The 46,005-nt window shown below is 72.1% G+C and carries 40 protein-coding genes; 23 read left to right on the forward strand and 17 right to left on the reverse strand.

The features are described from left to right. Window positions 1-26: 26 nt before the first annotated feature. The 5 genes from C1A38_RS21025 to C1A38_RS21045 form a co-directional block, all read right to left on the reverse strand. Window positions 27-314 (reverse strand): Lrp/AsnC family transcriptional regulator, encoded by a 288-nt coding sequence (locus C1A38_RS21025; RefSeq protein WP_013735163.1) that lies wholly within the window; start codon window positions 312-314, stop codon window positions 27-29. 162 nt (window positions 315-476) lie between these two features. Continuing rightward, window positions 477-1,328: a sugar phosphate nucleotidyltransferase gene (locus C1A38_RS21030; RefSeq protein ID WP_102659502.1), complete on the reverse strand. Its 852-nt coding sequence runs from the start codon at window positions 1,326-1,328 to the stop codon at window positions 477-479. Window positions 1,329-1,456: 128 nt separating this feature from the next. Continuing rightward, window positions 1,457-1,999, reverse strand: coding sequence for an NUDIX hydrolase (locus C1A38_RS21035; protein ID WP_102659478.1), 543 nt, complete (start codon window positions 1,997-1,999; stop codon window positions 1,457-1,459). 70 nt (window positions 2,000-2,069) lie between these two features. After that, window positions 2,070-3,860: a RelA/SpoT family protein gene (locus C1A38_RS21040; RefSeq protein ID WP_102659503.1), complete on the reverse strand. Its 1,791-nt coding sequence runs from the start codon at window positions 3,858-3,860 to the stop codon at window positions 2,070-2,072. Window positions 3,861-3,989: 129 nt separating this feature from the next. Then, window positions 3,990-5,744 carry a DEDD exonuclease domain-containing protein gene (locus C1A38_RS21045; RefSeq protein WP_102659504.1) on the reverse strand — a complete coding sequence of 585 codons (1,755 nt, stop codon included), beginning with the start codon at window positions 5,742-5,744 and terminating at the stop codon, window positions 3,990-3,992. A gap of 127 nt (window positions 5,745-5,871) precedes the next feature. Here C1A38_RS21045 and C1A38_RS21050 point away from each other — a divergent pair, with 127 nt between their 5' ends. From C1A38_RS21050 to C1A38_RS21060, 3 genes are all read left to right on the forward strand, one after another. Beyond that, window positions 5,872-7,425: an NYN domain-containing protein gene (locus tag C1A38_RS21050; RefSeq protein ID WP_102659479.1), complete on the forward strand. Its 1,554-nt coding sequence runs from the start codon at window positions 5,872-5,874 to the stop codon at window positions 7,423-7,425. Window positions 7,426-7,581: 156 nt separating this feature from the next. Further along, window positions 7,582-8,838, forward strand: a complete 1,257-nt coding sequence (locus tag C1A38_RS21055) for a M48 family metalloprotease (protein ID WP_102659480.1) — start codon at window positions 7,582-7,584, stop codon at window positions 8,836-8,838. Next, the gene (locus C1A38_RS21060) at window positions 8,838-9,962 is read left to right on the forward strand and encodes a glycosyltransferase family 4 protein (RefSeq protein WP_102659481.1); all 1,125 of its coding nucleotides are present in this window, start codon (window positions 8,838-8,840) and stop codon (window positions 9,960-9,962) included. The genes C1A38_RS21055 and C1A38_RS21060 overlap by 1 nt, the downstream gene beginning before the upstream one ends. 59 nt (window positions 9,963-10,021) lie before the next feature. Here the strand turns inward: C1A38_RS21060 and C1A38_RS21065 are convergent, their stop codons facing one another. The 5 genes from C1A38_RS21065 to C1A38_RS21085 all read right to left on the reverse strand — a co-directional run bounded on the left by C1A38_RS21065 (window position 10,022) and on the right by C1A38_RS21085 (window position 16,910). Then, the gene (locus tag C1A38_RS21065) at window positions 10,022-11,674 is read right to left on the reverse strand and encodes a putative bifunctional diguanylate cyclase/phosphodiesterase (protein ID WP_233196937.1); all 1,653 of its coding nucleotides are present in this window, start codon (window positions 11,672-11,674) and stop codon (window positions 10,022-10,024) included. 79 nt (window positions 11,675-11,753) lie between these two features. After that, the gene (locus tag C1A38_RS21070; protein ID WP_102659483.1) at window positions 11,754-12,563 is read right to left on the reverse strand and encodes an SAM-dependent methyltransferase; all 810 of its coding nucleotides are present in this window, start codon (window positions 12,561-12,563) and stop codon (window positions 11,754-11,756) included. 162 nt (window positions 12,564-12,725) lie between these two features. Further along, window positions 12,726-13,394, reverse strand: coding sequence for a response regulator transcription factor (locus tag C1A38_RS21075; protein WP_007072219.1), 669 nt, complete (start codon window positions 13,392-13,394; stop codon window positions 12,726-12,728). A gap of 7 nt (window positions 13,395-13,401) precedes the next feature. Next, window positions 13,402-15,096, reverse strand: a complete 1,695-nt coding sequence (locus C1A38_RS21080) for a sensor histidine kinase (protein WP_102659484.1) — start codon at window positions 15,094-15,096, stop codon at window positions 13,402-13,404. 14 nt (window positions 15,097-15,110) lie between these two features. Further along, window positions 15,111-16,910, reverse strand: coding sequence for an AMP-dependent synthetase/ligase (locus C1A38_RS21085; protein ID WP_102659505.1), 1,800 nt, complete (start codon window positions 16,908-16,910; stop codon window positions 15,111-15,113). A 146-nt stretch (window positions 16,911-17,056) separates the two neighbouring features. On the opposite strand from C1A38_RS21085, the gene C1A38_RS21090 reads away from it, so the two are divergent. From C1A38_RS21090 to C1A38_RS21115, 6 genes are all read left to right on the forward strand, one after another. Then, window positions 17,057-17,512, forward strand: a complete 456-nt coding sequence (locus tag C1A38_RS21090) for an SRPBCC family protein (protein WP_102659485.1) — start codon at window positions 17,057-17,059, stop codon at window positions 17,510-17,512. A 40-nt stretch (window positions 17,513-17,552) separates the two neighbouring features. Continuing rightward, window positions 17,553-18,227 carry a hypothetical protein gene (locus C1A38_RS21095; protein WP_013735146.1) on the forward strand — a complete coding sequence of 225 codons (675 nt, stop codon included), beginning with the start codon at window positions 17,553-17,555 and terminating at the stop codon, window positions 18,225-18,227. Window positions 18,228-18,295: 68 nt separating this feature from the next. Next, window positions 18,296-19,243, forward strand: a complete 948-nt coding sequence (locus C1A38_RS21100) for an ROK family glucokinase (protein ID WP_102659506.1) — start codon at window positions 18,296-18,298, stop codon at window positions 19,241-19,243. Window position 19,244: 1 nt separating this feature from the next. Beyond that, window positions 19,245-19,955 (forward strand): endonuclease/exonuclease/phosphatase family protein, encoded by a 711-nt coding sequence (locus C1A38_RS21105; protein WP_102659486.1) that lies wholly within the window; start codon window positions 19,245-19,247, stop codon window positions 19,953-19,955. Between the two features lie 93 nt (window positions 19,956-20,048). Beyond that, on the forward strand, window positions 20,049-21,455 hold the full coding sequence (locus C1A38_RS21110) for a flavin-containing monooxygenase (protein ID WP_102659487.1): 1,407 nt from the start codon (window positions 20,049-20,051) through the stop codon (window positions 21,453-21,455). 5 nt (window positions 21,456-21,460) lie between these two features. Continuing rightward, window positions 21,461-22,285, forward strand: coding sequence for an alpha/beta hydrolase (locus C1A38_RS21115; protein ID WP_102659507.1), 825 nt, complete (start codon window positions 21,461-21,463; stop codon window positions 22,283-22,285). 110 nt (window positions 22,286-22,395) lie between these two features. Here C1A38_RS21115 and C1A38_RS21120 read toward each other — a convergent pair whose 3' ends face one another. From C1A38_RS21120 to C1A38_RS21130, 3 genes are all read right to left on the reverse strand, one after another. After that, complete coding sequence (locus C1A38_RS21120; protein ID WP_102659508.1) at window positions 22,396-23,808, reverse strand: alpha,alpha-trehalose-phosphate synthase (UDP-forming); 1,413 nt, start codon at window positions 23,806-23,808, stop codon at window positions 22,396-22,398. Between the two features lie 176 nt (window positions 23,809-23,984). After that, window positions 23,985-24,833: a DUF308 domain-containing protein gene (locus C1A38_RS21125; RefSeq protein WP_102659509.1), complete on the reverse strand. Its 849-nt coding sequence runs from the start codon at window positions 24,831-24,833 to the stop codon at window positions 23,985-23,987. Between the two features lie 208 nt (window positions 24,834-25,041). Beyond that, the gene (locus C1A38_RS21130) at window positions 25,042-26,463 is read right to left on the reverse strand and encodes a serine hydrolase domain-containing protein (RefSeq protein ID WP_233196935.1); all 1,422 of its coding nucleotides are present in this window, start codon (window positions 26,461-26,463) and stop codon (window positions 25,042-25,044) included. Between the two features lie 170 nt (window positions 26,464-26,633). Here C1A38_RS21130 and C1A38_RS21135 point away from each other — a divergent pair, with 170 nt between their 5' ends. Next, window positions 26,634-27,326: a lysophospholipid acyltransferase family protein gene (locus C1A38_RS21135; protein WP_102659489.1), complete on the forward strand. Its 693-nt coding sequence runs from the start codon at window positions 26,634-26,636 to the stop codon at window positions 27,324-27,326. 47 nt (window positions 27,327-27,373) lie between these two features. Here C1A38_RS21135 and C1A38_RS21140 read toward each other — a convergent pair whose 3' ends face one another. Further along, window positions 27,374-30,943 carry an ATP-binding protein gene (locus C1A38_RS21140; RefSeq protein WP_102659490.1) on the reverse strand — a complete coding sequence of 1,190 codons (3,570 nt, stop codon included), beginning with the start codon at window positions 30,941-30,943 and terminating at the stop codon, window positions 27,374-27,376. 177 nt (window positions 30,944-31,120) lie between these two features. On the opposite strand from C1A38_RS21140, the gene C1A38_RS21145 reads away from it, so the two are divergent. Then, window positions 31,121-31,318, forward strand: coding sequence for a hypothetical protein (locus C1A38_RS21145; RefSeq protein WP_162097625.1), 198 nt, complete (start codon window positions 31,121-31,123; stop codon window positions 31,316-31,318). 87 nt (window positions 31,319-31,405) lie between these two features. Here the strand turns inward: C1A38_RS21145 and C1A38_RS21150 are convergent, their stop codons facing one another. Further along, window positions 31,406-32,098, reverse strand: a complete 693-nt coding sequence (locus C1A38_RS21150) for a Crp/Fnr family transcriptional regulator (protein ID WP_013735136.1) — start codon at window positions 32,096-32,098, stop codon at window positions 31,406-31,408. A 259-nt stretch (window positions 32,099-32,357) separates the two neighbouring features. On the opposite strand from C1A38_RS21150, the gene C1A38_RS21155 reads away from it, so the two are divergent. From C1A38_RS21155 to C1A38_RS21190, 8 genes are all read left to right on the forward strand, one after another. After that, complete coding sequence (locus tag C1A38_RS21155; protein WP_146017589.1) at window positions 32,358-32,855, forward strand: polyadenylate-specific 3'-exoribonuclease AS; 498 nt, start codon at window positions 32,358-32,360, stop codon at window positions 32,853-32,855. Window positions 32,856-32,936: 81 nt separating this feature from the next. Beyond that, window positions 32,937-33,467: a pyridoxamine 5'-phosphate oxidase family protein gene (locus C1A38_RS21160; RefSeq protein ID WP_102659492.1), complete on the forward strand. Its 531-nt coding sequence runs from the start codon at window positions 32,937-32,939 to the stop codon at window positions 33,465-33,467. A 147-nt stretch (window positions 33,468-33,614) separates the two neighbouring features. Further along, entirely contained in the window at window positions 33,615-34,643 is a 1,029-nt protein-coding gene (locus tag C1A38_RS21165) for a 6-phosphofructokinase (RefSeq protein WP_102659493.1), read from the forward strand. A 127-nt stretch (window positions 34,644-34,770) separates the two neighbouring features. Continuing rightward, window positions 34,771-35,532 (forward strand): pyrroline-5-carboxylate reductase, encoded by a 762-nt coding sequence (proC, locus tag C1A38_RS21170; RefSeq protein WP_238358924.1) that lies wholly within the window; start codon window positions 34,771-34,773, stop codon window positions 35,530-35,532. 217 nt (window positions 35,533-35,749) lie between these two features. Beyond that, window positions 35,750-36,100, forward strand: coding sequence for a DUF2203 domain-containing protein (locus tag C1A38_RS21175; RefSeq protein WP_102659494.1), 351 nt, complete (start codon window positions 35,750-35,752; stop codon window positions 36,098-36,100). A gap of 111 nt (window positions 36,101-36,211) precedes the next feature. Continuing rightward, window positions 36,212-36,805 carry a GNAT family N-acetyltransferase gene (locus C1A38_RS21180; protein WP_102659495.1) on the forward strand — a complete coding sequence of 198 codons (594 nt, stop codon included), beginning with the start codon at window positions 36,212-36,214 and terminating at the stop codon, window positions 36,803-36,805. Window positions 36,806-36,871: 66 nt separating this feature from the next. Beyond that, window positions 36,872-38,323: a response regulator transcription factor gene (locus C1A38_RS31950; protein WP_233196936.1), complete on the forward strand. Its 1,452-nt coding sequence runs from the start codon at window positions 36,872-36,874 to the stop codon at window positions 38,321-38,323. A gap of 94 nt (window positions 38,324-38,417) precedes the next feature. Further along, complete coding sequence (locus C1A38_RS21190) at window positions 38,418-39,146, forward strand: hypothetical protein (protein WP_146017590.1); 729 nt, start codon at window positions 38,418-38,420, stop codon at window positions 39,144-39,146. 215 nt (window positions 39,147-39,361) lie between these two features. On the opposite strand, the gene C1A38_RS21195 is transcribed toward C1A38_RS21190, so the two are convergent. Further along, a complete protein-coding gene (locus C1A38_RS21195) occupies window positions 39,362-40,039 on the reverse strand; it encodes an NADPH-dependent F420 reductase (RefSeq protein WP_102659497.1) in 678 nt (225 codons plus the stop codon). Between the two features lie 150 nt (window positions 40,040-40,189). Further along, complete coding sequence (locus tag C1A38_RS21200; protein WP_102659498.1) at window positions 40,190-40,675, reverse strand: glutathione peroxidase; 486 nt, start codon at window positions 40,673-40,675, stop codon at window positions 40,190-40,192. Window positions 40,676-40,877: 202 nt separating this feature from the next. Here C1A38_RS21200 and C1A38_RS21205 point away from each other — a divergent pair, with 202 nt between their 5' ends. The 4 genes from C1A38_RS21205 (at window position 40,878) to C1A38_RS21220 (ending at window position 45,791) form a co-directional block, all read left to right on the forward strand. Continuing rightward, a complete protein-coding gene (locus C1A38_RS21205) occupies window positions 40,878-42,488 on the forward strand; it encodes a glycosyl hydrolase family 18 protein (protein WP_102659499.1) in 1,611 nt (536 codons plus the stop codon). Window positions 42,489-42,690: 202 nt separating this feature from the next. Next, on the forward strand, window positions 42,691-43,170 hold the full coding sequence (locus C1A38_RS21210) for a hypothetical protein (protein ID WP_102659500.1): 480 nt from the start codon (window positions 42,691-42,693) through the stop codon (window positions 43,168-43,170). 86 nt (window positions 43,171-43,256) lie between these two features. Next, window positions 43,257-44,663, forward strand: coding sequence for a class II 3-deoxy-7-phosphoheptulonate synthase (locus C1A38_RS21215; RefSeq protein ID WP_102659501.1), 1,407 nt, complete (start codon window positions 43,257-43,259; stop codon window positions 44,661-44,663). A gap of 105 nt (window positions 44,664-44,768) precedes the next feature. Continuing rightward, the gene (locus C1A38_RS21220) at window positions 44,769-45,791 is read left to right on the forward strand and encodes a threonine aldolase family protein (protein WP_102659511.1); all 1,023 of its coding nucleotides are present in this window, start codon (window positions 44,769-44,771) and stop codon (window positions 45,789-45,791) included. Window positions 45,792-46,005 lie beyond the last annotated feature (214 nt).

Below are 46,005 nucleotides of genomic sequence, written 5' to 3' on the forward strand. Positions count from 1 at the left end.
GGGGTGGGTGGGGGTGGGGGTGGGGGTTAGTCGGCGCCGGCTAGGCCGATGGCGAAGGCTTCTTCCAGATCGTGGCGGGAGTAGGCGCGGAAGGCGATGTGGGACTCGGTGTTGAGGACGCCCGGCACCTTGGAGATGCTGCCGGCGATCACCCGGGCGATCTCGTCGAACTCGCGGACCCGGACCATGGCGATCAGATCCACGTGTCCCGCCACCGAGTAGACCTCGCTCACCCCGGGCAGGTTGGCCAGGGCCTCGGCCACCTCAGGAATCGCGTCGGTGGCGCAGTCGATCAGCACGATCGCGGTGATCACTGGAGGTTCTCCGTTCGTCGGTCTTCCTCGTCCATGCTAGGGCCCGCCAACCGGATCAGCGCTGCTGGGACGGCAAAGCCCGGCGCACCCGGGGCTCGGAAACCGGTCAGGGCTGCCAGGGCGGGGCAGGGCGATCGGAACTGTCAGGGCGGTTGGGACGGGTCAGGATGCGGGGACGGTGAGGTCGTCGCCGACCCGGATCACGTCGTGGAGATGCTCGTCCGCGTGGACGGTGGCGCCGGGCCAGAGCACACAGCGGGTCACCGTGCCGCGTACCGTGGCGCCTGCGCCGATCACCGAGTGGTGGCAGTGGCCGGTGACCGTGGCGGTCGGATCGACCAGGCTGTCGTCGCCGGCGGCGTGCAGGTTGGCGGTGAGGTAGTCGGCGGGGGTGCCGGTGTCGTAGAAGGTGCCCGGGTAGGGGACCACGGTCAGTTGACCGGCCGCCTCGGCGGGGCGCCACACCGCTCGGACCAGGTCACCGAAGGTCGGCGGCAGTTCCCGGACCAGGCGCCAGGGCAGCAGCGAGAAGCCGGTGAAGAGGTGCCCGTCGAAGGTGCCCGGTGCCGTCGGGTCGGGTGCCGGCTGGCCGAGCAGGCGTACGGATTCGCCGTCCCAGTCGTGCAGCAGCGCGGCGATGTCGGGCCCGGGCGGCGACGCCGGGTCGGCGAGGTACGCGTCGGCGTTGCCGACAAGTACGCCCCGACCGGCGATCCAGTCTCGCAGGTTGCCGACCCCACCGGCGGTGCCGAGCGGAGTGCCCTGCTCCACCGAGAGGTGGGCTCGGGTGCCGACCTGCTCGACCACCTGGTCGCCGAGGTAGCAGGCGTTGACGGCGACCTGCTGCGGCCCGGCCAGGCCGAGCCCGGCGAGCCGGGCCAGCGCGCGATCCAACAGTGACACGTTGCCCACCGGGCAGAGTGCCTTGGGCAACCGCTGGGTCAGCGGGCGTAGTCGGGTGCCCTCCCCGGCGGCGAGCACCACCGCGCAGAGTTCACCGTCGAGGCTGGCCACGGCCCCCTCCCCGGGCCCGCCCGAGGTCGCGGCTGGCGGGGACGTCAGTGCCCGCGGGGAGGTGGAGGACGCCAGGGCCGCCGAGGACGTCGGTGCCGGCGAGAACGTCGGATCGGGTGGTGGGCTGGTCATGGCAGGGTGTCGGGCAGTGGTGGCGGGAACTGCCCGGCCAGTGGACCGATGTCGTAGTAGGCGAGCAGTCGCGCGGTGGGCCAGGTCAGCTTGGGCAGGTCGTCCAGCGGATGCCAGGCGGCCTCGAAGACCTCGGCCCCGTCCACGGTCAGCGTGGTGCTCGACGCCGGCACCTCGGCGGTGAAGACCACGTCCACCCAGCCTTTGGCGTGTACGACGGCGTTGGGGGTCGCCGGGGTCAACTGGGTGGGGGAGAGGCGTACGCCCGACTCCTCGTGCAACTCGCGGGCCGCGCCCACGGCCGGGTTCTCGCCGCGTTGCAGCAGCCCGGCCGGCAGCGACCAGCCTCGACCCGGTGGCTGGCGCAGCAGCAGCAGGCGACCCGCGCCCTCGGCTTCGCTGTCGTGCACCAGGGTGACCGCGCCGACGATGTACTTCGGCACGGCCAGCCGCACCAGCCGGCGCCGTACCGACGGCGGAAGCCGATAGAAGACCTGGTATGCGACGGCGCGTCCGATGCGGCGCGAGCGGGGGGTCATGGCTTCAGGCTAGTGGCCGCGAGACGCGCTCGCGCCCGAGGAACGCGGTGCGTCACTGCCGGTGGTCGCCTTACTGCCGGTGGTCGACGAGGTCGATGAGTTGGCGTACGACGGCGTCCGGTTCGAGCACCCGGTCGAAGACCGCGACCAGCAGGGTTTCCAGGTCGGGGTAGCCGAGTTCCTCCGACAGCCGCAGCAGCGGCAGGTCGCTGGCCAGCCCTCGGTTGTGTTGGCGCAGGGCGAGCCCGATGGTGGCCCGGCCCAGCCGGACCTTGTCGCTGATCGAGATGCCGGGCTCACTGTGCTCGGCGAACCAGCGGTTGATCTGCATCTGCGCGTGCGGCGACTTGACGAAGCCGAGCCACTCGCGGCGCGGGCCGCGCGGGGCGACCTCGGCGTCGAGGGAGCACTCCTCGTCGGTCTCGGTGAAGATCTCGACCACGTCGCCCTCCTCCAACTCGGAGGAGAGCGGGACCAGCCGACCGTTGATCCGGGCGGCGAGACATCGCTCGCCCCGGTCGGTGCCCAGTTCGTAGGCCAGGTCGACCGGGGTCGCCCCGGCCGGCAGGACGATCTGCCGACCTTCGGCGACCACCTGGATCTGTGCCTCGGCCAGGTCGCAGCGCAGCGACTGGAGGAACTGCGCCGGGTCGGCGGCGTCCTGCTCCCAGTCCAGCACCCGGCGCAACCAGTCGAGCTGTTCGGTACGGGCCGCCGGCGCGCCACTGGCACGGGGGAAGCGGAAGTCGGCGGCCACCCCGTACTCGGCTGAGCGGTGCATCTCCTCGGTGCGGATCAGCACCTCCACGGTGCGGTCGCGGGGGCCGCAGACGCTTGTGTGCAGGGAGCGGTAGAGGTTGTTCTTCGGGGAGGCGATGAAGTCCTTGAACCGGCCGGGCACCGGTCGCCAGAGCCCGTGGATGGCGCCGAGGGCCGCGTAGCAGTCGGTGGCCGGGCCGTCCACCACGACGGTGATGCGGGGCAGGTCGTACGGCACGGTGTGGCCGCCGGCGACGGTGTCTTTCCAGATCGAGTAGAGGTGCCGGGGTCGGGGCGCGACCTGGGCGTCGACCCGGCTCCGCCGCAGCGCCACCTTGGCCTGGGCCACCACGTCGTTGAGGTAGCTGTCCCAGCCGGGGCGGTCGTGCACGTGGCGGGCGATGCGGGCGTGCTCGTCCGGCTCCAGGTGCAGCAGCACCACGTCGTCGAGTTCCCGTTTGAGGGTCTGGATGCCCAACCGGTCGCAGAGGGGTACCAGCACCTCGAGGGTCTTGCGGGCGATCCGTTCCCGGGAGGCCGCCGAGCGTACGCCCAGGGTGCGCATGTTGTGCAGCCGGTCGGCCAGCTTGATGATCAGCACCCGGACGTCCTTGCCGGCCGCGATGATCATCTTTCGGATGGTCTCCGCCTCGGCGGCCTGACCGTAGAACGCCTTGTCGAACTTGGTGACCCCGTCGACCAGGTGGGCCACCTCGTGGCCGAAGTCCTCGGCGAGGGCCTGCAACGTGTAGCGGGTGTCCTCCACGGTGTCGTGCAGCAGCGCCGCGACCAGCGTGGTGGTGTCCATGCCCAGCTCGGCGCAGATCTGCGCGACCGCGAGCGGGTGGGTGATGTACGGCTCCCCGCTCTTGCGGAACTGGCCGCGGTGCATGTTCTCGGCGATCGTGTACGACCGGCGCAGCACCGCGGGGTCGGCACCCGAATGGATGCTGCGGTGGGTGCGGACGAGTTGCCCCACCGGCTCGGTGTCGGTGGTCGGCCAGCTCAGCAGCGACCGGAGTCGGCGGGCGAGCGGAAGTTCGCCTGGTTGTGCGGGTAGTGCGCCCCGTAGGGCGCCGCCGCGTCCGGCGTCGACGTCCACGTGGGACACCCCCTCACTTCCGCACCGGCGCGCCTGCGGATCGGCAACCGGGAGCAGAACCTCGAAACGGGCAGGACTGCACTCCCTTAACAGACTAAGTGAGTCGACGTAGTCCGATCGGTCAGTTGCTCATGAGCGTTCGGACCAGAGTTGACGGGACGCTGCGTTCTCGGCCTTGGTCAACAGGTCACGGAAGCGACCCGCGCCGGACACCGGAGAGGCCCATCCGGCCGACATCTCCACCAGTCGGGTCTCCGGCCGTTCCAACCAGGACAGGATCCGTTCCGACTCCTCCGGGGTGGCCGCCGGGACCGGGCCGTGCCCGGCCGGCACCGTCTCGGCGGTGGCGCGGATGGTGGCCAGGGTCGGTCGCGGGTGGACCCCGGGCGGGCTGACCCCCGCTCCGGCGAGCCGACCGTGCCGCACCAGCGCCAGCTCCCAGCCGCCGCCTTCGGCCGGCCGGGCGGCGGCCACCTCGGCGATGCCGGTCAGCGCGGCCAGCCGCTGCATGCGTACGGTCGCGCGCAGCACCGCCGCCAGTCGTGATCGGAGCACCGCCGCCTCCTCGTAGCGCTGACCGGCGGCCAGTGCCTCGATCCGGGCCAGCAGGGCGTCCACCACCGGCTTGGCGTCGCCGGTGGTGGCCTCGGCGAACGGCGTCACCGCGACGGCGTCGTACTCCTGGGGGGTGATGCGGTGCTCGCAGGGTGCCGGGCAGCGGCCCAGCTCGGCCAGCGCGCAGGCCGGCGTGACGGTACGCAGCGACAGCCGGTGGGTGCACTGACGCAGGGGCACCGCGTCGTGGAAGCCGGCGGCGGCCAGCTCCGCGGCCCGCCGCGAGGAGAACGGCCCGAGGTAGGCGCGGTCGTCGGGGGAGATCTCCCGCACCACCGACAACCGGGGGTACGGCCCGTCGGTCAGCTTCAGCCAGACCACCCGCTCCGGATACTTCGACCGTCGGTTGTACGGCGGGGCGTGCGCCCCGATCAACCGCAGCTCTCGGACCTCCGCCTCCAGCGAGTGGGCGCACTCCAGCGCCTCGACCCGCTCGGCGGCGGCCAGCATCTCCGAGATCCGGGCGCGTTTCTCCGCGGCGGTGAAGTAGCTGCGGACCCGGGTGGCGATGTCGCGCGAGGTGCCGACGTACAGCGGTCGGTCGTCGGCGGCCCGGAAGATGTAGACCCCGGGGGAGCGGGGCAGCCCGTCGGCCAGGTGCCGTTTGCGGCGTTGCGTCGGGGTGACCGCCCGGGCGAACTCGATGGCCTCGCCGATGGTGTCGACCCGGTGCCCGCCGAGCCGCCCGATCAGCCCGTGCAGCACGTCCACGGTCGCCCGGGCGTCGTCCAACGCCCGGTGCGTCGGGGTGGTGGCAGCCCGGAAGTAGGCCGCCAGGGTGCCGAGTTTGCGGTTTGGCACCTCGTCGCGCAGCAGCACACGGCGGGCCAGCGCGGCGGTGTCCAGCACCCGGGGGTTGGGCCAGCGGTAACCGTGCCGGGCGCACGCGGCCTTGAGAAAACCGACATCGTACGGGGCGTTGTGGGCGACCAGCACGGCATCGGAGATGAACTCCAGGAAGCTCGGCAGCACCTGTTCGATGGGGGGCGCGGGCAGCAGCATCGCCTCGGTGATGCCGGTCAGCACGGTGATGAACGGTGGAATCGGCACGCCGGGGTTGACCAGGGTCGCCAGCACCCCCAGCTCCTCGCCACCGCGTACCTTCACCGCGCCGATCTCGGTGATGCCGCCGCCGTCCGGTGCCCCACCGGTGGTCTCCAGGTCGACGACCACGAACGTCGTCGCATACAGCGGCAGCGCCGGGTCGACGCCGTCGACGGCCGGGTCGAGCCCGGCCAGCGCCGGCTGGAGGTATTCCTGTGCTGCCATCGGCGGCACGGTAACCGTCCGGTCCGACACTCCCGCCCCACCGGTCCCATTCGCCACCACCGGTCTAGGATGAGAGATCGGCTCACTCACCGGGCGGTGGGCCCGGTCGCGGTGGGAGACTTGCCACATGCCCCTCACCGAGCCGTACGACGACAACCTCTCCCAGGAGGAGCAGGTCGTCGCGGTGCCGGCTGCCGGTGACCTCGCCGATGTCGCCGCCGCCGGGGGGTTGGGGGACCCGCCGCACCCGCAGACCGCCGCCGACGGCGGCGCCGACGCCGGGACCGCCGATGCGCAGACCCCCGCCGATCCGGATGCCGAGCAGACGCCCGACGCCGAGCAGACGCCTGAGCCCGATACCGAGCAGACGCCCGAGCCGGAGCCGAGCCTGCCCGAGCCGGTCCGGCAGCGGATCGTCTCACTCACCGCCGCCGTGCTGCCCGGCCTGCCCGGCGACGAGGTGCCCGTGCCGCTGCGTCGGGTCGCCAAGTTCGCCCCGAACCGGCGGGCCCGCCTCGGCGCGCCGGTGATCGCCGCCCAACTCGCCGCCGACCCGCTGTTCCGCCAGCGGGTCACCGCCCGGGTGCTGGCCGACGCCGGTGACCTGGGTGCCGCTGTGGTCGACGGGACGGCCCCCGCCGCCGCCGATCCGGTCGAGGTAGCCGCCCTGGCCTACCTGGCCCGGCCGCGCGGGTGGCGGCAGCTGATCGAGGCCAGCGGCGCGGCGGTACGCGCCGAGGCGGACACCGCCGTGGTGGCCGAACTGGTCCGCCAGGCCGAGCAGCGGGCCAACCGGGCCGACCACGACCGCGCGGTGGCCCGGGTCGAGGCCGACAAGCTGCGCGACGAACTGGCCCGGGTCCGCGAGGAACTGGGCCAACTGCGCGAGGAGTCCCGCCAGCTCGCCCGGGCGCTGCGGGAGAGTCAGGCCCGCGAACGTCGGGCGAGTGAGCTGCTGGCCACCGAGCGGGGCCGGGCCGCGCGGGCGGCGGCGGACGCGGACGCCGAGTTGCGCCGGGCTCGGGCTCGACTGGCCGAAGCCGAGGCGGCGGCCGGGGTCGCCCGGGCCAGCGCCAAGGAGGCCCGCTCGGTCGACGACGCCCGCCTGTGGCTGCTGCTGGAGACCATCGGGCAGGCCGCCGTCGGGCTGCGCCGGGAGTTGGCCCTGGATCCGGTGGAGAAGCTGCCCGCCGACTTCGTCGCCGACTCCTTCGCCGACTCCTCGACGGCCACCTCCACCGGGGCCGCGGCGCGGGCCCGGGACACCGACGACCCGGCCCGACTGGACCAGCTGCTCGCCCTGCCCCGCGCCCACCTGGTGGTCGACGGCTACAACGTGACAAAGCGGGGCTTCGGGGAGATGTCGCTGGAACAGCAGCGCAAGCGGCTGATCACCGGCCTGGGCGGGATCGCCGCGCAGACCGGTGACGAGGTCACCGTGGTCTTCGACGGCGCCGAACGGATGCACGGGCTGCCGCCCACCCCGCGGGGGGTGCGGGTGCTCTTCTCCCGCAAGGGCGAGACCGCCGACGAACTGATCCGCCGGCTGGTCCGCGCCGAGCCACCGGGGCGTGCGGTGGTGGTGGTCTCCTCCGACCGCGAGGTCGCCGACGGGGTACGCCGACACGGCGCCTACCCGTTGGGCGCGGACTCGCTGCTGCGCCGCCTCTCCCGCTCCTGACCGGATCGGTTGCGATCCACTCGAGTGGGGACAACGTGGGCCGGGCAATAGGATTGGCGCCCATGGCGACAGGAGCGACGGTATGAGCGGCAGAGCGGACGGCCGGTCCGATACCGGTCGCTGCGCCGGGTCGCCGCAGGCGGATCGGGTGGTCTGGTGAGCCCGCGCGGTTGGGCCGTACTCACCCTGGCCGGGCTCGGTCTCGCGCTGCTGGTGGCGGCGCTGGTGCTGATCCCGTGGAACCGTCCGCCCGCGCCCCGCGCCGATCAGCTTGCCGCACTCCGGGAACTCCCCGCCGACCAGGTGGAACGGGCCCGACAGTTCCGCTCCGCGCTGCGCCCCGGCAGTTGGACGGCGCTCGGTGTCGGCCTGCTGGTGGCGCTCGCGCTCGGGCTCACCCCGCTGGGCAGCCGCCTGATCGAACTGGCCGGGCGCCCCTTCGGTGACCACTGGACCGCGCAGGCGATTCTCGGCGGGCTCGCCGTGGTGCTCGTGGCCGACCTGGTCACGTTGCCCTTCGCCGCCTGGCGGCACAGCGTGCTCACCCGGTGGGGACTGGCCACCAACGGCTGGGCCGGCTGGACCGTCGACCTGCTCAAGTCGTACGCCGTCAGTGCCGTCGTCGGCGCGGTGGCCCTGCTCGGCTTCTACACCGTCGTGCGACTCGCCCCGCGTTGGTGGTGGGCGTTCGGCGCGGCGGGGGCGGCGACCCTGGTGGTGCTGTTGTCGTTCGTGCTGCCGGTGCTGGTGGAGCCGGTGTTCAACCGGTTCAGCCCGATGGAGCCGGGGCCGCTGCGTACCCAGCTGATGGACCTGGCCGCCCGCGACGGCGTACCGGTGCGCGACGTGCTGGTCGCCGACGCGTCCCGGCGCACCCGGGCGGTCAACGCCTACGTCTCGGGATTCGGCCCGACCCGCCGGGTGGTGGTCTACGACAACCTGCTGCGGGAGGCGACCGACGCCGAGGTGACCGCGGTGGTGGCCCACGAACTCGGCCACGCCAGGGACCGGGACGTGCCGGTCGGTACGCTCACCGGCGCGCTCGGCGCGGCAGCCGCCGTGGTGGCGCTCTACCTGATCGGCTCCTGGCCGCCACTGCTGCGCCTGGCCGGTGTCGGCTCGGTCGCCGAGCCGCGCGCGTTCGGGCTGCTACTCGCCCTGGTCACGGTGGCCGGGCTGGTCTTCGCGCCGGTGCAGGCGCTGATGTCGCGCCGGGTCGAGGCCCGCGCCGACGCGCACGCGCTCGCGCTGACCGGTGACCCGGCCGCCTTCGAGTCGATGCAGCGGCGACTGTCCTCGGTGAACCTCTCCGACCCGGATCCGCCCCGCTGGGAGTACCTCTACTCGGCCTCCCACCCCTCCACCGTGGAGCGGATCGCCGCCGCCCGCGCGTACGCCAGAAAGGCCGGTTGATGGGTCGCACGTTGCTGGTCACGAACGACTTCCCGCCGCGTCCCGGCGGCATCCAGTCGTTCGTCCACAACCTGGCGGTACGCCAGCCCGCCGGCTCGGTGGTGGTGTACGCGTCGAGTTGGCCGGATGCCGACAAGTTCGACGCCGACCAGCCGTTCGAGGTGATCCGCGAGCGGACCCGGATGCTGCTGCCGACCCCGTTGGTGGCCCGTCGCGCGGCCCGGCTGGCTCGGGCCTACGACTGCGACAAGGTCTGGTTCGGTGCCGCCGCCCCGCTGGGCCTGCTCGCCGCGGGGCTGCGCCGCCGGGCGGGCGTACGCCGGGTGGTCGCCCTCACCCACGGGCACGAGGTGGGCTGGGCGGCGCTGCCGCTGGCCCGGACCGCCCTGCGGCGCATCGGTCGGGGCGCGGACGTGGTCACCTACCTGGGGGAGTACACCCGCAGCCGGCTGGCCCGCGCCCTCGACGGGCTGACCGAGCTGCGGCAACTCGCCCCCGGCGTGGACACCGAGCTGTACCACCCGGGCGTGGACGGCACCGAGGTCCGCCGCCGGCTGGGGCTGGCCGACCGGCCGGTGGTGGTCTGCGTCTCGCGGCTGGTGCCGCGCAAGGGCCAGGACATGCTGATCCGGGCGCTGCCGCTGATCCACAGCCGGGTGCCCGACGCGGCGCTGCTGGTGGTCGGTGGCGGACCGTACCGGGCGACGCTGGCCCGGCTGACCCGCGAGGTCGGCGTCGAGGATGCGGTGGTCTTCACCGGCTCGGTTCCGGCGGAGGACCTGCCTGCCCACTACGCCGCCGGTGACGTGTACGCGATGCCCTGCCGGACCCGCAACCGGGGGCTGGACGTGGAGGGGCTCGGCATCGTCTACCTGGAGGCGTCGGCGACCGGCCTGCCGGTGGTGGCCGGTGACTCCGGCGGTGCGCCGGACGCGGTGCGGCAGGGAGAGACCGGGTACGTGGTCAACGGCCGGGATGTCACCGAACTCGCCGACCGGGTGGGCACCCTGCTCGCCGACCGGGACCTGGCGCGTACCTTCGGCGCGGCCGGTCGGGCCTGGGTGGAACGGGAGTGGCGCTGGGAGACCCAGGCCGACCGCCTGACCGCTCTGTTGAACGGCTGACTGTTAACAGGGGTCCCCTGCTCTACCGCAGGCGTTAACAGGGTGCCCTTCCTTACACCTCAGCGCAGCCGGGCGAGGATGTGATCCGCGGGGGCGGGACGGCCGAAGTGCCAGCCCTGACCGGCGTCGCAACCGATCGCGCGCAGCCGCTCGGCCTGACCGACGGTCTCCACGCCCTCGGCGGTCACCGTCAGGTCCAGCGCGTGGGCCAGCGAGACAAGCGAGGCGAGGATCCGCTCGTCGGCCGCCTCCGGGGCGCGCAGGCCCCGGACGAACTCGCCTGCCACCTTCAGCTCGGTCACCGGCAGGTCCCGCAGGTAGGCCAGGTTGCTGTAGCCGGTACCGAAGTCGTCGATGGCGATGCGTACCCCCAGGTCGGCAAGCGCCCGTAGGGTGCGCACCGGCTCCTCGGCGCCGCTCATCATCATGCTCTCGGTGATCTCCAGCTGGAGCCGGTTCGGTGGCAGGCCGGTGTGTCGCAGCAGGCCGCACACCTCCTGCACCAGGTCGGGGCGGCGCAGCTGACGTACCGCCAGGTTGACGCTGACGTACGGCGGTTCACCGGTGGCGGCCGACCAGCCGACCGCCTCGCGGCAGGCCTCGGCGAGCACCCAGGAGCCGAGCGGCACGATCAGGCCGGTCTCCTCGGCCAGCCCGATGAAGCTGTCCGGACGCAGCACCCCCAACTGCGGATGCTGCCAGCGCACCAACGCCTCGACCCCGAGCACCGAACCGTCCTGCAACGAGGTCAACGGCTGGTAGTCGAGGTAGAACTCGCCGCGCTCCAGCCCGCCGGGGATGGCCGCGCTGAGCGCCTGCCGAGCCTGTTCCCGGTTGTCGCGTTCGGCGTCGTACAGCGCCCAGCCCGCGCCGCCGGCGCTCTTGGCCCAGTGCAGGGTGCTCCCGGCGGCCCGCCACAGGTCGTCCGGAGTGGTGCCGGCGACCTGGCGTTCCACCACACCGACGCTCGCGGTGACCGTCACGTCGTGCCCGCCGACCAGCACCGGCTCGGCGAGGGCGGCCAGCGCCGACTCGGCGACCGCCACCACGTCCCCGGTGCCGGTGGAGCGTTCGACGAGGATCATGAAGGCGTCCCCGCCGAGCCGGGCCACCAGGTGAGGTTCCACGGCACGGCTGAGCCGGTGGGCCGCCGCCACCAACGCCCGGTCGCCGATCTGGTGCCCGTACGAGTCGTTGATCCGTTTGAACCGGTCGATGTCGAGGAAGCACAGCCCGACCCGGTGGACGTCGTCGCGGTGTGCGGTGCAGACCGCGGCGAGCCGTTCGGCGAACAGCGTCCGATTGGGCAGGTCGGTGAGCGGGTCGTGGGTGGCCTGGTGCCGGAAGCGTGCCTCGCTGGCCCGCAGCGCCCGCTCCGCGTCGGCCCGGGCGATCAGGGCGGCCCGCCGGATCGCCTCCTGCTCGTCCAACGTCCGGTCGCGCAGGGCGCGGGCGTAGCCGGTGGCGATCGCGGCGAGCAGCCGGGCCATCCGGTCGGCGATGTCGTCGGCGACCAGGTCCAGGTCGCGTACCAGCCGGAGTTGGATCACCTCGACGGTGCGACCGAGCGCCTCGGCGGAGGCGATGTGCGAGGCGACCAGCTCGGTGGCCACCCGGTGCCCGGCGCGCAGGTCGAGCGGTTCCGTGCGCAGTGCCGCGGCCAGCTGGTCGGTGAGCCGCTGCAACAGCGTCTCCAGCTGGGCGTGCGTCATCGGGAGGTAGCTGGTGCCCGCCAACGCCTTGGCCCACGCCCGAGCGAACGCGCCGGGGCGGGCGGGACCGTCCGGAGGCTCACCCACCGAGTCGCCCGACCCCACCCAGGAAGACCGCCCGCTCGGCGTCCTCGGCGCTGTCCGGGGTTTCCGGACGCCACTGCGGCACCCACACCACCCCGGGCTCGACCAGCTCGAAGCCGTCGAAGAACGCGGTCAGCTCGGCCCGACTGCGAACCCACAGCGGGTTGTCGGTGCGCTGGTAGACCTTCTGCGCCTCGGCCCGCTCGGCCTCGCTGCGACCGTCGTCGCTGGCCTGCGACAGCACCAGGTAGCTGCCCGGGGCCAACGCCGCCCGCAGGGTGCGCAGCACCTCGGCCGGCCGGTCGTGCTCACCGACGAAGTGCAGCACCGCCACGATCAGGACGGCGACCGGCTGAGAGAAGTCGATCATCGCCCGGACGTCCGGGTGGGCGAGGATGCGCTCGGGGTGGCGGAGATCCTCCTGGACGACCGTGGCGCTCTCGTTGCCGGTCAGGATCTCCCGGCTGTGTGCCACCGCGACCGGATCGACGTCGACGTAGACCACCCGGGAGTCCGGGGCGTGCCGCTGGGCGATCTCGTGCACGTTGCCGACGGTCGGGATGCCCGAACCGATGTCCAGGAACTGGCGGATCCCCGCCTCGCAGAGGAACTGCACGGCCCGGCGCAGGAAGGCGCGGTTGGCCTGGGCCATCAGCGGGGCCTCGGGAACCGCGGCCACCATGGCCTGGGCCGCCGCCCGGTCCACCGCGAAGTTGTGCGATCCGCCGAGGTAGTAGTCGTACATCCGAGCGACGCTGGGCCGCTCGACATCGATCGTCTCGGGTGCCCAGTCCGGCCGCTGCAATGTCTCACTCCTCCGCACACGGTGTAGGCGTCAATGCCCCGGCGGGTATTCTGCCCCGCTTTCATCACCGAGACCATAGTGCGTCCGCAGACGGAGGTCGATACGAAAGATCCGTGCCCGCGCGGTAGCGGACACGGATCCCTTCGTCGCCGTGGGTGTTGCTCAGAACTTGGGGGCGTCCGGCGCTTCGAGCAGACCGAGCCGCAGCGCGGTCATCAGCGCCTGGGCCCGGTTGGCCGCGCCGAGCTTCTCGTAGAGCTTGGAGATGTGCGTCTTCGCGGTCGACTCGCTGACGAACAGCTGCTTGGCGATGCCGGCCACGCTCATGCCGTCGGCGAGCAGCCGCAGCACCTGGCCCTCACGCGGCGACAGCTGCGGCCCGGACGGGGCGAGCCGGCGCTTCATCGCCTCGGCCAGGTCGGCGGCGGTGAAGGCGCTGGGGGAGGAGGCGGCGTGCCGGGCGGCGGCGACGACCTCGTCGGCCGGCGCGGTCTTCGGCACGAACGCGCTCGCCCCGGCCTCCAGGGCGCCGAAGAGCTGGTCGTCGCCCGCGTACATGGTGAGCACCACGATGCCCATCGACGCGCTGGACTTGCGCAGTGCGCGGGTGGCCTCCAGGCCGCTGCCGTCGGGCAGCCGCAGGTCCATGATCACCACGTCCGGCTGCAGCGCGCCGGCCTGCCGTACGCCCTCCGCCGCGGTGGCGGCCTCGCCCACGACCTCGAACTGCCGGTCGCGCTCGAAGGCGTGCCGCAGGCCCTTACGGATCAAGTCGTGGTCGTCGACAAGGAGGACCTTGGTACGGGTAGCCGGTGTCGGACTTGTGGTCATCCTCGGGTTACTCCCCTTCTGCTGCGGCGGCGCTACCGCGAAGGTTATCGCGCCGGGGTGACGAGCCGACCACCACCGCCACGGTCGTCCCACTGGGCTGACGTGGTCTGATCTCCAACCGGCCCCGGATACGTTCCGCCCTCTCGGCCATGATCGCAAGCCCATAGTGCCCGTCGGAACGTTTGTCACCTATGCCGTGACCGTCATCCGACACTTCGATCTGGGCGTACGGGGGATCCACCTCGCAGGTGACCCAGAGGTTGGTCGCCCCGGCGTGCTTACGGGCGTTGGTCACCGCCTCCTGGGCGATGCGCAGCAACTCGGCCTCGGTGGCTGCGGGCAGCCGGGCGGTGGACTCGTCGAGCGACAGGTGCACCCGCAGCCCGCCGGAGGCCCCGACGGTACGGGCGTACTCGGCGATCGCGGCGGCCAGACCGCCGTGCCGGTCCACCTCGCTGCGCAGCTCGAACAGGCTCAGCCGCAGCTCGGTGATGACCCGGGTGACCTCCTGGCGCAGGGTCCGCAGGCTCTCGGCGGTCTCCTCGGCGTCCTCGTGCACGGTGGCCAGCGCGTTGTCGATGCCGTAGCCGACCATCACCAGTTCCTGGGCCACCCCGTCGTGGATCTCCCGGGCCAGTCGCTGCCGTTCCTCGTTGGTGGCCAGCGACCGCACTTCGTCGAAGAGCAGGGCGGCCTCCAGCCGCAGCGCCGCCGGCCCGGTCAGCCCGGTCACCTCGGCCGTCACCGGCGACGGGTAGGCGTGCGCGGCGTCGGCCTCCAGCACCACCAGGCCGACCGTGCGGACCCCGGCGACCAGCGGCACGATCAACGCCGACACCTCCCCACCACGGTGGGAGCGGGACTGGGAACGGGCCGCGGTCTGCGGCTGCTGACTGGCCCAGGCGTCGGCGATGGCCGAGTCGGCGTCGAGTGTGGTCTCCCAGTCGACCCGGTCCGCACCGATCTGGGCGAGCACCACCAGTCGCCCGCCGCCGCTGGCGGAGAGCACGGCCCCCCGGTCGGTGCGGGCCACCGTGCGCAACTCCTCCAGCAGATGCTCGGAGATGCCACCCGGGTCCAGGGTCGCGCCGGGCAGTTGGCGGGCGACGGTACGCAGCTGGGTCAGCAGCCGGGTCGCCTCCGCGTACGGCTGGGGTTTGGTGTCCTGCCGCAGTTGCATCACCCGGTGCAGCGTCTGCGCCGCGTAGAGACCGAGCACGGCCAGGATCAGCCACTGGGCGCAGACCGCGAGGTAGCCCGTCTGGGTCATCTGTCGCGCTCCGCCGACCTCGGTGAACGCGCCGGTGATCAGCAGGGTGCCGGCGACCGTCGCGATGAGCAGGGCGCCCTCGCGGAACCGGCGTCGCAGTGCGGTGACCGTCACCGGCACCGCCAGGTACGGCAGCACCGCGGAGGCGCCCAGCCCGTCGATGTGCCCGCCGATGGTGGCGACCGCTGCGACCTGACTCGCCGCCAGGCCGAGCACCACCACCTCCGCCATCCGGCTGATCGGCCCGATCAGCCAGTGCTCGGGGGCCATCGACGCGGGCAGGCCGGCGACCGCGAGCAGGACGATCCACCAGAGCTGGGTCAGGTCACGGGTGGCGAGCAGGGTGAGGACGGCGACCAGGGCGAGCACGACCACCCGGGTCGCCGAGGCGAGCGGATGGGAGCGGGCCAGGGCGGTTGTCGAGGCGGACACGTGACGGATGGTAGTCAGCCGCGGTAGATGTCTGCGATTTCCGCCGCGTACGTCTTGTGGACAACTTGACGCTTGACCTTCATCGACGGGGTCAATTCGCCGGTGGCCTCGGTGAAGTCCTGAGGCAGGATGCGCCACACCTTGATCGCCTCGGCCTTGGAGACCGACTGGTTGGCCAGGTCCACCGCGCTCTGGATCTCCGCCCGCAGTCCCTCGTGCTCGCGCAGCGTCTCGGCGCTGGTGTCGGCGGGCAGGCCGACCGACTCCAACCAGGCCGGTAACGCCTCCTCGTCGAGGGTGATCAACGCGGCGATGAACGGCTGCCGGTCGCCCACCACGACGCACTGGCTGATCAGCTGGTGGGCCCGTACCTGGTCCTCCAGCACGGCCGGGGCGACGTTCTTGCCGCTGGCCGTCACGATGATCTCCTTCTTCCGGCCGGTGATGGTCAGGTAGCCGTCACCGTCCAGCGATCCGAGGTCTCCGGTGCGGAACCAGCCGTCGGAGCTGATCGCCTCGGCGGTCGCCTCGTCGTTGCGCCAGTACCCCTGGAAGACGATGTCACCGGCGATGAGCACCTCGCCGTCGTCGGCGATCCGGATGGTCACCCCGGGCAGCGGCCGACCGACCGTACCGATGCGGGTGAAGCCCGGCAGGTTCGCCGACGCCGCCGGGGAGGTCTCGGTCAGGCCGTACCCTTCGCAGACCGGCACGCCGACGCCCCGGAAGAAGTGGCCCAACCGGGCGCCGAGCGGTGCCCCACCGGAGATCGCGTCCCGGCAGCGTCCGCCGAGCGCGGCCCGCAGCTTGCCGTAGACCAGCTTGTCGAAGAGTGCGTGCTGGACCCGCAGCGCCAGACCCGGCCCGGCGGAGGTCTCCAGCGCCTCGCTGTAGGCGATGGCGACCGCCTCGGCCCGGGCGAAGATCTTGCCCTTGCCGGCGGCCTCGGCCTTCTGCTTCGCGCCGTTGTAGACCTTCTCGAAGACCCGGGGTACGGACAGCACGAAGGTGGGTTTGATCTCTTGCAGCTCGGGGACCAGGTTCTTGACGTCCGAGCAGTGCGCCATGGTGGCCCGGGCCTGCACCACGCCGATCTGGATGAGCCGGGCGAAGGCGTGCGCCAGCGGCAGGAAGAGCAGCGTGGAGGCGTTCGGGCCGAACAGGTTCGGCAGTACCGGCACCGCGTTGGCGATGTCGGAGTACATGTTGCGGTGGGTGAGCACGCAACCCTTGGGGCGGCCGGTGGTGCCGCTGGTGTAGATGATTGTCGCGATGTCCACCGACCGCAGCCCGGCGCGCCGCTGCTCGATCTCGGCGGGCTCCACCGTGCTGCCCGTGGTCATCAGCTCGTCGATCCCGCCGAGGTCGATCTGCCACAGGTGCACCAGCTCGGGCAGCCGGTCGCGGACGCCGGCCACCAGGGTGGCGTGCGCGGTCGACTCCACCACGGCGGCCACCGCGCCGGAGTCGGCCAGGATCCAGGCGGCCTGTTCGGCGCTGGAGGTCTCGTAGACCGGCACGGTGACCGCACCGGCGGCCCAGATCGCGTAGTCGACAAGGGTCCACTCGTAGCGGGTCCGGCTCATCAGCGCGACCCGGTCACCGGGCCGGACGCCGGCGGCGACCAGGCCGCGGGCGACCGCGACGACCTCGTCGCGGAACTGGCGGCAGGTGACGTCCACCAGGCCGCCCTGGGAGTCGCGGCGGATGAACTGCACCGCGTCCGGCGCGACCTCGGCGTTCTCCCAGACGGGATCGGTGAGGTTGGCCGAGTCGCCGACGGTGACGATCGGCGGGACGGAGAACTCGCGCACCTGCACTCCCTCGTGCTTGCACTGGCCGGTCCGGGTGCCACCGGCGGGTCTGCTCATCTCGAAACCTACCTGCCCCGCCGCTGGCGAGCACATCGCAGGTGGGGCGGCGCGGCACGACCGGCTCCCGGGGCGGGTAGCCTCCCCCCATGGCGGACTCCTCCACCCAGTCGATCACCATTGCCGCGTCACCGGACCAGGTGGCGGCGGTCATCTGTGACTTCCCGAGCTATCCCCGGTGGACCGACGCGATGCGCGAGGTCGAGGTCATCGAGGAGTACGAGGACGGTTACGCCAGCCAGGTCCGTTTCGTCCTGGACGCCGGCGTGCTGGCCGACGAGTACGTGCTGGAGTACGCCTACGCCGAGGACCTGTCCCGCATCGAGTGGCACCTGGTGACACCGTCGAAGATGCAGAGGCTCCAGCGCGGGTCGTACGACCTGGTCGGTAATGCCGACGGGAGCACCACCGTGACCTACACCCTGGAGGTGGAACTCGCGGTCGGGATGCTCGGAATGTTCCGGCGCAAGGCCGAGAAGATGATCATGGATACCGCGTTGAAGCAGCTCAAGCGCCGGGTAGAAGCAACTGGTTCGGCGCAGTGACGCGTCCGGCGGCGCGGTCGCCACGGTAGAGGAGCCCACGATGGGTGCAACGGATCCGGGTTCGGCCCGACAGGAGGCGGAGCGGCTGGTCGCCACTCTGCTGGCCAGCGCGCGGTTGGCCGCCGGCAACCCCGGCACAGGGCCGCTGGGCTCACTGAGCGGGATCATGACCAGTGTCCTCGGTCACAACGACTCGTCCGAGGAGCCCGAGGGCGCAACCGGCCCGGGTTTCGCCACTGGTGCGCCGGAATGCTGTGTCTGCCCGGTCTGCCGGGGAATCGCCGCGTTACGCGATCCGAGTCCGGAATTCGCCGAGAGGTTGGCCACCGGCGCGGGCGATCTGGCCGCCGGACTGGCGAGCTTTCTGCGGGCCTTCGCCCCGCCCGAGACGCCCGACGACCCCTCCAGCGGCCCGGGCGGGGACCCGGACAGCGACCACGTGTGGCGCGAGGCGACCCGTACCGGGCATGATTCTCAGCCGGCACCGGATCGGCACGTCTGGACCGCCGCGACGCGAGCGGAAGAGGGTGCCGTCCCGGCCGTCCCGCCCGTCGATGCCGCCGGGCCGGTCGCGGACGCCGTAGGCCCGACGCCGGAGACCGGCCGCCCGGTGGTGCCCGCCTCACGGACGCCGGACGGCGAGCGCCGGACCGCGTCGGAGGCCGCGGCGCCCACCAGCGCCGAGCAGCAGGGCGCAGCAGGCGACGAAGCCTGATCTCAGGACGACCCGCACCACCGGCCAGGGCAGGTACGCGCGGGGCACAGCAGAGGGGAGTGGCAGCGGTGACGCTGACCATCGGAGTCGACGTGGGTGGCACGAAGGTGGCCGGTGGTGTCGTCGACGACACCGGCACGGTGCTGGTGCAGACCCGACGGGACACCCCCGCCGACGACGTGGGCAAGACCCGCGACGTCATCACCGAACTGGTCACCGAACTGGCCGCCGGGCACGACATCCAGGCGGTCGGCATCGGCGCGGCCGGGTGGATCGACGCCAGCCGCTCCACCGTGCTCTTCGCCCCGAACCTGGCCTGGCGGGACGAGCCGCTGCGGGCGTACGTCAGCGCGGCGGTCGGCCTGCCGGTGATCGTCGAGAACGACGGCAACGTGGCTGCCTGGGCGGAGTTCCGCTACGGCGCGGCCCGCAACGCCGACGACTCGATGGTCATGTTCACCATCGGCACCGGCGTCGGCGGTGGCATCGTGCTCGGCGGTGACCTGGTCCGGGGTGCCAACGGCATCGCCGCCGAACTGGGTCACATGCTCACCGTCCCGGACGGGCACCAGTGCGGCTGCGGTCGGCTCGGCTGCATCGAGCAGTACGCCAGCGGCAGCGCCCTGGTCCGCTTCGCCCGCGCTGCGGCCCGGCAGGAGCCGCAGCGGGCCACCGCGCTGCTGGAACTCGCCGACGGCGAGGCCGAGGCGATCACCGGCCCGATGGTGACCGCCGCGGCCAAGAGCGGCGACCCGGTCTCCGCCGAGGCGTTCGCCCAGGTCGGGCGCTGGCTCGGCACCAGCATGGCGGACATGGCGCAGATGCTCGACCCGCAGGTGCTTGTCGTCGGCGGTGGCGTCATCGACGCCGGCGAGCTGCTGATGGGCCCGACCCGGCGGTCGTACGCCGAGTCACTCGCCCAACGCAGCCGGCTGCCGGTGGCCGAGATCCGCCCCGCGGAGCTGGGCAACGCCGCCGGCGTCATCGGCGCGGCCGACCTGGCCCGGCGGATCTGAGGTGACCGACGCCCACTCCGGCGTGCCGCTGCGCGTCGTGTCGTACAACGTGCACGGCCAGCGTGACGACGTCGCCGCGCTGGCCACGGTCGTCCGCCAGCTGGCACCCGACGTCCTGATCGTCCAGGAGGGGCCGCGCCGGTTCGGTTGGCGCGCGAAGTCGGCCACGCTGGCCGCCTCGTTCGGTCTCGTGGTCGCCGCCGGCGGGTTGCCGGCGCTGGGCAACCTGCTCCTGGTCAGCCTGCGGGTACGGGTGACCGGGGTGCGGCACCAACGCTTCCCGCTGACCCCCGGCCGGCACCTGCGCGGTGCCGCGTACGCCGACTGCGTGGTGGGGGGCCCGGCCCGCTTCACGGTGGCCGGCTCGCACCTGGCAACCGACCCGGTCGAGCGGCCCGACCAGGCGAAACTGTTCAAGCGGGAGTTGGACGTCGCGCCGTTGCCGGTGATCGCGGCGGCCGACCTCAACGAGGAACCGGGCGGCCCGGCCTGGCACACCGTCGCGCACGGACTGACCGACGCGGCGGTGGCGGCGGACCGGGCCGACCGGCTCACCTACTCCTGCGCCGACCCTCGGCGGCGCATCGACGGGGTCTTCGTGGACCCTCGGATCACCGTTGTCGACTACGACGTGCTGGACACCCCGCTGAGCCGCCGCGCCAGCGACCATTTTCCGATCGTCGTCGACCTGCTCCTACCCGTCGCGGACTGAGCTGCGGCGCTCGGACGGGCTGGACATACCGCGCGGATGTGGAGAGGATTTCGCGCGACCCGGCAGGCGTGCCGAGACGAAGGAGACCCCCCGGTGCCCACCCCCACCGAGCACGGCCGGCCCGATGCGGAGACGACCACACTGGCTCGCAGCCACGACGGTCGCCCGATCGCCGACCGGGGCGACACCGTCTGCGTCATCGGCGCCGGAGCCAGCGGCCTGACCGCCATCAAGAACCTCGCCGAGCACGGCTTCGGTGTCGACTGCTACGAGCGGGAGACCGGCATCGGCGGTGCCTGGAACTGGCGGCACGACCGCAGCCCGGTGTACGCCAGCACCCACCTGATCTCGTCGCGGCCGTTCACTCAGTTCCCCGACTTCCCGATGCCGGACGACTGGCCGGACTATCCGCACCACAGCCAGCTGCTGTCCTATTTCGAGCGCTACGCCGACCACTTCGACCTGCGCCGACACATCTGGTTCGGCACCGAGGTGGTGCGCATCGAGCCGGTCGACGGCGACCGGTGGGACGTCACCACCCGCAGCACCGGCGGCTACGGCCCCGAACGCACCTCCCGGTACGCCGCCGTGCTGATCGCCAACGGGCACAACTGGTCGCCGAAGCTGCCCCGCTACGACGGGTTGGAACAGTTCCGGGGCGAGGTCATGCACGCCTCGTCCTACAAGGACCCGGCGCAGCTGCGCGGCAAGCGGGTGCTGGTGGTGGGCGCCGGCAACACCGGCTGCGACATCGCCGTGGAGGCCGCCCAGCAGGCCTCACACTGCTGGCACTCCACCCGCCGGGGCTACTGGTACGCCCCCAAGTACGTCTTCGGTCGTCCGGCCGACCAGGTCAACGACACCCTGCTGGCGCTGCGGGTGCCGCTGCGAGCGCGCCAGTGGCTCTACCACCGCACGTTGCGGCTGACCGTCGGCGACCTGACCCGCTTCGGCCTGCCCGCACCGGACCACCGGGTGTACGAGACCCACCCGATCGCCAACAGCCAGCTGGTCTACCACGTCGGCCACGGCGCGATCACCCCGGTGCCGGACGTCGCGCGGCTGCATCCGCACTCGGTGGAGTTGACCGACGGTCGGCAGATCGACCCGGAGCTTGTCGTCTTCGCCACCGGCTACCTGCCGCGCTTCGAGTTCCTGGACGCGAAGATCCTCGGTGACGACGAGGGTGTGGGACGCCCCCGGTTGTGGCTCAACGCGTTCGTGCCGAACCATCCGACCCTCGCCGTCGCCGGCCTGCTCCAGCCGGACTCCGGCCTGTTCCCGCTGGTGCACTGGCAGGCGGTGCTGTTCGCCCGGCTGCTGCACACCCGCCTCACCCGCCCGGACCGGGCCGACGCCTTCGCGGGCCGGGTTTCGGCGGGCGCGGGCGAGCGCTACTCGGGACGGGTCAAGGACTCGACCCGGCACTGGTTCGAGGTCGGCCACGTCGACTACCTGCGCGCCCTGGAGCGTGCGCTGCGTGACCTGGAGGGCAAGTGACGCAGGTGAGCGAGCGGCCGCGGATCGTGCGCGGCTGGGAGTGGGCCCGTCCGGTACGGCCGGTACGGCGTGAGGTGCTCAGCGCCGCCCCCGAACTGGAGGAGGGACACCCGCCGCTGTTGTTCGTACCCGGCTTCGGGCACGGCGCCTGGGCGTACGCCGAGCACTGGCTCGGGCACAGCGCCTCCCGGGGTTTTCCGGCGTACGCGGTGAGCCTGCGCGGGCACGGCGGCAGCGGCCCGGCGCCGGAGGCGGACCTGCGGGCGTACACGCACGACGTGGTCCAGGCGGCGGCGGGCCTGCCGCGCCAGGCGGTGCTGGTGGGGCACGGCGCCGGGGCGCTCGTGGTGGCGCACGCCCTGGCCCGCTACCCGGCCCGGGCGGCGGTGCTGGTGGCCCCGGTGTTCGGTGGCTGGGCGAGCCTGGGTGCGGCGCTGCGCCGCAACCCGTTCGGCACCCTGCCGGCGGTGTTCGGCGGCGGCCTGCGGCTGAGCCGCAGCCAGCTGTTCAGCCGGGAACTGCCCGAGGCCGAGGCCCGGCGGTACACCGCCCGGCTGGGTCGGGCCGCCCGGCGTGCCCAGTGGCAACTGCTCGCCGGCACCGACCCGGAACCGGCGGTGGGTCGCCCGCCGGTGCTGGTGCTGGGCAGCCCCGACGACCGGGTGGTGCCGGCGACGGCGCTGACCCGCGCCGCCCGGCGTTACGGCTCGGCCCCGCTGCTCTTTCCAGGCATGGGACACGACCTGATGCTGGACGCCCGGTGGCAGGAACCGATCGACGCCATCCTCGACTGGCTGCTCAAACAACCGGGCCGCGCCGGCCGGCCCTGATCGGGGCACCGGGGCCGTCGGGCCGGCCCTGACCGGGCCGATGGGCCGACCCGCGCAGTGGGGTCGGCCCGGTGCTCGCCCGCGCAGTGGGGTCGGCCCGGTGGCTCGGCTCAACCGCCGAGCCGGGTGAGCAGCAACCCGCTCTGGTCCAGGGTGGACAGATAGGAGCGGGCCCAGGCGCGGATGTCGTGCTCCCGCAGGTACGCGCGCATGGCCTGCATCCGCGCCCGCACGTCGGCCGGCTCGGCGCGCAGCGCCGCGAGCAACCCCTGCTTGAGCCCTTCCAGGTCGTGCGGGTTGACCAGGTACGCCTGCGACAGTTCGGCGGCAGCCCCGGCGAACTCGCTGAGTAGCAGCGCACCGGCGTCGTCCACCCGGGCGGCCACGTACTCCTTGGCGACCAGGTTCATCCCGTCGCGCAGCGGGGTCACCGCCATCACGTCCGCGATCCGGTAGAGCGCGGCCAGTTCGGTCCGGTCGAACGGCTGGGTGAGGTAGTGGATCGCCGGTTCGCCCACCCGGCCGAACTCGCCGTTGATCCGTCCGACCTCGCGTTCGACCCGGTCGCGGAGGATCTGGTACTGACCGACCCGTTCCCGGCTGGGCACCGCCACCTGCACCAGCACCGTGTCGCGGACCTTGACGTGTCCACCTTCGAGCAACTCGCTGTACGCCTTGAGCCGCTGCTCGATGCCCTTGGTGTAGTCCATCCGGTCGACACTGAGGATGACCTGTTCCGGGCTGCCGAGGTCGTGCCGCAGCCGGCGCGCCCGGTCGGCCACCTCGGGCCGGTCGGCGAGCGCCGCCATCTCGGCGGTGTCGATGGAGACCGGAAAGGCTCCGATGCGGACGATCCGGTCCTCGACCGCGATCCGTCGGTCGGTGGCCGGCAGCCCGAGCACCTTGGTCACCAGTTGGGCGAAGTTGTGCGCGGCCTGAGCCCGCTGGAAACCGACCAGATCCGCGCCGAGCATCCCGTGCAGCAGTTCGGCCCGGCGCGGCAGCTGCATGAACAGCTCCGGCGGTGGGAACGGCACGTGCAGGAAGAAACCGATGCGCAGGTCGGGTCGCAGGGCACGGAGCAGGCCCGGCACCAGTTGCAGGTGGTAGTCCTGCACCCAGACCACCGCGCCCTTCTCGGCGACCTGGGCGGTGGCCTCGGCGAAGCGCTGGTTGACCCGCTGGTACGCGTCCCACCAGCGCCGGTGGTGCTCGGGTTGTTCCACCGCGTCGTGGTAGATCGGCCAGAGGGTCGCGTTCGCGAAGCCCTCGTAGTGATCGCGCAGGTCTTCGCTGCTCAACGGCACGGTGTGCATGCGTACCCCGTCGACGTCGGGCAGGGTGGGCGCGGGACCGGTCCCGCCGGCCCAACCGACCCAGGTCGCCGGGGTGTGTCTCAACAGGGGGTGCAGGGCGCTCACCAGGCCACCAGGACTGCGTCGCCACTCGCAGGCGCCATCGAGCGCCACGTTGTCGTTGATGGGGAGGCGGTTGGCTACCACCACGAGGGAGCTCTGTCGCATCTCGGGCATTCCGATCAGCAGGGGAGTGACCGCCACGAGAAAGGAACAACCGGGCAGTCGGAGGGTGACGTGACGTACTGTCGGTATTCCTACTGACAGTAAGTTACACCACTGTTACATCCCTCGGCGTAGGCGGTCTGCGTCCCGGTATCCGGGCGGCTTCCGGCTCGGCGGGCTCAGACGACCGCCCCGTCGTCGGGATCGCGTTCCTCGTCGCCCGGACGCAGCCGCCACACCAACGTGACGAAACCGGCGAGGATGCCGGTGAAACCGAGCAGCGTCACCACGCCCCGATCGGCGGGGACCAGGTCGGGGAAGAGGAACAGCACGAACCCGAGCAGAATGGCCAGCACACCGGCCACCGCGAACTTCGACACCCGGGGCAGCGGTGGGGGCGGGGGCGGCACGTAACGCTCGTCGGCGTCCGGGTCGTCGGGCAGGTCCGCGCCGAAGGTGTCCAGGCCCTCCAACAGTGAAGGGCCGTCGCCGTCGCGTGGGCCACGGCCCACCGAGACACCGGAGATGTCCGCCGCGTACGGCAACCGGCGTACGCCGGTGGCGGTCGGTCCGGCCGGCTCGTCGGGGCCCGGCAGGGTCGCGGTCGTGGTGGTGCCCGCCCGGCCCGGCGGCTCGTCCACGTCCTCCGCGGCCGGCCACGGGTGCGCCCCGGCGCCCGGCGAGGAGTGGAACCCGGCGACGATCTGAGCCCATTCGGCGTCGATGTCCGGTTCCTCGTTGACCCGTCCCGAGGTGCCCTCGTCGGACAGTTGGTTGAGGTAGTCCCGGGCCGTGCTCAGGTGCGAGCGGTCCACGTAGAGCCGGTCGACCGGCCGAGGCGGGACGGTGGTGGTGCGGGTGACCGGATTCAGATCTGCCGACGGTTGCAGGTACGCGGCGATGCCGCCGGCCGCCAGCACGTCGAGCAGGTGCTCGCCGACGCGCGGATCGACGTCGCCGGCCACGGCGTACTCGTTCGCGTCGATCCCGTTGTCCCGCCGTCCCCGGCGGGCTCCACCCGCTGACACCCGGACCATCCTCCTCATCGCGCCGCCGGCGCGCCCCGCGTCCAGCCCCTGGGCGCCACCCACACGCCGTGCTCTGAATCGTGACACGTCCGGACCGGGTTCGGGGAGTGCCTTGTGGCGTGGGGTACCCGGGCGCGTCCCGCGCCGCTGGTCGACACGCGGCTCTTTGTCCTTTTGTGCGGCGGGTGCCAGGCAATCCGGCGGATGCTCAGGCGCAGAGGTTCGCCACCGCGACCCGGACCGGATCGGGGTTGGCCCAGCTCCAGTTGGGGTGCGCGCGGTTGGTGAGCAGAACGAGCACGATCCGGCGGCCGGGGTGCACGAGAAGCGAGGTGCCGGTGAAGCCGGTGTGTCCGAAGGTGCGACTGGTGGCGAGTTTGCCCATGAACCAGGGCTGGTGAAGCACCACCCCCAGGCCATGGTCGGAGGTGCGGTCGGGACGTTCGGCGTCGACGGCGGGCAGGCCGGCGTTGACGTTTGTCAGCATCTTCGCGGTGGTTTCCGCGGAGAGGATCCGGGTGCCGCGGTAGGTGCCGCCGTCCAGCAGGAGCTGCCCGATGACGGTGAGGTCGGCGGCGGTGGAGAAGATGCCGGCGTGTCCGGCGATCCCACCGAGATGGTTGGCGACGTCGTCGTGCACGGTGCCCCGCAGCAGTCCCCGGCTGGAGCGGGCGTCGGTGGCGACGAGTCGCGCGGCCTGGTCGGCGCTGCTGAGCCAGGTCTTGGGGTTGAAGCCGGTGTCGCGCAGGCCGAGCGGGCCGGTGATGCCGGACTTGAGCGCCTTGTCGAGCCGTTGACCGGTGACGTGCTCGACGAGTTGGGCGGCGACCATGAGACCGACGCTGGAGTAGCGGAAGACCGTGCCGGGGGTGGCGCCCTTGATCAGCGGGGTGGCCAGGACGGCGGCCCGCCGGGCGGCGTCGTCGGGCAGACCGGTGACCTTGGCGCCGACGGGCAGCCCGCTGGTGTGCGCCAGCAGCATGCCGACGGTGACCTTGCTCTTGCCGGCACCGGTGAAGCCGGGCAGATACTCCACGACGGGGGCGTCGAGGGCGATCCGGCCGGCGTCGACCTGCTGCAGGGTCAGGATGGCGGTGAACACCTTGGTCAGCGAGGCGGTGTCGAAGATCGAGTCGTGACGCATGGCGACCTGCTTCGACTCGGGCAGCAGCACCGGGCCGGCACCGTAGCGCAGCGCCTTGCCGACCACGGCCCGGGCGACGAGCTTGCCGTCGACCTGCACGGACGTCACCGCGCCGGCGTACGCGGGGTGGTTCGGGTTCTGTGCCGTGGGCTTCAGGTGCCGGGTCAGCTCCATCGCCAGGCCCCGGCTCAGCGGTGACGGCGTGCCGATGCCGGCCTGCCCGCTCAGGCTGCCGTCGGCCGCCGCCTCGGCCGAGCTGCCGGGTGCCGCGCCGAGCGCCTCGCCGGCCGCCGCCGAGGGCGTTCCCGTGGGCGGCGCACTCGACGCCCCGGCGCCGGGACGGTGCGTCGCGGCGGGGCCGGTGGGTGAGCCGGTGGCGGCAACGGCGTCCGGCGTGGACGGCGACACCGGCTGGCGGCAGCCGGCGACGGCAGCGGTGACCGCGGCCAGGCCGAGCCCGAGCACGGTACGGCGGTGCACAGACATGCGCCGCATCATGACAGGCGTTGATCGTCCGACAAAGCCCCTGCCCCTTGCCGGCGGCGCTGTGTCACGGTTTCTGAGTCTGCCCGGTAACCGTTGTGATCGGCGGGCCGGATTCGTAGGCTCGTGTCGCGACCGCGCCGTCGCGAACCACCGCCAAGGGAAGGACGCCGGTGCTGTACTGGCTGTTGAAGTACGTGATTCTCGGCCCACTGCTGAGACTCATCTTCCGGCCGCAGGTGGAGGGCCTGCACCACGTACCGGCCACCGGCCCGGTGATCCTGGCCAGCAACCACCTCTCCTTCTCCGACTCGATCTTCACCCCGTTGATCGTGCCCCGGAAGGTCACCTTCGTGGCCAAGGCGGAGTACTTCGCCGGCAAGGGGATCAAGGGTGCGCTGACGAAGATGTTCTTCACTGGCACCGGCACCATCCCGGTGGACCGCTCCGGCGGCCAGGCGGCCCGCGCCGCCCTGGACACCCAGCTCAAGGTGCTGCGGGCCGGCGGCATCGCCGGCATCTACCCGGAGGGCACCCGCTCCCCGGACGGGCGGCTCTACCGGGGCAAGACCGGCGTGGCCCGGCTGGCGTTGGAGAGCGGCGCGCCGGTGGTGCCGGTGGTGATGCTCAACCTCGACAGGATCCAGCCGCCCGGCACGCTGCTGCCCAGAGTGGAACGGGTGCGCATCCGGTTCGGCCCGCCGCTGGACTTCTCCCGGTACGCCGGGCTGGCCGGTGACCGGTTCGTCGAGCGCGCGGTCACCGACGAGATCATGTACGAGCTGATGGAACTCTCCGGCCGTGAGTACGTCGACGTCTACGCCCAGAAGCTGAAGAACCCACCCGCCGCCCCCGTCGCCGCCTGAGCCGCTTTCGGCACGTCGCCTCGGTTGTGCCGCCCGACGGTGGCGGGTCAGCCGGCGAGGGTCCGGGTCTCGCCGACGTCCGGTCGGGCCAGGGTGAGCAGGCCCGGTGCGGCGTTGCGGTGGGCGAAGGCCCGTACCTCGGCCAGCGGATCGGCGGCCCGCGCGTGCTCGCCCACCGTCTCCAGTTCCCGCACCGCGAACGTCAACGCCAGGATCCGGTCGGTGACGTCGGGAATGCCCGCGTAGAGCTCGGCGGCGGCCAGGTGCAGTTCCGCGGCGTGCCGGTGGTCGCCGTCGGCGCCGGCCAGCGCCCCGGTGACGGTCCGCAGCGCCGCCTCCGACCAGGGCGTACGGTGACCGACCTGATCCAGCATGCCGCGTACCCGAGCGGCGGACCTGCGGCCGGTGAGGGTGGCCGCCCAACTGGCGGCGGCGATCCACTCGCCGCTGGCCAGCGCCGGCACCGCCGTCCACGCCTGTGCCAACTCGTCGAGCAGGGACACCGCGCACTCGGTGCGCCCCTGCACCGCCCGGCACAGCGCGCCCATCGCCAGCATCGTCCAGTGCAGCCGGTGGAAGCCGCTGCGCCGGGCGGTCTCCAGCGCGGCAGCCACGTCGTCGCCCGCCGGCACCGCTGCCGGACCCGGGGCGGTCGACGAACCGGCGGCCGGCGGCACCGGCTGGCCACGCAGCACCAGCAGGCACGACCGCAGCCCACGGACCTGCATGTCCCAGCTGCCGGTCGGGGTGTCCACGAACGCCTCGGCGGCGGCGAGCAGCCGACCGAAGTCCCCCTCGAACCAGGCCCGCATCGCCTCGCCCGAGTAGCTGGTGGTCAGCGTCTGCCCGCTCGCGGTGCGGGCCGGCGCAGCCGAGAGCAGGGCGTCGGAGCGCAGCCAGTCGCCCTCCTCCCGCACCGCGTACGCGAGGTTCTGGGTGGCCCGGGGCAACGCCAGCAGCTGCCGGCCCCGGCTGAACTCGACGATGGCGTACAACTCGTCCAGGCCGGAGCGGTCGCCGGCCTGGTAGCGGGCGGTGGCGGCGGTGATCCGGGCGTTGGTGCGGATCTCGGTCAAGCCGAGCCGCTCGCCGATCTCGGACGCGGTGTCGGCCGCTGCCACCGCCGCGTCGCGCTCGTAGTTGAGCATGTGCAGCCGACCCAGCTCGGCGTAGGCGTCCGCCTTCTGGGCGCTGTCCGGCAGCGGCTCGAACAGCCGTACCGCGTGGTCCAGGCAGGCCAGTGCGGCCTGCCGGTCGGCGCGCAGCCACGCCGCCTGACCGAGCAGCGTCCAGGCCCGCGCCGCGCACGCCTCGTCGCCGTGCGCCAGCAGCCGGTCGGCCAGCGTCTGCACCTGCTCGGAGCCGCCACCGGAGAGGAACGCGTTGCCGTCACGGTAGAACGAGATCTCCGTGCTCAACAGTTCCAGCTGGAGCCGGCCCACCGGGTCGGAGTCGTCGGCCAGCCCGAGGGCCCGACCCGCGTGCCCGGCGGCAGCGTCCAACCCGTGCAGGGCGTACGCCCGGCGGGCCGCCCGGTGCAGCGCGGCCCGGGCCGGGCCGGCGTACCGGGTGGTGTCCATGCCCAGCGACCGGGCGATCTCGTGTGCCGCCCAGCGGTGATGAGCCAGCACCTCGGCCAGGTCGGTGTCCCGGCTCTGCGACAGCGTGTCCAGCCAGTCCGCCGTGCGTTCGTGCCGGGCCACCCGCTCGGTACGCGGCAACCGCTGGTAGCAGACGTCGCGCACCAGCACGTGCCGGAACCGGTACTCCGGCTGACCGGCCATGGTGGACGCACCCTGCTCGTGCACGAAGTCGCGTTGCTCCAGCCGGCGCAGCGCCCGCTCGACCGCCTCGACCGACTGCCCGACCGCCGCCGCCACCGCGCCCGGCCAGAACTGCACCCCGACCACGGCCGCCGCCAGCAGCACCGCCCGCTCCTTCGCATCGAGCAGGTCGACCCGGTTGGCGATGACCGCGTGCACGCTCTCCGGCATCGGCAGGTCGAGGTGCTTCTCCAGCGACCAGCCCCGCCCCGACTGACGCAACGCACCCTGCTCGATCAGCATCCGGACGTACTCGTGGGCGTAGAGCGGGTTGCCGCCGGCCACCTCGATCAGCGGGGTGAGCAGGTCGGCGGAGAAGGCGGCCTGACCGAACATGTGCGCGTACAACGCGGCGATGCCGGTGTCGCGCAGCGGCGGCAGGGTGATCGTCACCGAGCCGGTGATCGTCCCCGCCCAGCTCGGGTCCCGGTCGACCAGCTCGGGACGGGCGGTGCAGAGCAGCAGCAGCGGCACGTCCCGGGCCGCCGCGCCGAGCAGTTCCACGAAGCGCAGCATGGCGTCGTCGGCCCAGTGCAGATCCTCGAAGACCAGCACGGTGGGGCGGCGGGCCGCCAGCGCCAACAGGAACCGCCGCCACGCCGACTCCGCCTCCTCGGCCGGCAGCGGGGTGCCCGCAAGGCCGACAAGCGGGCGCAGCGCGTCCGCGACCCGGTCCCGCTCGCCGGGGCCGACCAGCTCGCCGACGGCAGCGGCGAGCCGCTGCGCGGCGGTGCCGGCCGGGTCGGTGTCGAGGATGCCCGCCTCGGCCTTGACGATGTCGGCCAGCGCGGCGAACGTGACGTTCTCGCCGAACGGTGGGCAGCGCCCGATCCGCCAGGTCAATGGCTCGTCCACCAGCCGGTCGGTGTGCCGGTGCAGCTCCCGGACCAGCCGGCTCTTGCCGATGCCGGCCCGTCCGAAGACGGTCACCACCTGGGGTCGGCGGTCGCGCAGACTGCGGTGCAGGGCGTTGACAAGCATGCCCAGCTCATGTTCGCGGTCGATGAGCGGGGTGGCGTCCGGTTCCCGGTCGGCGGGCTGCTGGCGTACCGCGGCCAGGGCCAGCCACACCTCGGTGGGTGCGGAGCGCCCGCGCAGGGTGACCGGCGGCTGCTCCTCGTAGCGGATGGTGTCGCGGGTCAGCGCGTGCGTGGTGCCGTCGACGAGCACCCCGCCCGGCGGTGCCACGGACTGCAACCGGGAGGCGGTGTTGACCACGTCGCCGGCCACGATCGCCTGCCCACCGTCACGGGCGGCGGCCACGTCGACAAGCGCCTCGCCGGTGGCCACCCCCACCCGGAAGCGCAGCCCGTCGGTGCCGGTGGGCGTGAAACGGGTGAGCACCCGTTGCAGCTCCAGGCCGGCCCGTACGCACCGCAGCGCGTCGGTCTCGGTGGCCACCGGCGCGCCGAACAGGGCCATCACCGCGTCGCCGATGTACTTCTCGACCACCCCGCCGTACTGGCTGACCACCCGCCGGGCGGCGGAGAAGAACCCGGTCTGCATGCCCCGGACCAGCTCCGGGTCGGCCCGCTCGACGTACGGGGTGAAGTCGATCAGGTCGACGAAGAGCACGCTGACCCGGCGGCGGTCCTCCTGCGGGATCGCCGGGGCACGGTCGTTGCCGGCCCGGGGCGCGCCGCAGGAGGTGCAGAACGCCACGTCGGGCGCGAGCGGGCGCAGGCAGTGCGGGCAGACGGCACCGAGCTCCGCGCCGCAGCCACCGCAGAAGCGGTCTCCGTCGGCGGCGGTGCGTCCACAGCGATCACACTGAGTGGCGATGACACCCTCCACTGGTGAGCCCCGACGCGGGGCGCACGACCGAGTATCGCTGCCCAGCCGAGTGTCGGGTACCGGGCTGTTGGTTTGTGGACACTCCGCCGGGCAGTGCGCTGTGTGGCGCAACGGCTAGATTCAGGCAACCGATTCGTTGATCGTTATCAGAGGGGGGACAGCCTCATGGTGTACGTCATGTTGAGCAGCGACTGGACCGACGGTAACGGCGTCACCCACTTGGCCGGGGACACGGTGGATGTGGACGCCGCGACCCTCGCTCAGCTTCAGGCCCAGGGCATCGTCGGTGAGGTGCCGGGCAAGGGCAAGGACGGCACGGACTGGGCCGGGCCGGGCGGCACCGACTGGGCCGGGCCCGGGAGCACCAAGCCCTGACCGTGAGCTGCACACGGGCGGCGTCGGGACCTGTTCCCGACGCCGCTTTCGTGTTCCGGCTTCGCGATAAGTGCGCGCGGCTGCCGGTCAGCGGTCGCTCATGCCGGCGCGGCGGCGTAGCGCCGGCACGTCGGTGACCACGATCCGGCGGCCCTCGGTACGCAGCCAGCCCCGGTTGGCGAACGATCCGATCGCCTGGTTGACGCTCTGCCGGGAACCGCCGGCCATCTCCGCGAGCTGGCTCTGGTTCAGCTCGATGGTGATCATCGGTGCCTGGCTCTCGCCGGCGAGCCGCACCAACGTCTTGGCGACCCGGCCGGGCAGGTCGAGGAAGACATGGTCGGCGTTCTGTTCGGTCAGCCGGCGGATGAGCGCGCCGAGGGACCGCATCACCGCGTCGAGGATGCGCGGGTTCGAGTGCACCAACTCCATGAAGGCGCCCCGGGACAGGGCCAGGGCGGTGCAGTCCTCGATCGCCTCGGCCGAGGCGGACCGGGTGGAGGCGTCGAGCAGCGAGACCTCACCGAGCACGTCAGGTGGTCGGATCACCGACAGAACGGCCCGTTCGCCGGTCGGCGCGGTGCGGAACACCGCGACCGCACCCCTGCGCAGCACGATCAGCGACTCGCCCGGGTCGTTCTCCACGAACAGCAACTGACCCTTGCGATATGTCCGGGGCACCGCGGCGGCGATCACACGCTGGCGTACCTCGGGTTCCAGCCCGGCGAACATCTCCACACCGGTGAGAGCGTCGCCCGGCTCTGGCAGGCGCATCTCCACGGCCCCACCCCTCCCCGGTCAAGGACCCAACTCGCTCACCGGGTGAGCCTGGCGGCCCTGACAAGGCGGACTGACACCCGATCGGCGTCCGGTAGCGGTACACATCAGATCATGACGGTCCGGTCGCGTGGTGTACACCCCTCAAGTCGCTTGTGTGACAGCTTCAGCTGCGATGTCACCGTTGCGGGTGGCGTGGAAGCGCTCCCGAGGCCTCGCCCCGCTCGTCAGGGCGGTACGGGCGTCGGCGAGGATGGCGGAGATGGTCTACCGCTATTTCTACGACTGCGAATTCATCGAGGACGGCCGCACGGTCGAACTGGTGTCGATCGGCATGGTCGACGAGCACGGCCGCGAGTTCTACGCGGTCTCCACCGAGTTCGACGCGTCCCGAGCCGTGCCCTGGGTTCGCCGCAACGTCCTGGACAAGCTGCCCTCGCCGGCGGATCGGGCCTGGCGTTCCCGTGAGCGCATCCGCGACGAGTTGTACGACTTCCTCGTCGAGCCGCTGCGCGCCGGCAACGGCGAGGAGTTGGAACTGTGGGCCTGGTACGCCGCGTACGACCACGTGGTGCTCGCCCAGCTCTGGGGTGCCATGCCGGCGCTGCCCCGGGAGATCCCCCGGTTCACCAAGGACCTGCGGCAGCTGTGGGACGACCGGGGTCGCCCGCGGCTGCCGAACGCCGATTCGGCGCGGCACGACGCCCTGGTCGACGCCCGGCACAACCTGGCCCGGTGGCGGGCGATGACCGGATCGTAGGTTTGGCCGGTTCCGTCCCGGGCACCGGTTCGGCCTGACGGGGGTCGACGTGAGGGAGCACCGCCATGAGCGAGCGCCAGCATGACTGACGAGGCGATGGCCGTCGGCGCGGCGCGGGAGCGGATCACCGAGCTGATCCGGGCGGCGGGCAGTTGCACGCTCACCACCATCTCGCTCGACGGTCGGCTGGTGGGCCGGCCGATGCTCCTGCAACGGGCGGCGTTCGACGGCGAGCTGTGGTTCTTCGGGTACGCCCGGTCGGCGACGGTGCGGCAGCTGCGGGTCAACCCGGAGGTCGAGGTGAGCTTCGCCGACCCGGAGAGTCAGGTCCGGGTGTCGCTCTCCGGCACCGCTCGCGACGACCACGACCCGACGCGGGCAGCGCGGCTCTGGCGTCCGGAACTGGCCACCTGGTTCCCGGACGGGCCGACCACACCCGGTCTGACCCTGATCGCCGTGCACGTCACCGCTGCCCGTTGCTGGGACCGCACCGGCCGTCGACAGGATCTGCTCGGTGCTGCCGGGTCTGCGCCACCTGGTGCGTCGGCGTTCGCGCCGGGCAGTGTGCCGGTGACGGCCGGTGAACGTCGTGATCACGCTACTGAGCGGTAGCGGGGCGCGGTGTCCGGTCGGACCAGCGGCGACTACAGTCGCAATGACGGCCCGCCCCGGGCCGGCAACGGCGCCGAAGGTCTGACGTGACGCATATCCTGGGGCTTGATCGGGCTTGACCAGATGCTCCCAGGAGGATGAGCGATCATGCGTATCGGCGTGCTCACCGGCGGCGGCGACTGCCCCGGTCTCAACGCGGTCATCCGGGCGGTGGTCCGTAAGGGCGTCGCCAGCTACGGCCATGAGTTCGTGGGTTTCCGGGACGGTTGGAAGGGCCCGCTGGAGGGCCTGTCCCGCCCGCTGGGCATCGCGGAGGTCCGGGGGATCCTGCCGCGCGGCGGCACCATCCTGGGCTCCTCGCGGACCAACCCCTTCAAGATCGAGAACGGCGTCGAGCGGATCAAGGAGAACCTGGCCGCCCAGGGCGTCGACGCGTTGATCGCCATCGGCGGTGAGGACACCCTCGGTGTCGCCACCAAGCTGCACGAGCTGGGCGTCCACGTCATCGGCGTGCCGAAGACCATCGACAACGACCTCGGCGCCACCGACTACACCTTCGGCTTCGACACCGCGGTCAACATCGCGATGGAGGCCATCGACCGGCTGCACACCACCGCCGAGAGCCACCACCGCACCCTGGTGGTCGAGGTGATGGGTCGGCACGCCGGCTGGATCGCCCTGCACGCCGGCCTGGCCGGCGGCGCCAACGTGATCCTGCTGCCGGAGCGGGCCTTCGACGTCGAGCAGGTGGCCGGCTACGTCGAGAAGCGCTTCCAGCACCAGTACGCGCCGATCGTCGTGGTCGCCGAGGGTGCCCAGCCGCTGGAGGGCCAGATGGTCCTGCAGAACCAGGAACTTGACGCGTTCGGCCACGTCCGGCTCGGTGGCATCGGCCAGTGGCTGGCCGAGCAGCTGGAGGCCAAGACCGGCAAGGAGGCCCGGACCGTCGTGCTCGGGCACATCCAGCGCGGCGGCACCCCGAGCGCGTTCGACCGGGTGCTGGCCACCCGGCTCGGCCTGCAGGCCATCGACGCCGCGCACGAGGGCGACTGGGGCAAGATGGTCGCGATGCAGAGCACGGACATCGTCCGCGTCCCGCTCGCCGACGCCACCCGTGAGCTCAAGACCGTCCCGCTGGAGCGCTACGCCGAGGCCGAGGTCTTCTTCGGGAGCTGATCGTGGTTCCGGTGTCGCGGCGGGCCGCCCGGTCCGCCGCGACACCGCTTTCCCGGAGGAGGTACGTCAGGTGTCAGCCGGAGTGCGCACCGTCGCGGTGATCGGCGCAGGCAAGATCGGCGAGTTGATGCTGTCCGGGCTGCTGCGCTCGGGTTGGCCGGTGGACCGCCTGCTGGCCACCGCCCGCCGCCCGGCCCGCGCCGAGGAGTTGACCGCCCGCTACGGCGTACGGGTGGTGGACAATCTCACCGCGGTCGACGAGGCCGACGTGCTGGCCGTGTCGGTCAAGCCACAGGACGCGGCGGTACTGCTTGACGAGATCGGGCCGAAGGTGCCCGGCGGCAAGCTGGTCATCTCCCTCTGCGCCGGCCTGCCCAGCAGCTTCTTCAGCCGCCGGCTGCCCGAGGGCACCCCGGTCGTACGGGTCATGACCAACACCCCCGCCCTGGTGGACGAGGCGATGACCGCCATCTCCGCCGGCGCGCACGCCACCGGGGAACACCTGGCGCTGGCCGAGGAGATGTTCAAGCCGCTCGGCTCCACCATCCGGGTGCCGGAGAGCCAGCAGGACGCGGTGACCGCCCTGTCCGGCTCCGGCCCGGCCTACTTCTACCTGCTGGTCGAGGCGATGACCGACGCCGGCATCCTGCTCGGCCTGCCCCGCCAGGTGGCGCACGACCTGATCGTGCAGACCGCGATCGGCTCGGCGGTGATGCTGCGCGACTCCGGCGAACATCCCGTGAAGCTGCGCGAGGCGGTCACCTCGCCCGCCGGTACCACCATCTCCGCCGTCCGCGAGCTGGAAAATCACGGCGTACGCGCGGCACTGCTGGCCGCCCTGGAAGCGGCCCGCGACCGCGCTCGCGAGCTGGCCGCCCAGGCCGAATGATCCCTCCCCGGGCAGTCGGACAGCTCGGAGTGACCCCTCCTCGGGCAGCCGGACAGCTCGGCGCGGACGCCGGTCAGCGTCGGGTCGCGGATGATCCACTCCGTTACGCCGATATGGCGGGTTCCCTGTGGCGGGGAAACCGCCAGTTCAGCGAAACGGAGTCGATCACGCCCGACGCTGGTATCCCCGGCAGGTCCGGGTGACGCATACTGGCGCGGTGTTCACTCTCGCTCAGGCCCGGCACCTGGTGGCCACCCTGCAACCTCGGATCGACGAGCTGATCCGGGTCCGCGCCGACCTGACCGAGTTGCAGGTCGATCTGACCAACCACGGGCTCAGCGCACTCGGCGGACGACCCGAGCTCAAGGGGCTGGAAGCGCGCCTGCACGCGATCTGCGACGAGATCGGGCAGCACGGCATCGAGATCAAGAGCGTCGCGCCGGTGCTGCTCGACTTCCCCGGCGAACGCGAGGGCCGACAGGTGCTCTGGTGCTGGCTGGAAGGGGACGCCGACGTGCGCTGGTACCACCGCGCAGACTGCGGCTTCGCCGGCCGCCGCCCCCTCTGATCTCCACTGAACTCCGCGCCGGGCACGGGTCCGATGTGGAGGCCACTCGTCCGGTGGCGACACTCGCTACGGTGGGCGTGGATCATGCTTACCAACGGGGGAGGGCACTGAATGTTCGCCGTACGGTTGACCGCCGATGCCGAGCTGCGTCCGCTCAATCCGTGGCACGCGGAGGAGTTCCTGGCCAACCTGGACCGGGCCCGGAAGAACATGACGCCCTGGGTGTCGCCGGCCTTCGTGGCCACCGACCTGGACGGGGCACGGCTGGTGCTCCAGCGTTACGCCGACCGGTGGGCCCGCGACGACGGCGGCATCTGGGGCATCTGGTCCGACGGGACGCTTGTCGGCGGGGTGCTGCTGGTGTCACTGAACGCCGGGACGGGAGTCTGCGAGGCGGGCTGCTGGTTGGAGCCGGCCGCCGAGGGACGCGGGCTGGTGACCCGCGCGGTCAGCCGGCTCATCGACTGGGCGGTCGACGAACGCGGCCTGCACCGGGTCGAGTGGCGTGTCCTCGCCGGCAACGTCCGCAGCATCGCGGTGGCCCGTCGGCTCGGCATGCGTCGTGACGGCGTACTGCGTGAAGTGGTTGCGGGCCCGGACGGGCGGTCCGACCTGGAGATCTGGTCGCTGCTGGCCCCGGAGTGGCGCGCCCACCGCGCCGGTGCGCCGCGCGGTGCGGATGGCGGCGAGCGACTAGAACACTAGGGTATGGCGCGTTCGACGACTCTCGTCCGACCTGCACCGGCCCGACAGGTTCTGCCCGTCGTCGCCGTGAGCACGGCGGGGGCGAGTGTCGTCGCGCTCGCCGCGCTGGGGGCGGCCGGCCACGGCGGCTACGCGAGCGACCCGGTCGGCGCTGTCGCCCTGGCCGCGGCGGCGACGGTCAGCACCGTAGTGGCTGCCCGACTCGGTCGATCGGGCCACCGCGCCGCGGGCCGGCTCGCCGCCGGACTGGCCGTGTCCCTGCTCGCCTACCTCCTGCTCACCGTCCTGACGGTGGCCGCGGTCGCTACCGGCCAGCCGTGGGCTGCGGTGACCGTCGCGGCGTGGAACTCGGCCTGGATCCCGCCGCTCGCGCTGATGCAGCTCACCGCCTCGGCGGCCGTCCGCACCAGCGGTGCCACCCCCTGGACGCACCGGGTCGTGGGCCTCACGTTGGGCGTGGTCACACTTGTCAACGCGGTACTGACCACGGCGAGCGAACCGTTCGCGGGGCTCCCGACGATCGCGGGGGAGTCGTGGCGTACCGCGCTCGCGCCGGTCGGCGCCGCCGCCACCCTCCTGGGGATGGGCGCGCTGCTCCTGCTGCCGGTGACGCTCTGGCGAGCCGCCCTCGGCTCGCACGAGACCGTCCGGGCACGGCTCGGCATCGCCGCCGCGGCAACCACCGCGGCACCGCTGACCGTCGCCTTCTGCCTGCTCCTCGCCGTCGCCCGGGCACCCGGCGGCGTCGAACCCGCGCTGGGCTCGGTGGCCTTCCTGGTGGCACTCTCGGGTGCCACCGCGTTCGCCGCCGGCTGCGCGCTCGCCGCCGCCCGGGGTGCCGCCGAACCTCGTCAGGTCACCGTCGTGGTCCGCGTCGCCGGTCTGACCGCCGCAGCCCTGATCATCGCCGGCGTCGGCACGATCGTGGCCGCTCCCGGCTCGTCGCTCGGCCCGACCACGGTAGCCCTGCTCGTCTCGGCGCTTACCGTCCTCGTCGGCGGCGCGGCCTGGGTCGCGACGGGCCTGCTGGCCCGAACCCTCACATCCCCGCCGCCTTCAGGACCGGTCGGTCCGGAGACGACGCCGCGAGTCGAGGCGACGATCGCACCGACACATGTCGGAGCCCCGCACCTTTTGCCGTCCGACACGCCGCCCACAGCCGAGGGTTCAGCCGGGACGACGGATGCGGTCACTGGTCCGGACGCGGCCGGTGGATCTGGCGTGGTCGGGACGGCGGATGCGGTCGCTGGGCCCACGGCGGCCGGGGCATCGGGCGGGGGCGGGGTCGGGCTGGTGGCCCTCGGCGGGTTGACGGCGCGGGAGCGGGAGGTGCTCGCTGCGCTTGCCGAGGGGGCCAGCAACGCGGGGATCGCGGCGCAACTGGTGGTGTCCGAGCGTACGGTCGACGCACACCTGCGGGCGATCTTCATGAAGCTCGACCTGACGCCCGGCGGCACCACCAACCGGCGGGTGCAGGCGGCACGGATCTGGCTGGAGCACAGCCGACAGCGCTCCTGAGCAGGAGATTGCTGAAGATAGGTGTTGAGGCCGATGCCGGTGACGGCGGCCTCGGGGCACGGTGGGCCATCACTCGACCGTGGAGGCTGGCACCGTGTCCGTCCCGTACCTGCGCCGCGTCGCGCTCGTCGCCCTGTTCGTCCTGCTGCTCGTCTCGCTGGTCGGCCGGACCGTGTTCATGCTCTGGGAACCACCGTTCGACGGCACGATCCGGTACGACGACATTCGCGAACTGGGCTCGGCGTACTGGCCGATGAACCTCTACCTGGGTGGCCCGGCGTACGCGGTGTCCTGGGTCGCCGTCGCGGTCTTCATCGTCCGGCTCGGCAGGGGACGCGCCGGGGTGCTGAACCTGGTCGGCGCGTTCCTGGTCGGTCTCGGTGGCGTGGTGTTCGCGCTGACGATCACCGCGGAGGTGCTCCCGTTCGCCTACGCGGCCGACCCGGCCGTGCTGCCGGAGGCGCAGGGACGCGCCCTGTTCGACGTGCTCAACGACCGGCTGGACTGGGTGATCCCGGCCATCATCAGCAGCCAGTTGGCGATCGTCGCGGGCATGCTCCTGGCCCTGGTCGGTGCGCTGATCGCGCGGACCATGCCCCGGCCGTTGACCATCGCCGCCCTGGTCTACGCGGTGCTCTTCGTAGCGCTCCCGCTGGCGCAGTTCGGCCGCGCCGTCGTCATCGTCGACTACCTGCTCCAGGTGGCCCTGGTCGCCGCGATCGGCTGGTACGGGCTGCGAGCCGTCGACCGCGAGGCACGGGACACCACCCCGCAGGCGGCCGACGATCGCTCCACCCCGCACACGGAATCCGCCGTCGCGTGACCCGCGCGCAGTCCGCCTGCCGCGTCACCCGCGCGGAGTCCGTTTATCCGTGACCCGCGCGGAGTCCGCCTGCCGGGTGACCTGCGCGGAGTTCGCCCGCCCACGGGACGCGCAGGGGATTCGCCGTCGCGTGACGCGGACCGGGCGAGCGGGTCGGCGGAGAACCGACCCACTGGCCCGGCGGAGAACCGACCCGCTGGCCCGGCGGCGAGCGGTCAGATCCGTTCGGCCTTGGCCAGTGCGGCACGCACCTTGTCGGCGTCGCCGGCGGCCTCCTGCTCCCAGTTCGCCGGGTCGGCGGAGTAGATGGTGCCGTACGCCGGGGTGTCCGGCTGGAACCGCCAGCTGTCGGCGAGCGTGCCGGCGTCCACCGCGTCGTAGCCGATCCGGTCGAGGAAGGCGGTGACGACGGCCTTGGCCTCGGCGTCGTCACCGGCGATCGGCAGCGCACTGCGGTCGGCGGCACCGGCGGGCCGGGCCAGGGCGAGCAGGTGTCGGAAGAAGATGTTGTTGAACACCTTCACCACCCGGGCCTCGGGCAGGTGCTGTTGCAGCAGCTCACTGCTGGTGACGCTGCCCTCGTCCAGCTCGGGGATCTGGCCGTCGCGCTGCGGGTAGTAGTTGTTGGTGTCGATGACGACCTTGCCGGCCAGCGGCTGCGCCGGCACCGCCCGGTACGACTTCAGCGGGATGCTGACCACCACCAGGTCACCGGCGCGAGCCGCGGCGTCGGCGGTGCCCGCGCTCGCACCCGGCCCCAACTCGTCGACCAGGTCAGACAGGGTCTCCGGCCCCCGCGAGTTGCTCAGCACCACCTCGTACCCGGCCGCCACCGCCAACCGCGCGACAGTGCCTCCGATGTGTCCACTTCCGATCAACCCCACGACCGACACGTCAACTCCCATCGACTCGGGCTCTCCCGTCGAACCTACTCGCCAGCCGGACACTTCCGGCCGATCCAGGGTGATCTCCGCCCGACGAGCGTGCGGCGGCGACGGCACCCGAACCCCGGGCGCCGTCGCCGGTGAGTCAGCAGCGGGATGTCAGGGCAGGGTCTTCTCCACGGTGGCGCGCAGCGTGGGGTCGTCGGGGGTGACCGTCGGGGCGAAACGGGCGGCCACGGTCCCGTCCGGAGCGACCAGGAACTTCTCGAAGTTCCAACGGACGTCACCGGTGTGGCCGTCGGCGTCGGGGGTGTCCACCAGGGCGGCGTAGAGCGGATGACGGTCCGGGCCGTTCACCGCGACCTTCTCCGTCAGCGGGAAGGTCACGCCGTAGTTGACCTGGCAGAACTCGCTGATCTCCGCAGCGCTGCCGGGTTCCTGGCCGGCGAACTGGTTGCACGGCACGCCGAGTACCACCAGCCCGCGGTCGGCGTACTCGTCCTGAAGGGCCTGCAGGCCGGCGTACTGCGGGGTGAGACCGCAGCGGGAGGCGACGTTGACCACCAGCAGGGCGCGCCCGCGGTACTGCGCGAGATCGGCGGGGCCGCCGGTGAGGGAGTTGATGGGGGTGTCGAAGACGGACATGGCGTGAGGGTATCGCCGAACGTCGGTTCGCGGCGCGGCGGCTACCGCTCGGTAATGGCCATCCACCGGCGAAGACCCTTCGGGCGGCGCGGGTTTCGCCCGAGCCGACAAATCGATACATCGACATCTTGACGAAGTGGAGTCGCGTGAGTAGCGTCTCATCAACATTTTGGAAAGTTTCCTAACTGTTTGGAGACGCCACATGAAGAGATCGCTCCGCCGGGCCCTCTGGGTCGGCGCCGTGGTCGCGGTGACCGTCGCCTCGGTCCCGATGGCCACGGCGTTCGGCGCCGGAAGTGTGACCACCTCGTTCACCCGGGTGCAGGACTGGGGGACCGGTCACGAAACGAGGGTCACCATCACCAACGGCTCCAGCGCCAGCGTCAGCACCTGGCGCATCGAGTTCGAGCTGCCCTCGGGCACCAGCATCAGCAGCTCCTGGGACGCCGACGTCACCCGCAACGGCAACCGGTACGTGGCGGTCAAGAAGAGCTGGGCCGGCGCGCTCGCGCCCGGCGCCTCCTTCAGCTGGGGTTACAACGGCACTGGTGCGTACCGGGCGCCGTTGAACTGCACCGTCAACGGCGCGGCCTGCGGCGGTGGCACCCCGCCCCCGACGAGCCCGCCGCCGCCGACCACCACCACCGCACCGCCGCCGCCGACCTCGCCGCCCCCGACCACGCCGCCGCCCCCGCCGAGTGGACAGAAGGTGGTCGGTTACTTCGCCCAGTGGGGCGTCTACGCCCGCAACTACCACGTCAAGAACATCCACACCAGCGGCTCGGCGTCCAAGCTGACCCACATCCTGTACGCCTTCGGCAACACCACCGGCGGCCGGTGCACCATCGGTGACAGCTACGCCGACTACGAGAAGGCGTACACCGCGGCGGAGAGCGTCGACGGCGTCGCCGACACCTGGGACCAGCCGCTGCGCGGCACCTTCAACCAGCTGCGCAAGCTCAAGCGGATGTACCCGCACATCAAGGTGATCTGGTCGTTCGGCGGCTGGACCTGGTCCGGTGGCTTCACCCAGGCCGCGCAGAACCCGACCGCCTTCGCCGAGAGCTGCTACAACCTGGTCGAGGACCCGCGCTGGGCGGACGTCTTCGACGGCATCGACATCGACTGGGAGTACCCGAACGCCTGCGGTCTGACCTGTGACGCCAGCGGCCCGAACGCGTTCAAGAACGTGGCCAGCGCGCTGCGTACCCGGTTCGGCTCGTCGGCACTGGTCACCGCCGCGATTACCGCCGACGGCAGCAACGGTGGCAAGATCGACGCGACCGACTACGCCGGTGCCGCCACCCACCTCAACTGGATCATGCCGATGACGTACGACTACTTCGGCGCCTTCAACGCGCAGGGCCCCACCGCCCCGCACTCGCCGCTCTACTCGTACTCCGGCATCCCGCAGCAGGGCTTCTGGTCGGACGCGGCCATCCAGAAGCTCAAGAGCAAGGGCATCCCGGCCAACAAGCTGCTGCTCGGCGTCGGCTTCTACGGTCGGGGCTGGACCGGGGTCACCCAGTCCGCGCCGGGCGGCACCGCTACCGGCCCCGCGCCAGGCACCTACGAGCAGGGCATCGAGGACTACAAGGTCCTCAAGAACACCTGCCCGGCGACCGGCACCATCGGTGGCACGGCGTACGCCAAGTGCGGCAGCAACTGGTGGAGCTACGACACCCCGTCGACCATCGGCGGCAAGATGACGTACGCGAAGAACCAGGGCCTCGGTGGCGCGTTCTTCTGGGAACTCTCCGGTGACACCAGCAACGGAGAGCTGATCAGCGCCATCCGCAACGGCCTCGGCTGAATGTAAGGAAGGGCCCCCTGTTAACGCCTCCGGTAGAGCACGGGCCCCTTGTTAACACTCCGGCAGCTCGATCTTGCCGCGTGTTAACAGGGGGCCCTTCCTATGCAAAAGGCGATAACAAGGGGCCCTTCCTTACATCAGGGCGGGGTGTGACAGACTCGCCGGTCGGAACGGTGCGATGTGCGCAGATGGGGAGGTAGCGATGCGGGTGTACCGGCGCAGCGCCGCCCTCGTCCTGCTCACGACCGCCTCGCTCACGCTTGTCGGCTGCGGACTGATCGGCGGCGACGAGAAGCCGGCGGAGCAGCCCGGTCGGGCACCGGCCGACGAGGCCCTGGCGAAGTCCCGCGAACGGGTGCAGGCGTACCTCGACGCGATGACCGCCAAGGACGTCGCGGCCGGGCGCAGCCAACTCTGCACGGTGTTGCACGAGTCGTTCGACGCGGCGGCGACCGGGCCGAACGGCGACTTCGCCGACCACTTCACCGTGGCGCAGACCGAGATTGTCGACATCCGCCCGGGACCGGTCGGGCAGGAAGTCAGCACTGTGGTAACTGTCACGGTGGGCAAGCGCGAGGCCAGTCGATCGCTGCTGTTCACGGTCACCCGCGACGGCCTGGACTGGTGCATTTCGGGCGAGCGGCCCGGTGGGCACAGCCCGTCTCCCACGCCGACGCCCTGACCTGCGGCAGCGCGCCGCGTCGTCCATCTGCCGGAACCCGGCCCCTCACTGGGCGGTCACCCGGTCGGCCGCCGTACGCTTTCGTCATGCGCCATGAGTGGCATCAGTTGAGTCATCCGGCGGTGAGCAGCCCGGTGTTGCAGACCAGCCGTCCGACCGTCGACTCCGCCGAGGACGAGGCCCTCGGTCTGGACCGTTGGCGGGAGCTGCCCCGCGCCCAGACCCCGCCCTGGGAGGACCCGGCCCAGGTCGCCGAGGTCTGCAAGGTCCTCGACCGGGTCCCGTCGGTGGTCGCCCCGTACGAGGTCGACCAGTTGCGACAGCGTCTCGCGCTGGTCTGCGAGGGCAAGGCGTTCCTGCTGCAGGGCGGCGACTGCGCGGAGACCTTCGCCGACAACACCGAGAGTCATCTGCTGGCCAACGCCCGCACGCTGCTGCAGATGGCGATCGTGCTGACCTACGGCGCGTCGCTGCCGGTGGTGAAGGTGGCCCGGGTCGCCGGGCAGTACACCAAGCCCCGGTCGTTGCCGACCGACGCGCGCGGCCTGCCGGCCTACCGCGGCGATATGATCAACTCGCTGGAGGCCACGCCGGAGGCGCGGGTCGCCGACCCGCAGCGCATGATCCGGGCGTACGCGAACTCCGCCGCCGCGATGAACATGCTGCGCGCCTACCTCGCCGGAGGACTGGCCGACCTGCACGCGGTGCACGACTGGAACAAGGGCTTCGTGCGCAACTCCCCGGCTGGCGAACGGTACGAGGCGATCGCCCGCGAGATCGACCGTGCCCTGGCGTTCATCCGGGCCTGCGGGATGACCGACGACGAGGCGCTGCGTACGGTCACCCTCTACTGCTCCCACGAGGCCCTGGCGCTGGAGTACGACCGGGCGCTGACCCGGGTCTCCGACCGCCGGGCGTACGGGCTGTCCGGGCACTTCCTGTGGATCGGCGAGCGCACCCGGCAGATCGACGGCGCCCACATCGACTTCATCTCCCGCATCGCCAACCCGATCGGGGTCAAGCTCGGCCCGACCACCACGCCGGACGAGGCGATCGAGCTGTGCGAGAAGCTGAACCCGGAGAACATCCCCGGTCGGCTCACCCTGATCAGCCGGATGGGCAACCACAAGGTACGCGACGCGCTGCCGCCGATCGTGGCCAAGGTGACCGCCGCCGGGGCGAAGGTGGTGTGGCAGTGCGACCCGATGCACGGCAACACCCACGAGTCGTCGAACGGCTACAAGACCCGCCACTTCGACCGGATCGTCGACGAGGTGCTGGGCTACTTCGAGGTGCACCGCAGCCTGGAGACCCACCCCGGTGGCCTGCACGTCGAGCTGACCGGTGAGGATGTCACCGAGTGCCTCGGTGGCGCCCAGAACATCGCCGATCTCGACCTGCCCGACCGCTACGAGACCGCCTGCGACCCGCGCCTGAACACCCAGCAGTCGCTGGAACTGGCCTTCCTCGTAGCAGAGATGCTCCGTGGCTGACGCGTGATCGGGTGGCATGACTGTGGCGGACGCGAGGAGTGAGCTTGCGAGCCCCACAGTCGGCAGCTGTCTGGCATGACTGTGGCTGACGGGATGGAGCGTGACATGCCGATTGATCTGCGTTCGGACACGGTGACCCGGCCCACCCCCGGGATGCGGGAGGCGATGGCCGCCGCCGAGGTCGGCGACGACGTCTACGGCGAGGACCCGACGGTCAACGCGTTGGAGGCCGAGGTCGCCGCGCTGTTCGGGCACGAGGCGGCACTGTTCTGCCCGACCGGCTCGATGGCCAACCAGATCGCCCTGCAACTGTCGGTGCCGCCCGGCGCGGAGCTGCTCTGCGACGCCGACGCGCACGTGATCACGTACGAGATGGGGGCCGCTGCCGCGTACGGCGGCATCACCTCGCGGACCTGGCCTGCGGTGGGCGCGGACGTGGACCCCGACGTGGTCGCCGGCATGATCCGGCCCGACGGCTACTGGGCGGTGCCCACCCGGGCGATCGCGGTGGAGCAGACCCACAATCGCGGCGGCGGCGGAGTGATCCCCCTCGACACGTTGCGCCAGCTGCGCCGGGTCGCCGACGAGGCGCAGGTGGCGCTGCACTGCGACGGGGCACGGATCTGGCACGCCCACGTCGCCGACGGGGTGCCGCTGGCCAGCTACGGCGCGCTGTTCGACACCCTCTCGGTCTGCCTCTCCAAGGGGCTCGGCGCGCCGGTCGGCTCGCTGATCGTCGGCGCCGCCGACAAGATCGAGCGGGCGCGGGTGATCCGTAAGCGGATGGGCGGCGGGATGCGTCAGGCCGGCGTCCTCGCCGCTGCCGGCCGGTACGCCCTGTCCCACCACATCGACCGGCTCGCCGAGGACCACGCGAAGGCGGCCCGGCTGGCCGAGGCGATCGCCCCGTTCGGGGTGCTGGCCGCCCCGGTACGCACCAACCTGGTCCCGCTGGACCTGACCAAGGCACCCATGGACGCGCACGCGCTGGCTGCCGCGGCGCGCGCCGAAGGCGTACTCATCTCGGTGCTCGGCCCCCGCACCGCCCGCCTGGTCACCCACATGGACGTCACCGACACCGCCGTCGACCAGGCCGCCACCACCCTCACCCACATCCTCCGCGCCTGACCCCGCTCCTACCCCGCGCCCCCGCGCCCCTCGCGCTCCCACCCCGGGCCGGGCTCCCGCGATCTTGCACTTTTGGTCGCCGAAATGCCCCTTGTGCGGCTTATGCGGCGACAAGAAGTGCAAGATCGCGGGCGCAGGGCGCAGGGCGCAGGGCGCAGGGCGCAGGGCGCAGGGCGCGGGGGAGCGCTAGCGCGCCTGGGCCCCTGCCAGCGGC

It is taken from the genome of Verrucosispora sp. ts21, assembly GCF_002879555.1.
Classification (GTDB): Bacteria; Actinomycetota; Actinomycetes; order Mycobacteriales; family Micromonosporaceae; genus Micromonospora; species Micromonospora gifhornensis.

Coding starts and splice junctions, on each gene's coding strand:
- C1A38_RS21130 (WP_233196935.1), bottom strand. CDS start 26,463: ATGTCTGTGCACCGCCGTACCGTGCTCGGGCTCGGCCTGGCCGCGGTC.
- C1A38_RS21200 (WP_102659498.1), bottom strand. CDS start 40,675: ATGTCCGTCTTCGACACCCCCATCAACTCCCTCACCGGCGGCCCCGCC.
- C1A38_RS21035 (WP_102659478.1), bottom strand. CDS start 1,999: ATGACCCCCCGCTCGCGCCGCATCGGACGCGCCGTCGCATACCAGGTC.
- C1A38_RS21180 (WP_102659495.1), top strand. CDS start 36,212: ATGTTCGCCGTACGGTTGACCGCCGATGCCGAGCTGCGTCCGCTCAAT.
- C1A38_RS21045 (WP_102659504.1), bottom strand. CDS start 5,744: ATGGCAGCACAGGAATACCTCCAGCCGGCGCTGGCCGGGCTCGACCCG.
- C1A38_RS21120 (WP_102659508.1), bottom strand. CDS start 23,808: ATGCGACAGAGCTCCCTCGTGGTGGTAGCCAACCGCCTCCCCATCAAC.
- C1A38_RS21160 (WP_102659492.1), top strand. CDS start 32,937: ATGACTGACGAGGCGATGGCCGTCGGCGCGGCGCGGGAGCGGATCACC.
- C1A38_RS21090 (WP_102659485.1), top strand. CDS start 17,057: ATGGCGGACTCCTCCACCCAGTCGATCACCATTGCCGCGTCACCGGAC.
- C1A38_RS21065 (WP_233196937.1), bottom strand. CDS start 11,674: ATGACGCACGCCCAGCTGGAGACGCTGTTGCAGCGGCTCACCGACCAG.
- C1A38_RS21205 (WP_102659499.1), top strand. CDS start 40,878: ATGAAGAGATCGCTCCGCCGGGCCCTCTGGGTCGGCGCCGTGGTCGCG.
- C1A38_RS21165 (WP_102659493.1), top strand. CDS start 33,615: ATGCGTATCGGCGTGCTCACCGGCGGCGGCGACTGCCCCGGTCTCAAC.
- proC (WP_238358924.1), top strand. CDS start 34,771: ATGCTGTCCGGGCTGCTGCGCTCGGGTTGGCCGGTGGACCGCCTGCTG.
- C1A38_RS21075 (WP_007072219.1), bottom strand. CDS start 13,394: ATGACCACAAGTCCGACACCGGCTACCCGTACCAAGGTCCTCCTTGTC.
- C1A38_RS21210 (WP_102659500.1), top strand. CDS start 42,691: ATGCGGGTGTACCGGCGCAGCGCCGCCCTCGTCCTGCTCACGACCGCC.
- C1A38_RS21095 (WP_013735146.1), top strand. CDS start 17,553: ATGGGTGCAACGGATCCGGGTTCGGCCCGACAGGAGGCGGAGCGGCTG.
- C1A38_RS21215 (WP_102659501.1), top strand. CDS start 43,257: ATGCGCCATGAGTGGCATCAGTTGAGTCATCCGGCGGTGAGCAGCCCG.
- C1A38_RS21050 (WP_102659479.1), top strand. CDS start 5,872: ATGCCCCTCACCGAGCCGTACGACGACAACCTCTCCCAGGAGGAGCAG.
- C1A38_RS21155 (WP_146017589.1), top strand. CDS start 32,358: ATGGTCTACCGCTATTTCTACGACTGCGAATTCATCGAGGACGGCCGC.
- C1A38_RS21220 (WP_102659511.1), top strand. CDS start 44,769: ATGCCGATTGATCTGCGTTCGGACACGGTGACCCGGCCCACCCCCGGG.
- C1A38_RS21145 (WP_162097625.1), top strand. CDS start 31,121: ATGTTGAGCAGCGACTGGACCGACGGTAACGGCGTCACCCACTTGGCC.
- C1A38_RS21060 (WP_102659481.1), top strand. CDS start 8,838: ATGGGTCGCACGTTGCTGGTCACGAACGACTTCCCGCCGCGTCCCGGC.